The 57,671-nt window shown below is 62.0% G+C and carries 49 protein-coding genes (1 of these 49 cut by a window edge); 36 read left to right on the plus strand and 13 right to left on the minus strand.

All coding sequences use genetic code 11. The annotated features are described in order from the left end of the window. Positions 1-44: 44 nt before the first annotated feature. The 5 genes from QOV41_RS04175 (at position 45) to QOV41_RS04195 (ending at position 6,377) form a co-directional block, all read left to right on the plus strand. Entirely contained in the window at positions 45-887 is an 843-nt protein-coding gene (locus tag QOV41_RS04175; RefSeq protein WP_284581171.1) for a carbohydrate ABC transporter permease, read from the plus strand. A gap of 40 nt (positions 888-927) precedes the next feature. Next, positions 928-2,151, plus strand: coding sequence for an ABC transporter substrate-binding protein (locus QOV41_RS04180; protein ID WP_284579732.1), 1,224 nt, complete (start codon positions 928-930; stop codon positions 2,149-2,151). Positions 2,152-2,227: 76 nt separating this feature from the next. Further along, on the plus strand, positions 2,228-3,304 hold the full coding sequence (locus QOV41_RS04185; RefSeq protein WP_284579733.1) for an ABC transporter ATP-binding protein: 1,077 nt from the start codon (positions 2,228-2,230) through the stop codon (positions 3,302-3,304). A gap of 21 nt (positions 3,305-3,325) precedes the next feature. Next, the gene (locus QOV41_RS04190; protein ID WP_284579734.1) at positions 3,326-4,192 is read left to right on the plus strand and encodes a MurR/RpiR family transcriptional regulator; all 867 of its coding nucleotides are present in this window, start codon (positions 3,326-3,328) and stop codon (positions 4,190-4,192) included. Positions 4,193-4,364: 172 nt separating this feature from the next. Next, positions 4,365-6,377, plus strand: coding sequence for a beta-N-acetylhexosaminidase (locus QOV41_RS04195; RefSeq protein WP_284579735.1), 2,013 nt, complete (start codon positions 4,365-4,367; stop codon positions 6,375-6,377). Positions 6,378-6,434: 57 nt separating this feature from the next. Here QOV41_RS04195 and QOV41_RS04200 read toward each other — a convergent pair whose 3' ends face one another. Next, positions 6,435-7,895: a M81 family metallopeptidase gene (locus QOV41_RS04200; protein ID WP_284579736.1), complete on the minus strand. Its 1,461-nt coding sequence runs from the start codon at positions 7,893-7,895 to the stop codon at positions 6,435-6,437. A gap of 174 nt (positions 7,896-8,069) precedes the next feature. On the opposite strand from QOV41_RS04200, the gene QOV41_RS04205 reads away from it, so the two are divergent. The 12 genes from QOV41_RS04205 (at position 8,070) to QOV41_RS04260 (ending at position 23,325) form a co-directional block, all read left to right on the plus strand. Then, positions 8,070-8,453: a RidA family protein gene (locus QOV41_RS04205; protein ID WP_284579738.1), complete on the plus strand. Its 384-nt coding sequence runs from the start codon at positions 8,070-8,072 to the stop codon at positions 8,451-8,453. A 10-nt stretch (positions 8,454-8,463) separates the two neighbouring features. Next, entirely contained in the window at positions 8,464-9,219 is a 756-nt protein-coding gene (locus QOV41_RS04210; RefSeq protein ID WP_284579740.1) for an SDR family oxidoreductase, read from the plus strand. After that, complete coding sequence (locus QOV41_RS04215) at positions 9,216-10,277, plus strand: D-TA family PLP-dependent enzyme (protein WP_284579742.1); 1,062 nt, start codon at positions 9,216-9,218, stop codon at positions 10,275-10,277. The genes QOV41_RS04210 and QOV41_RS04215 overlap by 4 nt, the downstream gene beginning before the upstream one ends. Before the next feature lie 27 nt (positions 10,278-10,304). Beyond that, entirely contained in the window at positions 10,305-10,778 is a 474-nt protein-coding gene (locus QOV41_RS04220; protein WP_284579743.1) for a GNAT family N-acetyltransferase, read from the plus strand. Positions 10,779-10,860: 82 nt separating this feature from the next. Beyond that, positions 10,861-11,418, plus strand: coding sequence for a DNA-3-methyladenine glycosylase (locus tag QOV41_RS04225; protein WP_284579745.1), 558 nt, complete (start codon positions 10,861-10,863; stop codon positions 11,416-11,418). Between the two features lie 192 nt (positions 11,419-11,610). Next, on the plus strand, positions 11,611-12,468 hold the full coding sequence (locus QOV41_RS04230) for an SDR family oxidoreductase (RefSeq protein ID WP_284579746.1): 858 nt from the start codon (positions 11,611-11,613) through the stop codon (positions 12,466-12,468). A 148-nt stretch (positions 12,469-12,616) separates the two neighbouring features. Continuing rightward, complete coding sequence (gene recQ / locus QOV41_RS04235; protein WP_284579747.1) at positions 12,617-14,416, plus strand: DNA helicase RecQ; 1,800 nt, start codon at positions 12,617-12,619, stop codon at positions 14,414-14,416. Further along, positions 14,413-15,399, plus strand: coding sequence for a heparan-alpha-glucosaminide N-acetyltransferase (locus QOV41_RS04240; protein WP_284579748.1), 987 nt, complete (start codon positions 14,413-14,415; stop codon positions 15,397-15,399). The genes recQ and QOV41_RS04240 overlap by 4 nt, the downstream gene beginning before the upstream one ends. Before the next feature lie 156 nt (positions 15,400-15,555). Next, positions 15,556-17,412: an ABC transporter ATP-binding protein gene (locus QOV41_RS04245; protein ID WP_284579749.1), complete on the plus strand. Its 1,857-nt coding sequence runs from the start codon at positions 15,556-15,558 to the stop codon at positions 17,410-17,412. After that, positions 17,409-19,304 carry an ABC transporter ATP-binding protein gene (locus QOV41_RS04250; protein WP_284579750.1) on the plus strand — a complete coding sequence of 632 codons (1,896 nt, stop codon included), beginning with the start codon at positions 17,409-17,411 and terminating at the stop codon, positions 19,302-19,304. The genes QOV41_RS04245 and QOV41_RS04250 overlap by 4 nt, the downstream gene beginning before the upstream one ends. A 65-nt stretch (positions 19,305-19,369) precedes the next feature. After that, a complete protein-coding gene (locus QOV41_RS04255; protein ID WP_284579752.1) occupies positions 19,370-20,344 on the plus strand; it encodes an aldo/keto reductase in 975 nt (324 codons plus the stop codon). Between the two features lie 71 nt (positions 20,345-20,415). Then, on the plus strand, positions 20,416-23,325 hold the full coding sequence (locus tag QOV41_RS04260) for an insulinase family protein (protein ID WP_284579753.1): 2,910 nt from the start codon (positions 20,416-20,418) through the stop codon (positions 23,323-23,325). 48 nt (positions 23,326-23,373) lie between these two features. On the opposite strand, the gene QOV41_RS04265 is transcribed toward QOV41_RS04260, so the two are convergent. Next, entirely contained in the window at positions 23,374-24,387 is a 1,014-nt protein-coding gene (locus QOV41_RS04265) for an alpha/beta hydrolase (protein ID WP_284579755.1), read from the minus strand. A gap of 109 nt (positions 24,388-24,496) precedes the next feature. Between QOV41_RS04265 and QOV41_RS04270 the strand changes: the two genes are divergently transcribed. From QOV41_RS04270 to QOV41_RS04280, 3 genes are read left to right on the plus strand one after another with little or no spacing between them, the layout of a single operon-like run. Next, positions 24,497-25,501 (plus strand): ligase-associated DNA damage response exonuclease, encoded by a 1,005-nt coding sequence (locus tag QOV41_RS04270; RefSeq protein WP_284579756.1) that lies wholly within the window; start codon positions 24,497-24,499, stop codon positions 25,499-25,501. Then, complete coding sequence (locus tag QOV41_RS04275; protein WP_284579757.1) at positions 25,498-27,075, plus strand: cisplatin damage response ATP-dependent DNA ligase; 1,578 nt, start codon at positions 25,498-25,500, stop codon at positions 27,073-27,075. Before QOV41_RS04270 ends, QOV41_RS04275 begins: the two co-directional genes overlap by 4 nt. A 30-nt stretch (positions 27,076-27,105) precedes the next feature. Then, entirely contained in the window at positions 27,106-27,357 is a 252-nt protein-coding gene (locus QOV41_RS04280) for a UvrB/UvrC motif-containing protein (protein ID WP_284579758.1), read from the plus strand. Here QOV41_RS04280 and QOV41_RS04285 read toward each other — a convergent pair. After that, on the minus strand, positions 27,354-27,743 hold the full coding sequence (locus QOV41_RS04285; protein WP_284579760.1) for a MerR family transcriptional regulator: 390 nt from the start codon (positions 27,741-27,743) through the stop codon (positions 27,354-27,356). The genes QOV41_RS04280 and QOV41_RS04285 overlap by 4 nt on opposite strands. After that, positions 27,740-29,452, minus strand: a complete 1,713-nt coding sequence (locus QOV41_RS04290; RefSeq protein ID WP_284579761.1) for a long-chain-fatty-acid--CoA ligase — start codon at positions 29,450-29,452, stop codon at positions 27,740-27,742. Before QOV41_RS04290 ends, QOV41_RS04285 begins: the two co-directional genes overlap by 4 nt. 322 nt (positions 29,453-29,774) lie before the next feature. On the opposite strand from QOV41_RS04290, the gene QOV41_RS04295 reads away from it, so the two are divergent. The 9 genes from QOV41_RS04295 (at position 29,775) to QOV41_RS04335 (ending at position 41,487) form a co-directional block, all read left to right on the plus strand. After that, positions 29,775-32,228: an acyl-CoA dehydrogenase gene (locus QOV41_RS04295; protein ID WP_284579762.1), complete on the plus strand. Its 2,454-nt coding sequence runs from the start codon at positions 29,775-29,777 to the stop codon at positions 32,226-32,228. 35 nt (positions 32,229-32,263) lie between these two features. After that, positions 32,264-34,225, plus strand: a complete 1,962-nt coding sequence (locus QOV41_RS04300) for a 3-hydroxyacyl-CoA dehydrogenase NAD-binding domain-containing protein (protein ID WP_284579764.1) — start codon at positions 32,264-32,266, stop codon at positions 34,223-34,225. A 3-nt stretch (positions 34,226-34,228) separates the two neighbouring features. Beyond that, on the plus strand, positions 34,229-35,512 hold the full coding sequence (locus QOV41_RS04305) for an acetyl-CoA C-acetyltransferase (protein WP_284579765.1): 1,284 nt from the start codon (positions 34,229-34,231) through the stop codon (positions 35,510-35,512). Next, positions 35,509-35,667 (plus strand): hypothetical protein, encoded by a 159-nt coding sequence (locus QOV41_RS04310; RefSeq protein ID WP_284579766.1) that lies wholly within the window; start codon positions 35,509-35,511, stop codon positions 35,665-35,667. The genes QOV41_RS04305 and QOV41_RS04310 overlap by 4 nt, the downstream gene beginning before the upstream one ends. A gap of 251 nt (positions 35,668-35,918) precedes the next feature. Continuing rightward, complete coding sequence (locus tag QOV41_RS04315) at positions 35,919-37,535, plus strand: peptide ABC transporter substrate-binding protein (RefSeq protein WP_284579767.1); 1,617 nt, start codon at positions 35,919-35,921, stop codon at positions 37,533-37,535. Between the two features lie 101 nt (positions 37,536-37,636). After that, positions 37,637-38,560: an ABC transporter permease subunit gene (locus QOV41_RS04320; protein WP_284579768.1), complete on the plus strand. Its 924-nt coding sequence runs from the start codon at positions 37,637-37,639 to the stop codon at positions 38,558-38,560. Next, complete coding sequence (locus tag QOV41_RS04325; RefSeq protein WP_284579770.1) at positions 38,560-39,480, plus strand: ABC transporter permease; 921 nt, start codon at positions 38,560-38,562, stop codon at positions 39,478-39,480. Before QOV41_RS04320 ends, QOV41_RS04325 begins: the two co-directional genes overlap by 1 nt. Before the next feature lie 4 nt (positions 39,481-39,484). Beyond that, positions 39,485-40,468: an ABC transporter ATP-binding protein gene (locus tag QOV41_RS04330; protein WP_284579771.1), complete on the plus strand. Its 984-nt coding sequence runs from the start codon at positions 39,485-39,487 to the stop codon at positions 40,466-40,468. Beyond that, positions 40,468-41,487 carry an ABC transporter ATP-binding protein gene (locus QOV41_RS04335; RefSeq protein ID WP_284579772.1) on the plus strand — a complete coding sequence of 340 codons (1,020 nt, stop codon included), beginning with the start codon at positions 40,468-40,470 and terminating at the stop codon, positions 41,485-41,487. The genes QOV41_RS04330 and QOV41_RS04335 overlap by 1 nt, the downstream gene beginning before the upstream one ends. Before the next feature lie 21 nt (positions 41,488-41,508). Here QOV41_RS04335 and QOV41_RS04340 read toward each other — a convergent pair whose 3' ends face one another. Then, a complete protein-coding gene (locus QOV41_RS04340) occupies positions 41,509-41,814 on the minus strand; it encodes an aa3-type cytochrome c oxidase subunit IV (protein WP_284579773.1) in 306 nt (101 codons plus the stop codon). A gap of 103 nt (positions 41,815-41,917) precedes the next feature. Further along, positions 41,918-42,448: a response regulator gene (locus QOV41_RS04345; RefSeq protein ID WP_284579774.1), complete on the minus strand. Its 531-nt coding sequence runs from the start codon at positions 42,446-42,448 to the stop codon at positions 41,918-41,920. A gap of 184 nt (positions 42,449-42,632) precedes the next feature. On the opposite strand from QOV41_RS04345, the gene ykgO reads away from it, so the two are divergent. Together ykgO and QOV41_RS04355 are read left to right on the plus strand one after the other, a co-directional pair. After that, on the plus strand, positions 42,633-42,758 hold the full coding sequence (ykgO, locus tag QOV41_RS04350) for a type B 50S ribosomal protein L36 (protein WP_046105532.1): 126 nt from the start codon (positions 42,633-42,635) through the stop codon (positions 42,756-42,758). 82 nt (positions 42,759-42,840) lie between these two features. Further along, positions 42,841-43,236, plus strand: a complete 396-nt coding sequence (locus QOV41_RS04355; RefSeq protein ID WP_284579780.1) for a hypothetical protein — start codon at positions 42,841-42,843, stop codon at positions 43,234-43,236. 60 nt (positions 43,237-43,296) lie between these two features. Here QOV41_RS04355 and pyk read toward each other — a convergent pair whose 3' ends face one another. Both pyk and QOV41_RS04365 read right to left on the minus strand, forming a co-directional pair. Further along, positions 43,297-44,736 carry a pyruvate kinase gene (gene pyk, locus QOV41_RS04360; protein ID WP_284579782.1) on the minus strand — a complete coding sequence of 480 codons (1,440 nt, stop codon included), beginning with the start codon at positions 44,734-44,736 and terminating at the stop codon, positions 43,297-43,299. Further along, positions 44,733-45,287: a DUF1036 domain-containing protein gene (locus QOV41_RS04365; protein WP_284579783.1), complete on the minus strand. Its 555-nt coding sequence runs from the start codon at positions 45,285-45,287 to the stop codon at positions 44,733-44,735. The genes pyk and QOV41_RS04365 overlap by 4 nt, the downstream gene beginning before the upstream one ends. A 192-nt stretch (positions 45,288-45,479) precedes the next feature. Here QOV41_RS04365 and QOV41_RS04370 point away from each other — a divergent pair, with 192 nt between their 5' ends. Further along, positions 45,480-45,743 carry a DUF2312 domain-containing protein gene (locus QOV41_RS04370; protein WP_061907597.1) on the plus strand — a complete coding sequence of 88 codons (264 nt, stop codon included), beginning with the start codon at positions 45,480-45,482 and terminating at the stop codon, positions 45,741-45,743. 56 nt (positions 45,744-45,799) lie between these two features. On the opposite strand, the gene dxs is transcribed toward QOV41_RS04370, so the two are convergent. The 5 genes from dxs to QOV41_RS04395 form a co-directional block, all read right to left on the minus strand. Further along, positions 45,800-47,731: a 1-deoxy-D-xylulose-5-phosphate synthase gene (gene dxs / locus QOV41_RS04375; protein ID WP_284579787.1), complete on the minus strand. Its 1,932-nt coding sequence runs from the start codon at positions 47,729-47,731 to the stop codon at positions 45,800-45,802. 147 nt (positions 47,732-47,878) lie between these two features. Then, on the minus strand, positions 47,879-49,528 hold the full coding sequence (locus tag QOV41_RS04380) for a peptidoglycan L,D-endopeptidase MepK (RefSeq protein WP_284579788.1): 1,650 nt from the start codon (positions 49,526-49,528) through the stop codon (positions 47,879-47,881). A 221-nt stretch (positions 49,529-49,749) separates the two neighbouring features. After that, positions 49,750-51,450, minus strand: coding sequence for a L,D-transpeptidase family protein (locus QOV41_RS04385; protein WP_284579789.1), 1,701 nt, complete (start codon positions 51,448-51,450; stop codon positions 49,750-49,752). A 133-nt stretch (positions 51,451-51,583) separates the two neighbouring features. Next, positions 51,584-52,621, minus strand: a complete 1,038-nt coding sequence (locus QOV41_RS04390; protein WP_284579790.1) for a dipeptidase — start codon at positions 52,619-52,621, stop codon at positions 51,584-51,586. Positions 52,622-52,629: 8 nt separating this feature from the next. Next, on the minus strand, positions 52,630-54,117 hold the full coding sequence (locus QOV41_RS04395) for a sigma-54-dependent transcriptional regulator (RefSeq protein WP_284579791.1): 1,488 nt from the start codon (positions 54,115-54,117) through the stop codon (positions 52,630-52,632). Between the two features lie 173 nt (positions 54,118-54,290). Here QOV41_RS04395 and QOV41_RS04400 point away from each other — a divergent pair, with 173 nt between their 5' ends. From QOV41_RS04400 to QOV41_RS04415, 4 genes are all read left to right on the plus strand, one after another. Next, positions 54,291-54,473, plus strand: coding sequence for a hypothetical protein (locus QOV41_RS04400; RefSeq protein WP_284579792.1), 183 nt, complete (start codon positions 54,291-54,293; stop codon positions 54,471-54,473). 76 nt (positions 54,474-54,549) lie between these two features. Next, positions 54,550-56,358 (plus strand): M3 family oligoendopeptidase, encoded by a 1,809-nt coding sequence (locus tag QOV41_RS04405; RefSeq protein ID WP_284579794.1) that lies wholly within the window; start codon positions 54,550-54,552, stop codon positions 56,356-56,358. 54 nt (positions 56,359-56,412) lie between these two features. After that, positions 56,413-56,577 (plus strand): aa3-type cytochrome c oxidase subunit IV, encoded by a 165-nt coding sequence (locus QOV41_RS04410; protein ID WP_284579795.1) that lies wholly within the window; start codon positions 56,413-56,415, stop codon positions 56,575-56,577. 63 nt (positions 56,578-56,640) lie between these two features. After that, positions 56,641-57,671, plus strand: the 5' portion of a protein-coding gene (locus tag QOV41_RS04415) for a Re/Si-specific NAD(P)(+) transhydrogenase subunit alpha (RefSeq protein WP_284579796.1). 478 nt of this gene lie beyond the right edge of the window; only the first 1,031 of its 1,509 coding nucleotides appear in the window; it begins with the start codon at positions 56,641-56,643; its stop codon lies off the right edge, out of view.

Raw genomic sequence — 57,671 nt, forward strand, 5'->3', positions numbered from 1 at the left:
ATGCGCTGGTCCGCCCCAAGCGCCGCAGCCGCGCCGTCGTCGCGATGATCGACCGGTACAGATGGTATGAGTTGGTGGGGCTTTATGCCGGCATCGCGCTGTTCATGGTCTTCGTGCTGGCGCCGTTCGTCGAAGGCTTCATGGTATCGCTAAAGCCGCTGAGCCAGCTCTTCTCCACGCCCTACAATTTCATCCCCCAGAACGGCTCCTTCACAGCCTATTTTACCATGTGGACCACCGTGGAAGGGTTGGGGCGCTACATCTTCAATTCGCTCTTCATCTCGGCAATCGTTACCCTGGCGGTGATCGCTATCGTGGTGCCGGCAGCCTATGCCTTCGCCCGCTTCCAGTTCACTGGTTCAGGCTTGCTCTTGGGTGGGTTCCTGGCGGTAAACATGTTCTCAGGTGCGGTGTTGCTGATACCGCTCTACCGGCTGATGCGCGCCATGGGGCTCCTTAATTCCTACTGGGCGATGATCGTGCCGGGCATTGCTTTTCTGATCCCGTCCTCGATCTGGCTGTTGCGCACCTATATGGCCCGCATCCCGCGCGAGCTGGACGAGGCTGCCTGGGTGGACGGCGCCAGTCGCCTTTATACCCTGCGCCGGGTCATCCTGCCGCTAGCCATGCCCGGCGTTGTGGTGGTCGCCATCATGACCTTTATCGGGGCCTATGCGCAGCAGTTCATCTTCGCGCTGACCTTCAATTCGCGGCAGGAATTTATGCCGCTGCCGGTTGGCCTCTTTGCCTTCTTCGGCCGCCAGGAAGTGCTCTGGAATGAGCTCATGGCGGCAAGTTTTGTCGGAATCCTGCCGGTCATGATCGTCATCGTGTTCCTGCAGCGCTATCTCGTCGCCGGTCTCACCGCCGGTGCCGTGAAGCAATAGGGAGCGGGCCTCCAGGCCTGCACAACAAGGGAGACTAACTTTGAAGCATACATCGAAATTCCTCGTGGCCTCGCTGGTGGCGCTTTCGGGCTCCACTGCGCTCGCCACCACCGCGGCCCAGGCTGAGACCATCAGCTTCATCCTCTGCGGCGACCAGATTTTCCCCAGCCAGGAGCGTGCGATCGCCGACTGGGAAGAAGCCAATCCCGACTATCCCGTCGACGTGCAACTCGTTGGTTGGGCCCAGTGCCAGGACCGCGCCACCCAGCTTGCCATTGCCGGCGACCCGGTAGGCCTGGCCTATGTCGGCTCACGCACCGTCAAGCAGTACGCGCTCAACGACCTCATCGTTGAAATCCCGATGACGGAAGAAGAGCAGGCTTCTTACCATAACTATGTGCCCGAGACCGTGACCTTCGAAGGGACGCAGTGGGGTGTCCCGGTCGCCTTCTCCACCAAGGCGCTGTACTGGAACAAGGACCTCTACGAAGAGGCCGGCCTTGACCCCGACACCCCACCCAAGACCTGGGAAGAAAAGATCGCTTTTGCCAAGCAGATCACGGAAAATACTGATGCTGCCGGCTATGGCGTTGTCGCCAAGACCATGGACAACACCATGCACCAGTTCCTGCACTGGGTGTATTCGAACAATGGTCAGGTGATCGACGCGGATGGCAACATCGTGCTCAACTCGCCCGAGAACCTCGAGGCGCTGACCGCGCTGCGGGACATTGTTCCTTATGGCGAAGAAGGCCCGACTGCCTACGAGCAGAACGAAGTGCGTGCCATCTGGCTCGATGGCGGTGTCGCCATGATCGAGGCTATGGCCAGCGCCGGCAACCTTGCCGAAGAGGCCGGCATGAACTGGGGGGTCGCTCCGCTCCCGCAGGGCCCGAGCGCTGAAGGTCCCGGCACGCTGTTGATCACCGACTCGCTGGTCGTGTTCAAGGGCACCGGCTACGAGGACAAGGCGATCGAATTCGCCAAATTCCTCACTCAGCCTGAGTACCAGTGGCCCTACGAGCAGGAAAACGGCCTCACGCCGCTCCGTCCTTCTGAAGAAGTCGAGCAGTTCGTCTCGGAGAACCCCGAATGGGCGCCGCTGATCGACGGCATCGAGCATGGTGGCCCAGAGCCGCTGTTCACCGACTATATCGGCCTGCAGAACGTCATGATCGAGATGGTCCAGTCGGTCGTCACCGGTCAGGCCGAGCCTGAAGCTGCCCTCGAACAGGCTGCTGCCGAGCTCGAGCAGTACAAGTAAAGCCCTCCCAGGCTTGGCCGTCGCCCCTCCGGGGCGGCGGCGTCCTTCATAGATTCCCACCGGAGACCCGCGCGCCATGTCGCAGTTGAGCCTCAAGCGCCTCGAAAAGAGCTTCAACGAAGCCCGCATCATCAAGGGCATCGATCTGGAGGTCGCCGAGGGCGAGTTCGTGGTCTTCGTCGGTCCTTCTGGCTGCGGTAAATCCACGCTTCTGCGCATGATTGCCGGTCTTGAAGATGTTTCGGTAGGCGAGATCGAGATCGCGGGCCGGGTGGTCAATGAGTTGCCGCCGGTGCAGCGTGGCATCGCTATGGTTTTCCAGTCCTACGCGCTCTACCCGCACATGTCGGTCTACGAGAACATTGCGTTTCCCCTACGGGTCGAGAAGTTGCCCAAGGACGAGGTCGACAAGCGGGTCCAGGCTGCGGCGCGGGTCCTGCAACTCGAGTCCAGGTTACAGCACCGCCCCGGACAACTTTCCGGCGGCCAGCGCCAGCGCGTCGCTATCGGCCGCGCCATCGTGCGGGAGCCTAAGATCTTCCTTTTCGATGAACCGCTTTCCAATCTGGACGCGGCACTCCGCTCCGAGATGCGCATCGAACTTATGGAGCTGCATAAGCGGCTCGGCTCCACCATGGTCTATGTGACGCACGACCAGATCGAGGCCATGACCATGGCCGACAAGATCGTCGTGCTCAATGCCGGCGAGATCAGCCAGATCGGATCGCCGCTTGAGCTCTACCACAAGCCGGACAACCTCTTCGTCGCCGGCTTCATCGGCTCGCCCAAGATGAATTTCATCGAGGGCAAGGTGCTCTCGGCCGACGGTGCCAACGCGATTGTCGATCTGGGTGCTCTGGGCACGATCAGCTTGCCACGCGGCTCCAAGGCCATTGCCGGCGAAACCGTTACGCTCGGCATCCGTCCCGAGCACCTGCACCTTGGTCCCGGCGAGTTTACCCTCACTGTCACCCCCAACATTGTCGAGCAGTTGGGCATCCACACCATCACTTATGCCACCCTGCCTGCGGGCGAGAACTTCATCGGCCTCTTCGAGGGCAATCCGGACGTTGCCGAGGGCGCGCCGCTGCAACTGCATTTCTCCCCCGAGCAAGCCCATCTCTTCACCGCCGCCGGGCTGGCGATCTACTAGATCGGCGGCAGGCACGTGATCATGCTCGACATCGTGGGGTTGCTGCAGACCGAGAAGGACGAGTTCACCCGATCCGAGCGCGCGCTGACTGAAATCGTTCTTGCCGATGTCGATCGCGCCCTCAAGATGAGCATCGTCGATCTGGCAGCGCGTGCCGATGTCTCGCCGCCCACCGTGACGCGCTTCTGTCGCCGTTTGGGTTGCGACTCCTATGCCGATTTCAAAGTGCGTCTCGCCCAGTCGCGCTTTGTCGGGCAACGCTATTTCGCGCCAGCCGCCGGGCCCACGAGTGCACGAGAAATCGCGCAGGGGGTGGTCAACGGCATCCAGTCGACGATCTACGAAACGTTCGACCACATGGATTTCGATGCGGTGGAGCGGGCCGCCGAGAGCATCATCGGCGCCAACTTCCTGCTCGCCTATGGTTCTGGCGGCGCGTCCTCGACCATGGCGACCGAAACCGAGGCGCGGCTGTTCCGGCTGGGCCTGCGCGTCACCTCCTGCATCGATCATCAGGTGCAGCTCATGCGGGCGGCGTCAGCGCCCGCAGGCACCGCCATCATCGCCTTTTCCCTCTCGGGCAACAATCTGCCCCTGGTTAAGGCAATGGCTGTCGCCGGCGAATATGGGCTGACCCGGATCGTCGTCACCCGGTCTGGTTCCCCCATGGCCGGCGAAGCCGATGTCCTCCTGCCCATCAATCGCCGGGAGGATGCCGATATCCTGCGTCCTACGCCCAGCCGCTACGCTTTCCTTGCGACCATCGACGTCCTCGCCCAGACGATTGCCACGCGTCTCGGGTCGTCGGCCGTCGCCAGCATGCGGCGCATTAAGCACCAATTGGTCGTCAATCGTGATGGAGACGACACCCAGCCGCTGGGAGACTAATGACCCACTGCCCCAAAACCCCGAATATTTCCATCTAGCCTCTCCTCTGGAATGGGGAGGGACCGTACCGTGGCAGGAACGCTGTCTTGCCCCGCACGCGATCCGTTCCTCCCTCTCCTAGGAGGAGGTTAGTTGGAAGTTCCACCCTTAAGAAGAACACCCGGACCCGCTCATGCCTAACACCTTCTCCTTCGTCACGACCTGGTCTCCAGCCTCCGACAGCGAGGCCATGGGCTATGGCCTTGAGCTGACCAATACCGGCAATGAAGCCGTCAGCGGCTTCCAGCTCGGCTTTTCGGGACCAGCCCGCATCGACCCCCATGCAACATTGGAGAACGGCAAGCTCCTCAAGCGCCTCTCCAACCACACCCTTGTTGCTCCGCCTGAGGGCTTCGTGCTGCAACCAGGCGAGACCTGGACGGCAACGGCCCGCGGCCTGTCCTATGGTCTTCGCCACTGGAGCGACGGCGCAAACTCGGCCTATGTGGTTCTGGAGGACGGGAGCATCGTTACGCTCGCGACCCAGCCGACCCAAGCCAAGGGTCACAACTCTCCGCTGCTCAAGGGCGCAGCAAAGTTTCCGGTGCCCGCAAAGGCGCCCGTGTCTGTTTCGATCATCCCCTGGCCGCGTGCGGTCGCCACTACGGGCAGCCGCATCGCTCCGGCAGGGCTTGATCTGGTGGGCGAAGGTGACGATGCTGGCCGGGCCGTCTCAGCCTTTTGCGGCCTCGTCGATGATCTCTTTTCAGTGGAAGCCATTGTGCGTCCCGCCTCCGAGGGTGGCATGCCGGTTGTTGTGCGGCATCGTCCAGGGATGGCGGCGGAAGCCTACGAAGTGCAGTTCGGCGAGGACAGCGCTGTCGTCGAAGCCTCAACTCGACAGGGGATGTTCTATGGGCTCGTGACGCTGGGGCAAATCCTGCGCGGCGCCAAGCGCCATCCGCAGACCTTTATTTTCCCTGCCGGTGGCAGCATCACCGACGAGCCCGGCTTTGCCTATCGCGGCTCTCACCTTGACGTAGCGCGCCAGTTCTATTCGGGCGCCGAGGTTAGCCGGCTGCTCAAGATCATGGCCTGGAACAAGATGAACCGGTTCCACTGGCATCTGACCGAGGATGAAGCCTGGCGCCTGGAGATCGAAGCCTATCCGCAGTTGACGGAAATCGCCGCCTGGCGCGGGCATGGCAAGGCGCTGCCGCCGCTGCTCGGTTCGGGCCCACAGCCGACCGGTGGCTATTACTCCAAGAATGTTGTCCGGCAGATCGTGGCACTGGCCGATAACCTGGGCATCACCATCATCCCCGAAATCGATATTCCCGGCCATTCCTATGCGCTGCTCCAAGCGCTTCCCGAACTGCAGGACCCCAACGAAAAAGGTGAATACCAGTCCGTCCAGGGCTTCCCCAATAACAGCCTCAACCCGGCGCACGAGCCGGTCTATACCTTTATTGAAACCGTGATCGATGAAGTGCTTGAGCTCTTTCCCGCTGGTGTCTTCCATATCGGCGCCGACGAGGTGCCGCTGGCGGCGTGGTCCGGTTCGCCCCTTGCACTTGACCTTATCGAGAAGCTGGCCGGGCCCGAGATGCGGCAAAAGCATGAGCGGCAGTTCAACCAACTCGGTAATCATCACGGCGCCGACGAGATCGAGGGCTCGCCGACCGCAATCCTCCAGGCTCACTTCATCCGCCGCATCCATGATTACATCTCGTCCAAGGGCGCCATCACCGGAGGCTGGGAAGAGGCGGCACATGGCGACGCGGTCGACAAGGACAAGAGTTTTGTCATTGGCTGGCGCAATGTCGAGATCAACGCAGCGCTCGCCGAGCGCGGCTACGACATCGTCGTTTCACCTGGGCAGCGCTATTATCTCGACATGGCGAACGGCGCGGCATGGGCGGAGCCCGGCGCTGGCTGGGCCGGCTGGTCCGGTCCCCAGGAGACCTATGAGTTCGAAGCGCGCGCTGGCTTTTCCGAAAAAGGCCTTGAGCACCTGCTGGGGGTCCAGAGCTGCATCTGGTCGGAATCGATGACCGATCGCGCCATCTTTGACCGATTGGTCTTTCCGCGCCTATCGGCCATCGCGGAGGCGGGCTGGACCGTGCCGGAGCGGAAAAGCTGGGAGCGCTTCAAGGCGCTCGTGGGCCTCATGCCCATCATGTACGGCTACTGGGCCGAGGAGTAGCATCCGAGCCGCAAGAGAGGCACTTCGGTGCCTCTCGATGCTCGCAGTGCGTTAGCCTCAAGCGCCCCAAGGGTCCTCGACAATCGGCCAGATATTGCGCGGCGCCTTGCGATAGGCCGTCTCGGCTGGCTTGTTCGGATAAGGCTTTCCCGCCGCGCAATAGATGATCTCGAAAGCGATCTTGCTGAAGCTGTCGTAGAAGTGGTTGGTCGACTTAATCAGCAGAATTTTCCGTGACTTAGGGTCGATGCCAAGCGCCGAAAACAGGCTGGGGTCGAAGCTCTGCGCGCGGGTGGAATTGAGGATCACGTCGATCCCATCAAAGCTGATCCAGGCCGCGTCGCCGAAGGGCGCATAGCTGTCACCGAACCGCATCTGGGCGTCACGCACCAATCGATTGACTCTCACAAGTCGGTCGATCGGGTTACCCGTATGCGGCGCCGACTTGGCACCAAATCTAAGGGGAATTTCAGCATCTTCGCCGGCTGCGAAACAAATCTGCACGGCGATGGGATCCCAAATGGTGCCCACCGCGACATCACTTATCCCCCTCCTGATCAGGTCAGCTAAAATGACGGTTGCATCCCCAGCAGTGCCGCCGCCGGGATTGTCCCAGACGTCGGCAATGACAACAGGACCGGAAGTTGCTGCCATTGCCTGCTCGACCGCCTCGGCTTCATTCACCTGGGGGACCATGAAAGTGCCGCGCTTGGCGAAGAGTTCCCGGCCCAGCCGCTCGGCCAATGTGTCGCCCAGGTCCTCGCGGTCGTCGGTTAGGGCGATGATTTTGGTGCCCATTTCAGGCACGTCACCGGCCATGAAACCATGGATGACGGAGAGGGAGAGGAGGTTTGGTTCCGACTTCTCCAGTGCATAAAGCTGATCGACAAAGCCGCGCATAGGCTGCCTGGAGGTGGGAAAGACATCAATCATGCGGGGATCAAAGACACTCATCACCGGCTTGATCTCGCCCTTCAGCGTACGAACGGCAATGGCCCAGAGGTCGCGCGCCCGGTCCACGAAATCGGTGTGGGGGAATTCCTTGAAGGCAACGAGGAAATCGGCAGCGGTGACGCGCTTTCGCGTCAAATGGCTGTGGGGGTCGAGTTCGGCGCAGACGAGGACGTCCGGGCCGACAATCTCGCGGACGCGGGCGAGGAGGTCGCCTTCGCAATCATCATAGCCTTGCGCCACCATGGCGCCGTGCAGGCCCATGACGACTGCGTCGACCGGCAAGGCGGCACGGAGCTGCTCGAGGATCTCATCGCGCAACTCCTCATAGGTTGCGCGCGCTACAAGCCCCGCCGGATCCGCCCAGCTGGCGCTGCCCTCGATTAGTGTCCAGCCTTCGCGGGCGCAGACTTCCCGCCCCACGGTAATGGGTGCGGTGCAGAGGGTGGGCGTCGCCGGGTGCTCACCGGGGCGGGCGTAGAGCGAGGCCTCGAAGGCGCGCTTGTCGACGGCGATGGGGGAGAAAGTGTTGGTCTCGGTAGCCAGAGCGGCGGTGAAGACGCGCACGAAGCACTCGCAAAGTATGAAGAAGAAGGGTTGTCAGTCCACCCAAAGCTAGCACGTGCCCAAAGCTGGTTCACGTAAGAAATTTTCAGAAGGAGGGACATTTTGCGGTCCAACCAGGCGTATTCTGCGGCTAACCTGCCGAACCAACGAAACTGAGTTACATCTGGAGGACGCATGCCGATCAAGCGCTATGGTGCAGAAAAGTCTGGAGCGGGCGGGCAGAACCTGCCATTCGCCCGGGCGGTGGAGGCCGGTGGCTGGCTTTATGTCTCGGGCCAGGTCGCCATGGAGAACGGCGAGATCATCAATGGCGGCATTGTCGAGCAGACGCATAAGACGATTGCCAATGTGATCGCGATTCTCGAAGAGGCCGGCTATGGCCTCGAGCATGTGGTGCGCTGCGGTGTGTGGCTTGATGACCCAAGGGACTTCTGGAGCTTCAACGCTGTTTATAAAAGCTATTTCGGCGAACATCCGCCGGCACGGGCGTGCGTCCAGAGCCATATGATGGTGGACTGCAAGGTCGAGATCGACTGCGTTGCCTATAAAGGGCCATGATGGTGAACCGATGCTGAACGGCAAAACGGTGCTGGTGAGCGGTGCGGGCGGCGGTATTGGCCGGGCGCTCGTGCGCTGCCTGCGCGAGGCGGGCGCCAGTGTCATCGGCGCTGATCGTGACGCGGATATGCTGGCCGGGCTTGATCTTGCCGGTACGGTCTTGTTCGATCAGTCCGATGCCAAGGCGACGCGGGCAGCGGTGCAGCTTCATCTCGACGAGAACGGCGCTCCCGACGCGGTGATCGCTAATGCTGGCTGGACGCGGGCGGAGATCATCGAGGATCTCGATGACGACGTGTGGGACACGGAACTGGCAATCAATCTCAATGGTGCCTTTGCCCTGGTTGATCCGGTGGTGGCCGCAATGGCCCGCCAAGGCCGGGGTAGTGTGGTGTTCATCTCCTCGGTCAATGCGCTTAGCCATTTCGGCAACCCCGCCTATTCGGCAGCCAAGGCCGGGCTTATCGCCTACGCCAAGGCCATCGCGGTAGAACGCGGCCGTGACGGCGTGCGGGCCAATGTGGTGGCGCCCGGCTCGGTGCGAACGCCGGCCTGGGACCATCGGCTCCAAGCCGATCCGAGCCTGCTGGATAGGGTCTTGCCGCACTATCCGCTGGGGCGCATGGTCTCGCCGGAAGAGGTGGCTAATGCCGCCCTGTTCTACTGCTCGCCCATGTCCTCGGGCATCACCGGCACCGTGCTGCCGGTCGATGCCGGGCTGACGGCAGGCAATCTGCGGTTTGTTGACGAGGTGCTGCGCCAGTGACCGACATATTCGAGATCGATACCCCGGCCGTGCTGATCGACGTGGACCGGGTGGAAGCCAATCTGCGCCGCGCGCAGGACTATGCCGACCAACATGGCCTCAAGCTGCGGCCGCATATCAAGACCCATAAGCTGCCGCGCTTTGCCAAACGAGCCATGGATCTCGGCGCCATTGGCATAACCGTGCAGAAGCTGGGCGAGGCCGAGGTGATGGCCGATGCGGGGATCAGCGAGATTTTCCTGCCCTATAATATTTTGGGACAAGCCAAGCTTAAGCGGCTCCGCGCCCTAGCCGAACGGGTGCATATCTCGGTGACGGCCGATAGCGTCGAGACGGTCGAGGGGCTTTCAGCCGCCTTCGCCGACGCCCCCGAGCCGCTCTCGGTTTTCGTTGAGTGCGATACCGGCATGGGGCGCTGCGGCGTCCAGTCGCCTCAAGCAGCGCTGGATTTGGCGCAGCGGATCGCTGCGGCGCCCGGTCTGCGGTTCGGTGGTCTCATGACCTATCCCGCGGCGGGGCAGGTGGCGGCGAATGCCCAATGGCTGGAGCAGGCCAAGGATCTCCTCACCCAGGCAGGTCTGGCGCCGCCGACCATTTCCAATGGTGGCAGTCCGGACATCTGGCGCGCCCATGAGGTTCAAGTTGCGACTGAGCACCGGCCGGGCACCTATATCTATATGGATCGCTTCCAGGTGGCCAAGGGCGTGGGTGCACTCGAGGACTGCGCGCTTACGGTCCTTGCAACCGTCGTCAGCCGGCCCACCGAGCACCGGGCCATCATCGATGCCGGTTCCAAGGCGCTGACCAGTGATCTCTTGGGCATGACCGGGCATGGCCTGATCGAGGCCTATCCTGAGGCGGTGATCGTGGGCCTCAGCGAGGAGCACGGCACCATTGATCTCAGTGCCTGCAGCAAGAAGCCTAAGATCGGCGAGAAGCTGCGCATCATCCCCAATCATGCCTGCGTGGTCTCCAATCTCTTCGAGACCGTGCATTTGATTGTCAGGGATCAGTTGGTTGAAACGGTGCCCGTGGCCGCGCGGGGCCGCGTCGACTAAGCTCAAGTTGTTGTCGGAGGAGTTGCCATGCCTGACCTGCTCGTGCGGCTTTACAATCTGCCGGAGATCGAAACCGAGGCGCGCGTGGCCGCTGCCGGGGTGACCGTGCGCCGTGCCCTGCCGCCGGAAGCCCATGTTGTCTTGGACTGGATCGGCAAGCACTTCAGCCCGGGCTGGGTAAGCGAAGCGCGGGTATCGCTGGGACAATCGCCCGTTACGCTCTGGGTGGCGCACCGGGGGCAGGAGATCCTCGGCTTTGCCTGCCATGACGCCACCGCCAAGGGGTTCTTTGGCCCGACTGGTGTCGACGAGGCAGCGCGGGGGCAGGGGATTGGCGAGGCCTTGTTGTTCGCTACCCTGAGCGGCATGCGTGAAGCCGGCTATGGCTATGCGGTGATCGGCGGTGCCGGACCAGTGGAGTTCTACCAGAAGCGGCTGGACGCGATGGTGATCCCGAACTCGGTGCCGGGGATCTATGCGGGGCTGCTGAAGGGGGACTGAGGCAGGGTTCTGCTTGGTGCTGCGGCAGCCCCTTCCTGGCCATCCCCGCACAGGGGAGGCTGACATCGAGCTTGAGGCAGATTTGGCGAATAGACTGACGCGAGACTTCTTCGATCGCCCGGTTCTGGAGGTGGCCCGGGAGTTGATCGGGGTGACCCTGCTGTTCGATGGCGTGGGCGGGCCAATAGTCGAGGTCGAGGCCTATGACGAGACCGATCCGGCTTCGCACAGCTTTCGGGGGCCAACAGCGCGGAACGCCGCGATGTTCGGGCCGCCGGGTCACGCCTATGTCTACAAGATCTACGGCATTCACTGGTGCGTCAACTTCGTGTGCCAGCCCGGAAGTGCCGTGTTGGTGCGGGCGCTGGAGCCGCAAGAGGGCCTGGCCGTGATGCGGGAGCGACGAGGCGGGCTCGCAGACCGGCAGCTCTGTTCGGGGCCGGGCAAGCTCTGCCAGGCACTCGGCATCGACCGGCGGCACGACCAAATGCCGCTCGATGTGCCACCTTTCGGACTATGCAAGACGGACTTGGCCCACGAGATTGCGGCTGGCCGGCGCATCGGGATCACCAAGGGTGTTGAGATGCCCTGGCGGTTCGGACTCAAGGGATCGCCGTTTCTCAGCCGGCCTATGAAGTAGGCCTGTTTTTCACCGGGAACCAGTCTCAGCGCCCATCGTTTGGCGTGTACGAGACCGGCACGCGTCAACCGGACGCGGCGGCATAGGGAACGGGGATGGTTTTTCCGGTTTCCCGCCCCGGCCAACGAAGCGGCAGCCGAGCCCTTATCCCGCCCGTGCCGGTCTCACCCATTTTCTCACCAGGAGCTCAAAATGGCCGGTTCGGAGCAGGTCAACCCGCCCCAGCATCAGGATCATCAGCCCGGTCGCGAGACCCAGATGCATCCCAAGCCAGACTTCGAGCCGAAATTTCCTGGCAATGGCCGGCTCCAGGATAAGGTGGCGATTATCACGGGGGGCGATAGCGGCATTGGCCGCGCCTGCGCTGTGTTGTTTGCACGCGAAGGGGCGCAGGTCGCACTCGTTTATCTTGAGGAAACCGAAGATGCTAAGATCACGGCCGAGGCGGTGAAGGCGGAAGGCAAGGAAGCCTATCTGATCCGCGGTGACATCGGCGAAAAGGCGTTCTGCGACAATGTCGTGGGCAAGGTGATCGAGGAGTTCGGCAAGATCGACGTGCTCGTCAACAACGCCGCCGAACAGCACCCCCAGGATGATCTCACCGAGATTAGCCAGGAACAGCTGGAAAAGACCTTCCGCACCAATCTCTTTGGTTACTTTTACATGACGCAGGCGGCGCTGCCGCATCTGAGCAAGGGCGCCTCAATCGTCAACACTACCTCGATCACGGCTTATCGCGGTTCCCCCAGCCTTCTGGACTATTCCTCGACCAAGGGTGCCATCGTGGCCTTCACCCGCTCGCTATCGGAGAACCTGGCGGAAAGCGGCATTCGGGTAAATGCTGTCGCCCCCGGACCAATCTGGACGCCGCTGATCCCAGCGACATTCCCGGCCGAGAAGGTGGCCGAGTTTGGTGCCAGTCAGCCGATGAAGCGACCCGGCCAGCCCAATGAAGTGGCAACTTGTCATCTGTTCCTGGCCTGCGACGAAAGCTCCTATATGACCGGTCAAGTGCTGCACCCTAATGGGGGCGAGGTTGTGGGAGGCTGATGCCGCTCCGCCTGTGAGCCGGCCGCGTCTTGTTGAAGCGTTAACCTCCTTGGTTGCGCCAGCATCTTCCCCGTGATTCAACGGGGGTGTGGAAGCCCTTGAGTCGTATTCCGATTTGTTCGCCGCGCCGCCGAGTGCGCCCGAGGCCGTGCGCGCACCGCTGGGCGTGTTGCGCGACGTCTTCGGCCACAAAAGCTTTCGCGGACAGCAGCAGGATGTCGTCGAGCACGTGATCGGGGGCGGCGATGCGGTGGTGCTGTTTCCCACGGGCGCCGGCAAATCCATGTGCTACCAGATTCCGGCAATGTGCCGGCCTGGCGTCGGCATCGTCGTTTCGCCGCTGATCGCCTTGATGCGCGACCAGGTGGAGGCGTTGCGCCAAGCCGGCGTCGCGGCTGCGGCACTCAACTCATCGCTCACGCCGGAAGAATCGGCCGAAGTCAGGCGGCAACTCCGCCGGGGCGAACTCGACCTCCTTTATGTGGCGCCCGAACGGGTGGCGACGCCGGGCTTTGCCAATATGCTGGGCGATGTCGAGATTGCTCTTTTTGCCATCGACGAGGCGCATTGCGTGAGTCAGTGGGGCCACGACTTCCGGCCTGAATATCGCGAGCTGATCCATTTGGTGGAGCTGTTTCCCGGCGTGCCGCGGATCGCGCTGACCGCCACGGCCGATCCGACCACGCGCGAAGACATCATCGAGCGGTTGGGCCTCGAACAGGCGCGGGTCTTTACCACCAGTTTCGATCGGCCAAATATATCCTATTCCATCGTCGAGCGGGACAAGGCGCGCGACCAACTGCTAACTTTCCTGGGCGGGCACAAGGGTAGTTCGGGTATTGTCTATTGCCTGTCGCGGGCTAAGGTCGAGGATCTCGCCGACTGGCTCTCGGGAAAAGGTATCCGCGCGTTGCCTTACCATGCAGGGATGAGTGCCCAGTTGCGGGCAGCCAATCAGGATGCGTTCCTCAAGGAAGAGGGCGTTTGCCTCGTGGCAACGGTGGCGTTCGGTATGGGTATCGACAAGCCCGATGTGCGCTATGTCGCCCACATGGATTTGCCATCCTCGATCGAAGCCTATTACCAGGAGACCGGCCGCGCCGGACGCGACGGGCAACCGGCCGAAGCCTGGATGAGCTATGGCATGGCCGATGTGGTGCAGCGGCGGCGCATGATCGATGAGGGTGGGGCGCCCGACGAGATCAAGCGTCTTGAGCATGGCAAGCTCAACGCGCTGCTAGGCGTGTGCGAGACGGCGGAGTGCCGGCGCAAAGCCATTCTCAGCCATTTCGGCGAGAGCCACCCGGGCAAATGCGGCAATTGCGACACCTGCCGCTCGCCGGTGGCGACCTGGGACGGGACGGAAGCCTCAATCAAAGCGCTGGCGGCGATCTATCGGACCGGACAGCGCTTCGGGGCGGCGCATGTGATCGACGTGCTGATGGGCAAGGTGACCGAGAAGGTCGAGCGTTTCGGGCACCAGCAGCAGGCGGTGTTCGGGCAGGGTGCCGATCTCGACAGCAAGACCTGGCAATCGGTGCTGCGGCAGTTGACGGCCATGGGGTTGGTGATCGTCGACCACGCCAATCATGGCGCGCTGATGCTGGCGCAGGAAGCGGGCGCAGTGTTCAAGCGCGAGCGTGTGGTGACCCTGCGCAAGGACCGGCCACGCAAGGCGGTGGAAGTGCGGCGGCAGCTCAATTCGGCGGTGCAGTTGACCGGTCCGGCGCAGAAGCTTTTCGAAGCCCTGCGTGAAGAGCGGCTGCGGATCGCCAAGGAACAGGGCGTGCCGCCTTACGTGATCTTCCACGACGCCACGCTACGCGGCATGGCCATCGCGCGCCCGCGGCGCAAGCAGGATCTCCTTAGCCTCCCCGGCGTGGGGCAGGGCAAGCTTGATCGCTATGGCGAGGCCTTTCTGGCCGTGCTGGCGCGGGAGATCGAATGAGTCTCGACCCCACCATCCCGAGGCGCCCGCGCTTTGCTGTGGTGGATATCGCCCGCGGCGTCGCCATCGTGGCCATGGTGGCGTACCATTTCTGCTGGGATCTGAGCTACTTCCGGTTCATTGCAGCTGATGTCGGCTATGACCCATTCTGGGTGGTGATCGCCCGATCGATCCTTTCAGCGTTCCTGTTCCTGGTGGGGGTGGGGTTGGTGCTGGGCCATGGCGAGGGCATTCGCTGGCACAACTTCTGGCGACGCTGGATTTTCGTTGCGGCTGGGGCGCTGCTGATCACCCTTGGGACGTGGTTCGCGTTCCCGGTTACCTTCGTCTATTTCGGCGTGCTGCATGCCATTGCGCTGTTCAGCGTGTTGGCGCTGCTGTTCGTTCGGGCGCCGCTCTGGCTGCCCGTGGTGGTTGCGGTAGTGGTGATCGGCCTGCCGTTCTTTTACGCCGATCCGCTGTTCAACGAAAACGCCTGGTCGTGGCTGGGCTTCTGGGAAGTGCCGCCGCCCGCCAATGATCTCGTGCCGATCTTTCCCTGGTTCGGGGTGACGCTGTTGGGCGTGATTGCGGCGCGGCTGGTCTTACGTTCGGGACTCGCGGTGCGGCTTGCTGCGGTTCAGCTACAGGGGCGGCTGCCGAAGCTGCTGGCGTTCCTGGGGCGGTGGAGCCTTCTCATCTATCTTCTCCACCAGCCGATCCTGTTCGCGCTGGTCTATCCTGCAGCGGCAATGTTGCAGCCGCAGGTGGCGATGCGGGAGGCTGATTTCCTGGACTCGTGTCAGCAGACTTGTGAAGCCAGCGGGACGGCGCCGGGGCTCTGCACCACCTATTGCCGGTGCGGGCTCGAAGGGATCGAGGAAAACGATCTCTGGGAGGCGATCTATTCGGGGATGGTGTTGGCAGAGGAGCAGGCGCTGCTCGATGCCTCCAACCGGCAATGCTCGGCCGTGATCTACCCCGAACTTGATCCGCAAGATTGATCCTTTGCACGTGAGGGCAACTTTCATGCCCCTGTCGTATTTCCATCTTGAATGGAAGAACGAATGAGCGTTGATTGTCTGTTGCAAGTGTCCGCGGCGCTGGCTGAATAGGCCCCCTCCCGCCCGGACGGTACATTTTGATGTCTGGATGTTTCTTTGACCAGTCTTGAGGCCGGCCGCGTCCGTTCACGCGGCGATGCACGCGCCCATGTGGCGGCCGCCCATCAGGGGCGCGGCCGTGGCACGCTCACGCGCATCGCGCTTTATTCGCTGCGGCACCCCTGGCAGGTGGCTGCGGCCGTTTTGGCAACCGTCATCGCTGCAACGCTGCAACTGTCCATTCCCTGGCTGTTGGGGCGGGCCGTGGATCAGGCGCAGGGGCTCTTAAGCGTCAGCCGCGAAGAGGCCGAGCAGGGACTGATGTGGACAGCGCTTATCCTGCTAGCGGTGTCAGTGGCGCGCGGTCTGTTCACGCTGGCACAGAACTACTACGCCGAGTCGGTCGGTCACCATGTGGGCTATGAACTGCGGCTGGCCTTCTACGACAAGGTGCAGCGGCTCTCCTATTCCTACCATGACAAGGTCCATAGCGGCGACCTCATTACGGTGGGCATGCTGGATCTCGACGGCGTGCGCATCTTCTTTTCGACCGGTCTCGTGCGGGTGGTGCTGCTCTCGATCCTGATCGGTGTCGGGGCTTATATGCTGCTATCGACCGACGTGCTGTTGGGCCTACTGGCGCTGAGCTTCGTGCCTTTCGTGGGCTGGCGCTCGTCCTCGGCCCAGCTGCAATTGCGAGCCACTTGGTTGATGCTGCAGGAAAAGCTCTCTTGGCTGACGCGCGTCATGGACGAAAACCTGGGCGGCATACGCGTGGTGCGTGCCTTCTCCGGGCAGAATTACGAGCTCGACAAATTCGATGCCGCCTCCAAGGAGGCGCTCGAACTCTCCCATAAGCGGCTCAGCATCCGCGTGCGCAATACCTCGGTTATGACCTTCTCGTTCTTTTCGGCAATGGGACTGGTGCTGTGGTTCGGTGGCGTCAAGGTGATCAATGGCGAGATCAGCGTGGGTACGCTCGCCTCGTTCCTCACCTTCATGACCATCCTCCAGATGCCGGTCCGGCAGCTGGGTCTAATGGTCAATTCCTTCGCCCGCGCCTCAACCTGCGGCAATCGCCTCTTTGCCTTTCTCGATGAGCCACTCGCCATCGATGACAAGCCGGGCGCCAAGGACCTCGAGATAACCGAGGGCGTGCTGCGGCTGGAGGACGTGCATTTTACCTATCCCGGCGCGACCCACCCCACCCTGGATGGTGTGAGCTTTGAGGCGCGGCCGGGTGAAACCATTGGCATTGTGGGGGCGCCGGGCAGCGGCAAGTCGACCATGGCGAACCTCTTGGCCCGTTTCTACGACGTCTCAGGTGGTCGCATCACCATCGATGGGCAGGATGTGCGCGATGTTACCCTGCACTCACTCCGCCAGGCGGTTGCCGTGGTGCAGCAGGACAATTTCCTGTTCACCACCACGCTCGAAAACAACATCGCCTATGGCGACCCCTGGGCAAAGGAGAACCGCATCGAGCGCGCGGCCGAAAGCGCCCAACTGCATGGCTACATCGCCGGTTTGCCGGACCGCTATGGCACGGTGGTCGGCGAACGCGGCATATCGCTATCGGGTGGCCAGCGGCAGCGACTGTCGATTGCGCGCAGCCTGATGCTGGAACCGGCGGTGATGGTGTTCGACGATTCCACTGCGGCAATTGACGCGGGCACCGAGCACCGCATCCGCAACGCCATCAAGGACTATGCCAGTGACCGGGTAACGCTGATCATCTCGCACCGGCTGAGCTCGCTGCTTCATGCGGACCGCATCCTCTTTATCGAGGATGGCAAGATCGTCGAGCAGGGCACGCATGACGAGTTGCTTGCCCTCGGCGGGCGCTACCATGCGCTGCATCAATTGCAGACCCGGCCCACGGAAGAAATCGAGATGGGGAGCGCGGCTCAATGAGCGCCATAGAGGACGACCGCGAGACCGCCAATTACCCCGGCCAGCGCCCACCCAAGGCGAGTGTCGGGTCGCACAGCATCGAGGAAGAAGTCTTCGGCTCGGCCTATGATCCGCAGACTATCCGCCGCATCTGGGCCTATGTTCGGCCCTACCGCAAGAAGATCTACCTGTCGGTAGCGGCCGTTCTGATATTCACCGGCACGCAGTTGGCTATTCCGCTGATCATCGGCCAGGCCATCGATAGCGGCATGACCGAAGGGGGCAACACCAACAACCTCCTCTGGGCCGTCGGGATTTTCGCAGTCATGGTGCTGCTGAACTTCGGCGCCAGCTTCGTGCAGGAAAGCCAGGTTGGCCAAGTGGCCGAGCACGTGCTGTTCGACATGCGGCGCGCCATGTTCTCGCAATTGCAGCGGGTGTCGCTGAGCTTCATGGACAAGACCGAAGTTGGCCGGTTGATGAGCCGGCTGCAGGGCGACGTCAACTCCATGCAGGAGTTTCTCGAAACCTCGGTGTTGTCCGTCGGTGACCTGGTGCTGCTGGTTGGCATCGTGATCGTGCTGCTGTCCCTCGACTTCCGGTTGGGACTGCTGACGCTTTCAACCATGCCAATCCTGTTTGTCGTCCGCATCTTCTGGCTGCCACGCGCCAAGCGCGCCTTCATGGCGGCGCACGAGACCAATTCTGCGACCAATGGCGCCTTGGCCGAGGGTATCAATGGCGTTCGCACGGTGCAGAACCTTGACCGGCAGATGGTCAATTTCGATCTCTATGATGACAAAGCCTACGGCAATCTGCAGACCCAGTTGACCGGGTCGCGCTACGCCCAGGTGATGGTGCCGATCGTCGATAGCCTCACCGGCATTGCCATGGCCGTGGTGGTAGTAGTCGGCGGGTCGCTGGTGTTGAACGGCGCGCTGGAGATCGGCGTGATCGTTGCGTTCCTGTTTTATGTGCAGCGCTTCTTCGATCCCATTCGCTCGCTAACGATGCAATATTCCATCATGCAGCGCGCCATGACTTCGGGCCGGCGCATCACTGAAGTGCTCGATGTGCCGGTATCGATCAAGGACAAGCCAGATGCCGTCGCGCTGACCCGCGATATGGACGGTTCGGTGGAGTTCCAGAACGTCACCTTCGGCTACTCGTCCAAGCAACCCGTGCTCAAGAATGTGAGCTTCAAGGTAAAGCCAGGCGAGACTGTAGCCCTAGTGGGACCAACCGGCTCGGGCAAGACCAGCGCAATGGCCCTGGTGCACCGGTTCTACGAAATAAACGAAGGCGCCGTGCTGGTGGGCGGGCATGACGTACGCGACGTGACCCAGGAATCGCTGGGCCAACAGGTCGCCATGGTGCTGCAGGAGCCATTCCTCTTCACCGGGACGGTGTTCGAGAACATTCGGTACAACAAAGCCGACGCGACCCGCGCGGACGTAATCGAAGCGGCCAAGGCAGTGGGTGCGCATGATTTCATCGAGAAGCTCCCCGGCGGCTATGACAGCGTGCTGGAGCAGCGTGGATCTAACCTCTCGCTGGGACAGCGACAGTTGATCAGCTTCGCTCGCGCCCTCGTTGCGGATGCCAAGATCCTTGTGCTCGATGAAGCAACTGCCAACATCGACTCCTACACGGAGCGGCAGATCCAAAAGGCGCTGGAAACGCTGCTGGCGGGCCGCACCGGCATGGTTATCGCGCACCGGTTGGCGACCATTCGCGGCGCTGACCGGATCATCGTCCTGCAAAATGGCGAGCTGATCGAGACCGGCAATCATGACGAGTTGATTGCGAAGCGCGGCCTCTATGCGCGGCTCTACAACATGAACTATGCCAGTTTCGACGACATCCCCGATGATCTCGTTGCGCAGGTGACGGGAGCCTCCTCCACCAGCTGAGCGCGACTTTTGACGCGCTGCGGCGTTTGCGTCACAAGGGCAGCAAACAAGATTGGAGTGAAGCCATGAAGACGCGCGTTTTGGGCAAGACCGGGTACGAGGTTTCCGAAATTGGTCTGGGCTGCTGGCAGTTGGGCGGCGACTTCGGCCCGGTCGGTGACGAGACGGCCAATGCCATTTTGGATGCTGCCAATGCAGCGGGTGTTAATTTCTGGGACACGGCGGACGTCTATGGCGGCGGCCTGTCGGAGCGCCGCATTGGTGCGCATCCCAAGGGGCCGGGTGTGCACGTGGCGACCAAGCTGGGTCGCGGTGCGGGCCTTTACCCCGATGGCTATTCCAAGGAGGCGATCCGCGCCAGTCTCCTGGCCTCGGCCGAGCGGCTGAACGTTGCAACGCTTGATCTGGCGCAGCTGCATTGCGTGCCGACCGAAGTGCTACGCCGCGGGGCGATCTTCGGCTGGATGGACGAGCTGCAGGCCGAAGGTCTGGTGCGCCACTGGGGCGCCAGCGTCGAGACCATCGAAGAAGGCTTGATCTGTCTCGATCAGCCCGGCTGCGCGACGTTGCAGATTATCTTCAATCTCTTTCGGCAGGATGCCGCCAAGGATCTCCTGCCTATGGCAGCGGAAAAGAATGTCGGCATTATCGTGCGGCTACCGCTGGCGAGTGGCCTGCTCAGCGGCAAGTTTGACAAAGAGACGCGTTTCGATCCTTCCGATCACCGCAACTACAACGCCGATGGCAAAGCCTTTTCGGTGGGTGAGACCTTCTCCGGCGTTCCGTTCGAACGCGGCGTCGAGCTGGTCGCCGAGCTCAAGGGCTATGCGCCCGAAGGCATGCCGATGAGCCAGTTCGCCTTGCGCTGGATCCTCGACCATCCGCAGGTGTCGACAATCATCGCCGGCGTGAGCAAGCCCGAGCAGCTCAAGGACAATGTCGCTGCCAGCGAGCGGAAGAGCCTCTTTCCGGCACTGCTGGGTCAGCTCGACCAGTGGTATGAGCAGAACGTGAAACCCGCGATCCGCGGCGGCGTTTAGCCGACCTAGCGCATCCATTGCCCGCTTCCTAAGTTAGCGGGCATAGATCAGCAATTCACGGACGCTCCCCCATGACGCATCATCCCGCCTTCGAACTGCTTCGTGACGAACACATCGCGGAGGCCAATTCGCAGGCGCAACTGTTCCGGCACAAGAAAACCGGCGCGGAGGTGCTCAGTCTCGTCAACGACGACGAGAACAAGGTGTTCGGGATTACCTTCAAGACTCCGCCCGACGATTCTACGGGCGTGGCGCATATCCTTGAGCATTCGGTCTTATGCGGGTCACGCAAGTACCCGGTGAAGAAGCCGTTCGTGGAGTTGCTCAAGGGTTCCATGCACACCTTCCTCAATGCTATGACCTTTCCGGATAAGACTGCCTATCCGGTGGCGAGCCAGAACCTCAAGGATTTCTACAACCTCGTCGACGTCTATCTCGATGCAGTGTTTTTCCCGCTGATAAGCGAGGACACCTTTCGCCAGGAAGGTTGGCACTACGAACTTGAGGACGTTGACGCGCCGCTGGTCTACAAGGGCGTCGTGTTCAACGAGATGAAGGGCGCTTTTTCCTCGCCCGACGCTGTGATGCGGGATCTCGCGCAGCGTTCGCTTTATCCCGACACCACCTACGGCAAGAGCTCGGGCGGTGACCCCAAAGCCATTCCGGACCTCACCTACCAGAAGTTCAAGCGCTTCCACGAGACATTCTATCATCCCTCAAACACACGCGCGTTCTTTTCGGGGGATGACGATGCCACGCAGCGACTGGCGATACTCGACGAGTATTTCACCCAGTTCGAGCCGATCGAGGTCGATGCCGAGATCAAGCTGCAGCCGCGGTTCAATGCGCCGCGGCAGATCGTGGCGACCTATGCCGGCAACAAGGACGAGGAAAAGGCCCGTGATGGGATGGTGTCGGTCAACTGGATGATCGACCCGCCGGGCGACCGCATTGAGGCGCTGTCGCATGGCATGCTAAGCTACCTCCTGGTTGGCAACCCCGCCGCGCCGCTGCGCAAAAAGCTGACCGAAAGTGGGCTGGGCGAAGGAATGACTGGCAGCGGCATCGGGCAGGGCCTGCGCCAGCCGATGGCGACCTTTGGCCTGAAGGGCGTTGATCCCGCAGACGGCGAGAAGGTCGAGGCGCTGATCCTCGCAACGCTCGAGGAGATTGCCGGGCAGGGGTTCCCGCAGGACCAGCTGGAAGCGGCAGTGAACACCTTCGAGTTCTCGCTACGCGAGAACAATTCAGGATCCTATCCCCGCGGCATGACCTATATGTTCGCCGCCCTTAACGGCTGGCTCCATGGCGGCGATCCGCTGCGGCAGCTCGCCTTCGAAGGTGCCTTGAGCGAACTCAAGCGCAAGGCTAGCGAGGGTCATTTCGAACGCGAAATCCGCCGGCTGCTGTTGGAAAACACGCACCGCACCACGGTGATGCTGAGCGCCGATCCTGAGCAGGGCGCTCGCGAGACGGCGCGGGAAGTGGAGATCCTGGCCGGGGTGCGGGCAGGCATGGACGAGGCGGCAGTGCGCGCCACCATATCCGAAACCGAGCGTCTCAAGGCCTTGCAGGAAGCGGTGGACGATCCTCAGCAACTCGCCAAGATCCCGATGCTCACCCTTGAGGATCTGCCGCGCGAGACGCGCAAGGTCCCCGTCGAGATCGGCAATCTGGCCGATACTAGGATCTTCTCTCACGACCTGCCAACGCTGGGGATCGTCTATCTCGATCTGGGGTTTGATCTGCATGTTCTCGACCGCGAGTTGCTGCCTTATCTGCCGCTGTTTGGCCGGGCGCTGCTGCAGACGGGCACCAGCAAGGAAGATTTTGTTTCGCTGACGCAGCGGATCGGCCGGGCGACGGGCGGCATCGCCCAACATCGCGGGCTTTCCGCCAAGCAGGGGAGCGATGGCAGTGCCGCCTGGTTCTTTTTGTCGGGCAAGGCGGTGCCGGACAAGCTCGGCGAGATGCTCGCCATTATGGGCGACGTGCTGCTAGACGCGCGGCTCGATAATCGCGAGCGATTTCGGCAGCTGGCGCTCGAGGAAAAAGCCGGGTTCGAGGCGCGGCTAGTGCCCAGTGGCAATGCCATCGCCGACACGCGGCTCAAGTCCGGGTTCACCGAGGCAAGCTGGGTGGCCGAGCAGATGGGCGGGGTGAGTTATCTCCAGTTCTTGCGCGCTCTCGTGAAACGCATCGACAGCGATTGGCCTAGTGTGGAGGCGGCACTGCTGCGTATTCGCGACACGCTCTTCCAGCGCGGCCACATGGTGGTCAACGTGACCGCCGATGGAGTGCTGTTGAGCCGTGCGCGCGGTGAGCTCGATGGTTTCCTCGGTGGCCTGCCGAATGGCACGCCGCCTATGACCGATTGGAGCGTCCAGTTTCAGCCAAGATCGGAGGGGCTCATCATCCCCGCGCAGGTCAATTATGTGGGCAAGGGCGCCAATTTGCGGGCGCTCGGCTTCTCGATGACTGGAGCATCGAGCGTGGTGCTGAAGTTCCTCAATACCACCTATCTCTGGGACAAGATCCGCGTGCAAGGTGGCGCCTATGGCGGTGCGAGCCGGTTCGATCTTACCTCTGGCAATTTCACCTTCCTTTCCTACCGAGATCCCAATTTGCTCAAGACGCTCGATGCCTATGATGGTGCGGCCAAAGCACTGAGAACCGAGATCGGCCAGGGCGACCTGACTCGCTCGATCATCGGCGTGATCGGTGACGTGGATAGCTATGAGTTTCCCGATGCCAAGGGGTACTCGTCCATGTGGCGGCAACTGACCGGCACCACCGACGAGATACGCCAACAGCGGCGAGACGAAATTCTTGGGGCGAGCGCTGCCGATTTCCGGGCGATGGCCGATGCGGTGGAGGCCGTGACGCGCCAGGGTCATGTGGTGGTGGTGGGCGGGGAAGCCGCGATCAAGACAGCCAATGAACAGCGGCCGGGGCTGCTTGAGGTGAGTAAGGTGATGTAGTTCCTCCCACTCGTCCTCCCGCTAGGAGGGAAGGAGTGCGGTGGACGCTTAGGTGCTGAGGGCCTTGGCAAGATAAGGCAAGCTCAGGTCCATGCGGTAGTCGACGCTGGAGTGATTGTCGGGGAACTCTTCGTAGCGGTGGGCGATGCCTTGCCGCTCTAGGCTCCGGTGCACCCGGCGGGTGCCGTAGAGAATGTCGTATTGGTCCAGCGTGCCGCACTCGATATAGAGGGCCTTGAGCTGGCGCAGGGCGTCACCATGCGTCTCGACCATGCGCACCGGGTCCCACTTTTTCCAGTTTGCCCAGCGCTCCTCAATGATTTCGCAGGTGTCGAGGGTCACCGGCAGGCGCAGGCCGAGAAAGACCCCGGGGTCCGGATCGGGGTCAAAGCTGGCCGCTTGCGCGAGGAACATCAGCGTCATGGTGTCCTTGCCGTCGAGCTTGGGCTTGGCCTCGAACGTCGTGATCCACTTTTCGATCGAGTTTTCGTGCTCGGCCAAAGCGCGCAGCACCTGCGGGAAGCCTGCGAGATAGAGGTGCTCGAAACCTGCGTCGCCCGAATGGCTTGCGGCGGCGGCCCAGACATCGGGATGGCGCATGGCGTGGATATAGGCACCGAACCCGCCCGAGCTCTTGCCGAAGACGCCACGCCGGCCCGTGCCGCCGCAGCCGAAGCGGCTCTCGACGGTGGGCAGCATTTCCTCAATCAGGAAGGTCTCCCAGCGACCCATCACCGGGCTATCAACATATTGGTTGCCGCCCAGCCGGGTGAAGCAATCGGGGAAGGCGACGACGGTGGGGGGCATCTCGCCCGAGCCGATCAGGCGGTCGAGTCGCTCGGGGACATTCTCGCCGAAATTTTTCCAGGCCGTGTGGGCAGGCCCGCCAGCGGTATAGCCCACGAGATCGACGAGGAGGGGCAGGTCCGTGCCATCGTGACCGTGCGGCACGTAGACGTCCACAATACGGGTGGGAGTGTCGCCGAGGCGATTGTCCTTGAGGGCTACGCTGTCCACCGCAAGACGGTGAATGGTGCCGGCGGGATGGTGGGACTTGCGCATGGCGATCTCCTGTCATGTTCTGGCGTACCTCCAGCACTAGCATGAGGCGGTCAGCGGGGGCGAGCCGCTCGCTGAACCTAGCGCGAGGCTGCCGCGTTCAAGGTGAGACATGCCAGAGCCGATCCTCGACCGCGACCTCCATATCCGGGCCATCGACGCCTATATCGATCCGTCCGTGCCGCGGGAACGGGCGATTATCACCCATGGTCACGCCGACCACGCGCGTAGCGGCCATGGTTCGGTGCTGGCGACACCCGACACCATCTCGATCATGAAGGTACGCTATGGCGAGGATTGCGCGGGGAGCTTCCAACCGCTCCCCTTCGGCGAACCCATAGCCATCGACGACGTCACCATTACCTTTTTTCCGGCGGGGCACATCATGGGGTCGGCACAGGTGCTGGTGGAGCGCGGCGGTCAGCGGGTGGTCGTCACGGGCGATTACAAACGGCTGCGCGACCGCACGGCGCAACCCTATGAACTGATCGAATGTGATCTCCTGGTAACCGAGGCGACCTTCGGCCTGCCAGTGTTCCAGCATCCCCATCCAAAGGTTGAGATCGGGCGGCTGCTCAATTCGGTGCGCAAGCAACCCGAGCGCGCGCATCTGATCGGCAGCTACGCCCTGGGCAAGGCGCAGCGAGTAATCGCGCTGCTGCGGGACGCCGGCTATGACGATCCGATCTACCTTCATGGGGCGATGATCCGGCTCTGCGCGTTATACGAGGAATTGGGCGTGCCGCTAGGCGATCTGCGCCCGGCCACCGGCGTGCCAAAGGCGGAGCTTGAAGGCGCCATCGTTATTGCACCACCTTCGGCCATTCGCGACCGCTGGAGCCGGCGCTTTCCCGATCCGGTCACTTGCCAGGCTTCGGGCTGGATGAGCGTCAAGCAGCGCGCCCGCCAAGCGCTGGTGGAACTGCCGCTGGTAATCTCGGATCATTGCGACTGGGGCGAGCTCAACCAGACCATCCGCGAGACCGGCGCGGGAACGGTGTGGGTGACGCATGGGCGGGAGGATGCGCTGGTTTATTGGTGCCGGCAGCAGGGCCTCGTGGCCGAGCCGCTCAATATCCAGGGCTTCGAAGACGATGGTGGCGAGGGGGAGGAATGAAGCGCTTCGCTCTCCTGTTGGAACTGCTGGCCCTTACACCCTCGCGCAACCGCAAGTTGGCGGCCCTGACGCAGTACTTCCGTGAGGTGCCCGACCCTGACCGGGGGTTCGCCCTTGCCGTGCTGACGGGCGCCCTCACTTTTCGCAATGTGAAGCCGGCGTTGCTGCGCGAAACGGTGCTGCGCGAAGTCGACGCCACGCTCTTTGCCATGAGCTACGATTATGTCGGCGATCTCGGCGAGACCATCGCATTGATTTGGCCGCACCACGGGGAAGAGCGTGACCTGCCCTCGCTGACCGACCTCATCGAGCTTTTCAACACTACGTCCAAAAGCGAACTACCCAAGCTCATCGCAGCACTCCTCACGCGAGCGGAAATCCATGAGCGCTGGGCCTTGGTGAAGCTGGCAACCGGAGCTTTGCGGATCGGGGTTTCGGCGCGGCTGGCCAAGACTGCCCTGGCAGAGATGAGTGGCAAGGATTTGCAGGAGATCGAGGAAGTCTGGCACGGCTTGACGGTTCCCTATACCGAGCTCTTCGCGTGGCTGGACGGCAAGGCTGAGCGCCCGGATATAGATCATGCGGCGCGCTTCCACCCGCTGATGCTGTCCAACCCGCTTGACGAGGAAAAAGACCTCGCCAAGTTCGATCCGGCGGATTTCTCGGCCGAGTGGAAGTGGGACGGCATTCGCGTGCAATTGGTGCTGGGGCAGGGCACCGCCTCACTGTTCTCCCGCACGGGCGACGACATCGCCGCCGCCTTTCCCGATATTGTCGAGAATGTCCATGGCCGCGCGGTGCTGGACGGGGAATTGCTGGTGGGCACCGAATTCGAGGCGCGCAGCTTCAAGGATCTGCAGCAGCGGCTCAATCGCAAGGTGGCCTCACCCAAGCACCTCAAGGAACTGCCCGCTTTCATCCGGGTCTACGATATTCTCTTTGACGGGGACGACGACGTCCGGCCGCTGAGTTGGACGGAGCGCCGGCAACGGCTGGAGCAGTGGTTCGCAGATAATCCGCAGACGCGCCTGGATGTGTCCGAGCTGCTGCCATTCACCGGCTGGGAGGATCTGGCGCAGCAACGCCGCCAGGGAGCGGACGAGCATGGCCATGAAGGCGTGATGCTCAAGCTGCGCAGCTCGCCCTATGTGCCAGGGCGCCCAAAGGGCTATTGGTACAAGTGGAAGCGCGACCCCAACGTCGTCGACGCAATCCTCATGTATGCCCAGCGCGGCCACGGCAAACGCAGCTCGTTCTACTCGGACTATACGTTCGGGGTGTGGAGGGGCAACGAGATCGTCCCCATCGGCAAGGCCTATTTCGGTTTCACTGACGAGGAGCTCAAGCAACTCGACAAATGGATCCGCACCAACACCGTGCAGAGCTTTGGCCCAGTGCGCGAGGTGCGCAAGGAGCTGGTGTTCGAAGTAGCGTTCGACAGTGCGCAGGAGAGTACGCGGCACAAATCTGGCGTGGCCCTCCGCTTTCCCCGCATCAATCGCATCCGCTGGGACAAGCCGGCCAGCGAAGCCGCTACTCTCGACGATATGGCAGCGTTCATCGCCGCGAGCTAGGCTCACAATTGCTTCTGGAAAGAGAAAGCCATGTCATCCCGATCCAACCATCTCAAGCTTACGGCATTGCAAAAGCAGATGGAGGCGGCAGCCGAGGCGATGGATTTCGAGGAGGCCACGCGGCTGCGCGATGAAATAGCGCGCCTCAAGGGCGAAACATCACTGGGCGACGTTGGGCAGCCGCCACCGGGGGCCATGGGTTTGGGTAGCAATGCGCCGGTGCGTGAGCCGCCAAAAGGCTGGGTGAAGCCGAAAAAGCCTGACTTTCTGAAGAAGAGCTAGGCCTTCTCCAGCCGCTCCTCGGCGAGCTTCTTGATCTCCCGCAGCTCGGCGATGGTGGTTTCCAGATCGTGCAATTGCCGCTCCAGGGACACCAGCCGGTTTTCGACCTTGTCGGCCAAAAGGTGGACCTGTTGGCTCCTATCGGCATCATAGAGGCTGAGATAGTCGGAGATGTCGCGCAGCGAAAAGCCGAGCCGCTTGCCGCGCAGGATGAGGATCAATCGAGCGCGGTCGCGTCGTCGGAAGATGCGCGTAGCGCCGACCCGTTCGGGGGCGAGCAGGCCCTTGGACTCGTAGAAACGAATGGCGCGGGTGGAGATGCCGAACTCCTTGGCGAGGTCGGCAATGGCGAAGAGATCCTTGTGGTCGACTTCCGCGCGGGTCACTTGGCAGCCCTTGTTTGCGCATACTCATCGCGCAATTCCTTCTTGGAGAGCTTGCCAATGAGCGTCTTGGGAAGCGCATCCTTGAAGATGATCTCCTTGGGCATCTCGATCTTGTTTAGGCGCTCGGTAAGGAAGTGCTTTAGATCGGCCTCGGTGGTGCTCTGCCCGTCCTTGAGCTTGACGTAGGCGACGGGCGCCTCTCCCCGATACTCGTCGGGCACGCCGATGACGTTGGTTTCCTCGACGGCTTCATGAGCCATCAGCGCTTCCTCGATGGTGCGCGGATAGACGTTGAAACCCGAACAGATGATGAGGTCCTTGATACGATCAACAAGGAAGACATAGCCGTCCTCGTCCATGTGGCCAACATCGCCGGTGCGCAGCCAACCATCCATGAACGCTTCACGGCTTGCTTCGGGGTTCTCGTAATATCCCGTCATCACCTGCGGGCCCTTGACCTGCAACTCGCCATTTTCCCCGATCCCGACCACTTTGCCGCTGTCCACATCGACGAAGCGAATGTCCGTCCCGGGCAGTGGCATGCCGATGGACATGGGCTTGGACGGGACGCGAAGAGCGGCGCAGCAAACGACGGGGGAGGCTTCCGTCAGGCCGTAGCCTTCGGCGAGGAGAGCCTTGGATTTCTTGGCAAAGGCGGCGCGGACTTCATCGGGCAGGGCTGCGCCGCCGGAGATTGCCACTTCGAGGCTCTCCAGCTGCTCGGCAGTGACGGAGGGGGCGCGCGCTATGGCGTTGAGCAGGGTGGGGACGGCAGGCAGCACATTGGCTTTGGTGCGGGCAAAAACATTGAGCAACGCCTTGAGCTCGAAGCGGGGCAGCATGATCACCGGCGTGCCGTTGCACAGCGGCACGTTCATGCAGACGGTCATGGCGAAGATGTGGAAAAAGGGCAGGACGGCGATGACCTTGGAGGGCGGATAGAATAGCCCGCACCCCCACTTATCGATCTGGCTCATATTGGCCGAGATGTTAGCGTGGGTGAGGAGGGCGCCCTTGGGGATGCCGGTCGTGCCGCCGGTATATTGCTGAACGGCGACGTCGTTATCCGCGTCGATAGTGACGGGGGTCGGCTCGTGTCCTTGCTTGAGGAGGTCGTCAAAGAGAGTGATGTTCTCCCGGATGGGCGAGGCGCCGATCTTGGCCAGGTCCTTGCGCTTGGCCACCGAGAACAGGACTTTTTTGACTGTCGGCAGCGCGTTGGGGAAGTGGCAGACGATCAGCTTCTTGACGTGGCCCGCCTGAACCAGGGCTTCAGCCTTCTCATAGATCTGCTGGAGGTCCAGGGTCACCATAAGGTCGGCGCCTGCATTGCCGGTGATGTGACTGAGCTCGTGGACGGTATAAAGCGGATTGCAGTTGACCACGGTGCCGCCGGCGCGCAGCACGGCGTAGTAGGCGATTGGGTAGAACGGCGTGTTGGGCAGCATCAGCGCTACCCGGCTGCCCTTGGTAATGCCGAACTGCTGCTGCAATGCTCCCGCAAGCGCGGTGATCTTGCGGCCGAGTTCTCCAAAGGTGGTGGTGCCGCCCAGGAAATCGAGCGCTACGGCGGAAGGGTTCTTGGCGCAGGCAGCCAGCACTTGCTCATGCACCGGACGGGTGTCGATGGGTGCATCCCACTGAATACCTTCAGGGTAGGAGGCAATCCACGGGCGAAGCGGGGATGCGGTGTCGATCGTGGTATCCATGGCTTTCCTCCGGTGCCGTTGCGGCGCGGGCTTTCCGCCCGATTTCTATAACTATTCCACGAGTTGACGTTAGCGTCAAACGGCTGCCCGAACCTTTGGTTCGCTGCTGCGTTACGAGATCGGGAGGAGCCGTCCTGCGCAATTCACGGCGACGTATTGGGCGACGCATTGACGTTTACGTAAAGCGCGCTAAATTGTCCTCAATGAACCTGGGTACCTGCGCTATGATCCCGACGCGGTAACCCGATGCCGGCCTAGAGGGTAGGCACACACTACCGGGATTTGCGTCGATCCGGCGGGCGACGTTTTGGAGGGCGAAAACGTGACTCTTGCGCTTATCATTATCACCCTAGTTGTCTTTGGCGTCTTGGCCATGCGGCAGAGCCCGCTTTGGCAATGGGGCCTGGCGGTGCTTGTCATCGGCATTCTGAAGCAGGTCGGCTATGGCTCGACCAGCGTTCTGGGCTTTGTCCTGGCCTGCCTGCCTGGCATCGTTCTCCTGCTCCTCAGTGTTCCCGCCATTCGCAAGGCGACGGTCATCAAGCCCGTCTACGGCATGGTCAAATCCATCCTACCGCGCGTAAGCCGCACCGAGCAGGAAGCCCTCGATGCCGGTACCGTCGGCTGGGATGCCGAGCTCTTTTCCGGCAAGCCGGACTGGACCAAGCTGCGCTCGATACGCCCGCTGACGCTTTCTGCCGAAGAGTTGGCTTTCCTCGATGGCCCGACCGAAGAAGTGTGTCGGATGATCGATGATTGGGATGCGCGCAACAATCTTACCGATCTGCCGCCCGAGGTTTGGCAGTTCCTCAAGGACAAGGGCTTCCTGGGCATGCTCATTCACAAGGAGCATGGCGGCCTAGGCTTCTCCGCCCAGGCGCAGTCGATGATCGTTTCCAAGATCGCCAGCCGCTCCGTGGCTGCGGGCATCACGGTAATGGTGCCCAACTCACTCGGACCGGGTGAACTGCTTGAAAAATACGGCACGCCTGAACAGAAGGAAAAATACCTCGGTCGCCTTGCCAAGGGGCAGGAAGTGCCATGCTTTGCGCTCACCGGAATTCACTCCGGGTCGGATGCTGGCGGCATGCGCGATATCGGCGTGGTCACCAAGGGCACCTATCAGGGCAAGGAAGTGTTGGGCGTGCGTCTCTCCTGGGACAAGCGCTATATCACTCTTGCCCCCGTCGCCACGCTGGTCGGTCTAGCTTTCATCCTCAAGGATCCCAACAATCTCCTCGGCAAAGGCGAAAATGTCGGCATCACGCTGGCGCTGATCCCGGCTGATCACCCGGGCGTCGAGATCGGTCGCCGCCATTTCCCGGCGCGACAAGCCTTTATGAATGGTCCGGTTCGCGGCAAGGACGTGTTCGTGCCCCTCGATTTCCTGATTGGCGGGACCGCCTATGCCGGCCAGGGCTGGCGCATGCTGATGGAGTGCCTGTCTACCGGGCGTGCCATTTCGCTGCCGGCGATCGGCTCCACCTCGATCAAGCAGACGCTGCGCGTCACCTCCGCCTATGCCCGTATCCGGCGCCAGTTCGGCATTCCGGTCGGCGTCATGGAAGGCGTCGCCGAGCCGCTGGGCGAAATGGTCAAGCGCGCCTACACCTATGAGGCTGCCCGTCGGCTCACCGCCTCGATGGTGGATGAGGGTCAGCGGCCGGCAGTGATTTCGGCGCTGCTCAAGTACCGCACCACCGAAGCCATGCGCGACAGCGTCGACGACGCCTTCGACATCCATGGCGGGCGCGCCATTCAGGATGGCCCGAGCAACTACCTCTTTGGTGGCTACATGGCGACGCCGGTGGCGATCACGGTGGAGGGTGCCAATATCCTTACCCGTACGCTCATGACCTTCGCCCAGGGCGTGTTGCGCGCGCATCCCTATCTCTACAAGGAGATCCAGGCGGCGCAGAATCCGAACCGGAGTGAAGGGCTGGACCAGTTCGACACCGCCTTTGGCGGGCACACCAGCTTCATGCTGCGCAACATGGTGGCGAGCTTTGTGCACGGCATCACCAATGGTGCATCGGCCTCGACGCCTGTCGAAAATGACGTGGCGCGCTGGTACCGCCAGTTGCACCGCTATTCGCAGGCCTTTGCCCTGGTCGCCGACTGGACCACCGTAACTCTAGGCGGTCAGCTCAAGAGCAAGCAGAAGATTTCGGGCCGACTAGCCGACATATTGGGTGATCTCTACCTGATGTCGGCAACGCTCAAGCGCTTTGAGGAGGAAGGGCAGCTGGCAGAGGACCGTGAGCTGGTCGATGCGATCATGGCAGACCGGATCGCGGCCATGGAAGCGACGTTTGGCGAAGTCTTCGCCAACTTCCCCAATGGCGCCATGGCCAATGCCATGCGCTTCCTCTGCTTCCCGCTGGGGCGGCGTGCGCGTCCTGCGAGCGACACGATCAACTACCGCTTCGTGCAAGCCGTGCTGCGGCCGAGCAGCTTCCGTGACCGCTTGACCTTTGGGGTCTACACCACGATGGATCCAGATGACGTGACGGGTGTACTGGAAGATGCGCTGGCCAAGGTCACCGAAGCCGAGGAGATCGAGGCGCGCTTCGTCAAGGCGGCGCGCCGTGGGGTTATCGAGCGTCGGCTGGACCGAGATGCCATCGATGATGCCGTCGCGGCGGGTGTCCTAAACGACAACGAAGCCGGCATTATGCGAGCAGCGGATGAGGCCACCGAGCGGGTGGTTGCAGTAGACGACTTCGCTGCGGATGAATTGGTGGCACCGCGGGAGCATCGCGTGGCGGCCGAATAGGCCGCCCACGCGCTAACGAAAAAAGAGGAGCAAGCATGATCGTCCCCCAGGCGACCCAGACGAAGAACTGGAGCTTTCGTACCGATATCGAAAAGATCGGGTGGCTCACGATCAATACGCCTAGCGCGCCGGTCAACACGCTTAGCCGCGAAGCTATCATGGAGCTGGAAACCCTGGTTTCGAGCTTTGAGGAGATGGCCAAGTCGGGCGAGCTGGTGGGTGTGGTGCTCCTGTCCGGCAAGGATAGCGGCTTTATCGCCGGCGCGGACATCAGCGAATTTGACGCCATGAGCGATTTTTCGGTCCTGCCCGAGGCTTTGCGGCGCACGCACGCGCTCTTCGCCCGCATCGAAGCGTTGAAGATCCCTGTCGTGGCGGGCATTCACGGCTTCTGCCTGGGCGGCGGGCTCGAACTGGCTTTGGCGTGCCACTATCGAATTGCCGTTTCCGACGATAAGACGCGCATCGGCTTCCCCGAGGTCAATCTCGGCATCTTCCCGGGTTTTGGCGGCACCGGGCGCTCCATTCGCCAGGCTGGCCCCGTTGACGCCATGCAGATCATGCTGACCGGAAAGATGCTGCGGGCGGGCGCCGCGCGCGGCCTCAATCTCGTTGACAAGCTTGTGCGCCACCGTGACATGCTGCGCTGGGAAGGCCGCAAGGCCGTGCTGCAGAAGCGCAAGTCCTCGCCGGCGCCCTTCGCCAAGCGCGTGATGGCGATGGGGCCCGCGCGTGGCTATGTCGTCACCAAGATGCGCGATCAGGTGCGCAAGAAGGCACGGCCGGAGCACTATCCGGCACCCTACGCGCTGATCGACCTGTTCGAAGCCCATGGCGACGATTGGCAGGCCATGATCCGGCACGAGATCGACGCATTCGTGCCGCTGATGGGCAGCGATACCGCGACCAATCTGCGCCGGGTATTCTTCCTTTCCGAAGGCCTCAAGAAGCAGGGCATCAAGGGCGCCCGCTTCGCGCGTGTCCATGTCATCGGCGCCGGTGTGATGGGGGGCGACATCGCCGCCTGGTGTGCCTTGCGCGGCATGAGCGTGACGCTGCAGGACCTCGATATGGACCGCATCAAGCCTGCGCTGGAGCGCGGCAAGAAGCTGTTCAAGAAGCGCCTCAAAAAGAAGCACGAGGTCGATGCGGCCGTGATGCGCCTGGAAGCCGATCCGACCGGCAAGGGCGTCGCCCGGGCCGACGTGATTATCGAGGCGGTGGTGGAGCGGCTCGATATCAAGCAGTCGATCTTCCAGGGTGTGGAGGAAAGGCTCAAGCCGGGCGCGATCCTGGCCACCAACACCTCCTCCATTGAGCTCGAACGGATCGCGGAAGGGCTCAAGGACCCAGCCCGCTTAATCGGTCTGCATTTCTTCAATCCGGTGCCGCAGCTGCCGCTGGTGGAGGTCATCCGCTCCAAGTTCAACACCGACGAAGAAATCGGCAAGGGCGCCGCCTTTGCGCTAGCTATCGGCAAGTCTCCGGTGGTGGTGAAGTCGGCCCCCGGTTTCCTCGTCAACCGCGTGCTGATGCCCTACATGCTTGGTGCCGTCGAGCGCGTAGAGCGCGGCGAAAGCAAGGAACTGCTCGACGCTGCCGCTGTTGCCTTCGGCATGCCCATGGGGCCGATCGAACTCATGGACACAGTCGGGCTCGACGTCGGCAAGTCAGTGGCGACTGAATTGGGGCACGCGGTGCCGGAGGGCTCCAAATTCGATGGCCTGGTGAAGGACGGCAAGCTCGGCCGCAAGACCGGGCAAGGCTTCTATAAATGGGAAGATGGCAAGGCGCAAAAGGGCGACGTGCCCGCCCACGACGATCTGGCCGCGCTTGGCCGCGAACTGGTCAAGCCGCTGGTGGATACGACCGAAGTGGTGGTCAAGGAAGGCGTCGTCGCCAGTGACGACCACGCCGACATCGGGGTGATCCTGGGGACGGGCTTCGCGCCCTTCCTCGGTGGTCCGCTCAAAGCAAGAAAAGACGGGAGGGCCTGATCCATGGCTGAACTTCGTAAAGTCGCGATCGTTGGTTCGGCGCGCATCCCCTTCGCGCGCGGCCACACGGCCTATCAGGACGAAACCAATCTCTCCATGCTGGCGACGGCATTCCGGGGCATTGCCGATAAGTACAGCCTGAAGGGCGAGAAGGTTGATGAGGTCATGGCGGGGGCGGTAATCGCCCATTCGCGCGACTTCAACCTGGCACGCGAAGCGATCATCGATGCAGGTTTTTCGCCACGCACACCCGGCACCAATATGCAGATCGCCTGCGGGTCGAGCTTGCAGGCGGCGCTTAATCTGGGCGCCAAGATCGCTTCGGGCGAGATCGACAGCGGCATCGCCGGCGGCGCCGATAGCGTGAGCGATAGCCCCGTTGTGTTCGGCAACAAGTTTCAGCGCCGGATGATCGACCTGTCGCGGACCAAAACGTTCGGCGAGAAGCTGGCTACCTTCAAGGGGTTCAGTTTCGGAGAACTCTCGCCGGTGGCGCCCTCGACTGCGGAGCCGCGCACAGGCCTTTCTATGGGCCAGCATGCAGAACTCATGGCGCGGGAATGGGGCTTGTCACGGCGAGCCCAGGATGAATGGGCGGTCAGCAGCCACCGCAAGGCAGCCAAGGCCTATGACGAAGGCTTCCACGACGATCTGGTGATCCCCTTTGCGGGGTTGGCACGTGACAACAATGTGCGGCCCGACGCCAACCTCGACAAGATGTCCTCGCTCAAGCCCGCCTTCGACAAGAGTTCAGGGCAGGGCACCCTGACCGCTGGTAACTCAACGCCCTTGACCGACGGAGCCTCGGCCGTGCTTCTGGCCAGTGAGGAGTGGGCGCGTGAACGCGGGCTGCCGATCTTGGCCTATCTCACGACGGGCCGCGTGGCAGGCAATGACTTTGCGGGTGGCGAGGGCTTGTTGATGGCCCCCACCATCGCCGTGTCGGAAATGCTGGCGCGCCAGAAGTTGAGCTTCGCCGACATCGATTATTTCGAACTGCACGAAGCTTTCGCGGCGCAGGTGTTGTGCACCCTGCGGGCGTGGAACGATCCCACCTACTGCAAGGACGTGCTCGGGCGTGATGAGGTGCTAGGGGAAGTGGATCCCGAGCAGATCAACGTCAAGGGCTCAAGCCTTGCCTATGGCCACCCCTTCGCGGCAACGGGCGCACGAATTTTGGGACTTACGGCCAAACTGCTCTCGACTGAGCCAGGCAAACGCGCTTTGCTGAGCGTCTGTACGGCAGGCGGCATGGGTGTCGCTGCCCTGGTTGAAAGTGCCGCATGAGCGACAACGTTGTCCAGTTCCGCCGGATAGAGAAGAAACCTGATCCAAAGCCGCCCAAGCAGCGGCCAGAACTGCCCGGCTGGATCTGGTTTGTCGCACTCGTGGCGATCGCGGTCGCCATTTACCTTGTGCAACAAGCGGGCGTGCTCGGCTAGCGGCAAGCCTTTCTCCAAGATGTGAACTGCACGCAAACCATTGGCGCGCCTCAATGGTATATGGCGTGTTAACAAGCGTGGCTGGCTTTACGTTTAGGTCAATCTTTTGCTTGTCAGTAGACGGAAAGCCGTAATACCGTCCAGCAATCTTGGCGTTTAGCGTAGCTGAACGTCCTGAGAGGAGACGACCTGCTCACAAAGGCAGGCGAGACAAAACGCTTCAGGAATTTCCACAAGGAGATGGGACGAGCATGAAACTCACGCAAACCTTCAAAGCGGTTGCTACTGCCGGCACGCTTTCGCTCTTGATGAGCACCGCTGCCTCGGCCGTGACACTGCAGCTGCACAATGGCGGCGACCCCGGCTCGCTCGACCCGCACAAGGTTTCCGGCGATTGGGAAAACCGTGTGGTTGGCGACTACATCGAAGGCCTCGTCACCGACAACGCCGCCGCCGAGCCTATTCCAGGCCAGGCCGAGAGCTGGGAAGTGTCGGAAGACGGTTTGACCTACACCTTCAAGCTGCGTGACGATATCTTCTGGACCGACGGCGAGCCCGTCACGGCAGAAGACTTCGAGTTCGCCTTCCAGCGCCTGATGGATCCGGCGACCGCTTCGGAATACGCGTACCTCCAGTACCCGATCAAGAACGCCGAGGCGATCAACTCGGGCGAGATCACCGACTTCAGCCAGCTCGGCGTCAAGGCGATCGACGACAAGACTCTCGAGATTACTCTCGAGCAGCCGACCCCGTTCTTCATCGAAGCACTGACCCACTACACTGCCTTCCCCGTGCCCAAGCACTTGGTTGAAGAGCATGGCGACCAATGGACATCCGTCGAGAACATCGCCGGCAACGGTCCCTACGAGATCGTAGAATGGATCCCGGGCTCCTATGTGCGCTCGGAAAAGAACGAAGAGTACTACGACGCCGAGAACGTGCAGATCGACGAGGTCTACTACCACGTCCTTGAAGATCAGGCGGCCGCTCTCAATCGCTATCGTGCTGGCGAGTTCGATATCCTCACCGACTTCCCGTCCGACCAGTACGCTTGGATGCAGGAAAACCTGCCCGGCCAGGCGCAGGTCGATCCGTTCCTGGGCATCTACTACTATGTGATGAACCAGGAGCAGCCGCCGTTCGACGACGTTCGGGTTCGGGAGGCTCTCTCAATCTCGATCCTGCGCGATGTGATCGGTCCTGATATCCTGGGCACCGGCGAACTGCCGGCCTATGGCTGGGTCCCGCCGGGCACCGGCAATTACGTTGAGGACGCTTACATGCCAGAATGGGCAGAAATGCCCTATGAAGAGCGTGTAGCTCGCGCCCAGGAACTGCTGACCGAGGCTGGTTACGGTCCGGACAATCCGCTTACCGTACAGCTTCGCTACAACACCAACGACAACCACCAGCGTATCGCTGTGGCGCTCGCCGCCATGTGGGAGCCGCTGGGCGTCAATGTCGAGCTGTTCAACGCCGAAGTGGCCGTCCACTACGATGCACTGCGTGCCGGTGACTTCCAGCTCGGCCGTGCCGGTTGGCTGCTCGACTACAACGATCCGTCCAACACGCTCGATCTGCTCAAGACCGGCGTCGATCAGGGCGGCGAGATGAACTGGGGCAACAACTACGGTCGTTACTCCAACGAAGAGTTCGACTCGTTGATGGCTCAGGCTGCCACCGAGCAGGATCTCGACGCTCGCGCCGAGTTGCTGGCCCAGGCTGAAGAGATCGCCATGGACGAGTTCGCTGCTATCCCGATCTACTGGTACGTCTCCAAGAACGTTGTGTCGCCCAGCATCTCGGGCTTCGAAGACAACGCCAAGGACATCCACCGGACGCGCTGGCTCTCCAAGACGGAAGAGTAAGCGTCAAACCATGATCAAGATCGCGGGGGCGATGTCCCCGCGATCGGCTTTCCCGGCTTGCGCAGTGGACGCAGTGCACCGGACGTAAAAGGTCTACAGTCATGCTCGGTTATGCTGCGCGGCGCGTGCTTTCGGCGATCCCGATTGCACTGATAGCCGTTACGGTTTGCTTTTTTGTGCTGCGCCTGGCCCCTGGTGGTCCCTTCGATGGCGAACGCGCCTTGCCACCCACGGTGCTCGCCAATCTGCGCGCCCATTACAATCTCGATCAGCCGCTGGTTGTGCAGTATTTCATCTATCTTGGGCGCCTGTTGCAGGGCGACCTCGGCCCCTCCATGGTGATTGATGGCTTCAACGTAAGTCAGCTGATTGCGATTGGTTTTCCCTTCACCCTCACTATGGCGATGACCGCCTTCGTGATCGCCACCCTTATCGGCGTACTGGCGGGCATGATCGCTGCCGTGAACCAGAACAAGTGGCCAGATTATATGCTGGTGCTGACGGTGATGATCGGCGTGGTTATCCCGAACTTCCTCATGGCGGCCCTGCTGCAATTGTGGTTCGGCGTTTATCTCGGCTGGTTGCCCGCCGGTGGCTGGGTCAATGGCTCGTGGCTGCATCTGGTGCTGCCGGTGACCGTTCTCGCCTGGCCGCATGCCGCCCGCATCTCTCGGCTCATGCGTGGGTCCATGATCGAGGTATTGGGTACCAATTATGTTCGTACCGCCCGCTCCAAGGGCCTTGGCCAGCGCCTCGTCATGGCGCGGCATGCCATCAAGCCGGCCCTGCTTCCGGTCGTGAGCTATCTCGGGCCGGGTCTCTCTTATCTTCTGACAGGCTCGCTTGCAGTCGAGCAGGTTTTCGGCCTGCCCGGCATCGGCAAGTACTTTGTGACTGCGGCGCTCAACCGCGACTACGGCATCGTACTGGGAACGACCATCCTCTACATGTTCATCATCCTCGCGCTTAATCTGATTGTCGACCTCGTCTACGCCTGGCTCGACCCCAAGGTGAGGTACCGCTGATGGCTGGGATCACAGGCAAGGACGAAGTCCTCACCACCTACGCTCGAAAGCTCGAGACGCTTGATGCTCCCAAAGGCCGTTCGCTGACGCAGGACGCCTTGCGCCGCCTCTCGCGCAACAAGGCTGCGGTCGCATCGATTGCAATTGTCATCTTCATTGTCCTGGCGGCCTTTATCGGCCCCTATTTCGTGCCATGGAGCTATTCGGAGGTCGACTGGACCGCTATCCGCAAGCCCCCCGACTTCGAGAAGGGCCACTTCTTCGGCACCGATCAGAACGGCCGAGACATGCTGGCGCGTGTGCTGCAGGGCACGCAGATGAGCCTGATAGTTGCCGGCGTCGCCACTGTGGTGTCCGTCGTCATCGGCATCATCTATGGCGCTGTCGCTGGCTATCTCGGTGGCAGGGTCGATGCCATCATGATGCGCATCGTCGACATCATGTATGCTCTGCCCTACATTCTCTTCGTCATCATTCTGGTGGTGATGTTCGGCCGGAATCCGGTGCTGCTCTTTGTGGGCATTGGTGCGATCGAGTGGCTGACCATGGCACGTATCGTACGCGGGCAGACCCTTTCTCTCAAAGAGAAGGAATTCGTAGAGGCGGCACGAGCCGGTGGCGCCAAGCCTTGGACCATCATCACGCGGCACATCGTGCCGAACTTGACCGGGCCAGTGGTGATCTATGCCACGCTTACCATCCCGGAGATCATTATTGCCGAGAGCTTCCTCTCCTATTTGGGCCTGGGTGTTCAGGAACCGCAGACCTCACTGGGAACGCTGATCTCGTTTGGTGCGCCCGTCGCCGAGGTGCTCCCCTGGATGTTACTCGCACCAGCCGGCGTGCTGGTGACTCTCTTGCTGTGCCTCACCTATATCGGGGATGGGCTGCGTGACGCGCTCGACCCCAAGGACCGTTAGCCACATGAATACTGTTCTATCCGTCGAGGATATGTCGGTCACCTTCGCGCTCCACGACAGCGAAGTGCAGGCTGTCCGTGAAATGAACTTCAGCCTGTCTCCCGGCGAGACCCTCGCCGTGGTGGGCGAGAGCGGTTCGGGCAAAAGCCAAGCCTTTCTCGCCATCATGGGCTTGCTCGCCAAGAACGGTCGCGCTTCGGGGCGCGCCATGCTGGGAGACCTCAACCTTGTGGGGCTCGATACCAATCGCCTCGACAAGGTTCGAGGCAAGGACATCGCGATGATCTTCCAGGATCCGATGACCTCGCTCAATCCAAGCCTCAAGGTGAAGACCCAATTGGCCGAGGTCTTGGTCAAGCACCGGGCTTTCGATCGTGACAAGGCCTTTCGCACCTCTGTCGAGATGCTGGAGCGCGTAGGCATTCCCGAGCCCGCCAAGCGTGCTAATGCCTTCCCGCACGAAATGAGCGGCGGTATGCGCCAGCGCGTGATGATCGCCATGGCGCTCCTCTGCCAGCCCAAAATCCTGATCGCCGACGAGCCCACAACGGCGCTCGATGTGACGGTGCAGGCGCAGATGCTCGACCTCTTCAAGTCGCTGACCGAGGATTTCGGCACCGCGCTCGTGCTCATCACTCACGATCTGGGCGTGGTCGCCGGGGTCGCCGACAAGATGATGGTCATGTATGGCGGACGCGCCGTGGAAAAGGGGAGTGTCGACGATCTCTTTTACGATCCGCGCCACCCCTATACGCTGGGCCTCCTCCATTCGACGCCCCATATCGCCAAGCGCGCAGTGCGGCTCGATCCGATCCAAGGGCTGCCGCCGAGCCTTGAGAACCTGCCCAAGGGCTGTTCGTTTAATCCGCGCTGCGCCTTCTGCTTTGACCGGTGCCTCGAAGAGCGCCCTCCGCTGATGGACACCGGCAATGGCCGGCAGAAGGCGTGTTTCTATGAAGGGCCCATGGAATATGGGAAGGTGGCTTGATGAACCAGCCCGCCGTCAACCTGCTTGAGATCAAGGATCTCAAAAAGACGTTCTCGATCTCCTCGGGTCTCTTCAGCCGTCCACTGACGCTGACAGCCCTGACCGACATCAACTTCTCCATCCGCAAGGGTGAGACGCTCGGCATTGTGGGGGAAAGCGGCTGCGGAAAATCGACTCTGGGGCGCTGCATTCTGCAGTTGATCGCCCCCGATGAGGGCCAGGTGCTCTGGCTGGGGCAGGATCTCACCAAGCTGCCAGCTGAGGAAATGCGTCGGCGGCGGCAGGACCTCCAGATTATCTTCCAGGACCCGCTGGCCTCGCTCAACCCGCGCATGACCGTGGGCGAGATCATCGCGGACCCGCTCCGCACGCTGCGGCCGGAAATGAAACCCGAACAACGCCGCGCCCGCGTCCTCAAGATCATGGAATCGGTTGGACTTCTCCCCGAGATGATCAACCGCTATCCGCACGAGTTCTCGGGCGGGCAAGCGCAGCGCATCGGTATTGCCCGGGCGCTCATCACCGAACCCAAGCTCATCGTCTGTGACGAGCCGGTCTCGGCGCTGGACGTTTCGATCCAGGCGCAGATCCTCAACCTGCTCGCAGAGCTAAAGGATGAGTTCGGGCTGACGCTGATCTTTATCTCGCACAATCTATCGGTCGTGCGGCATGTGTCCGATCGTATCCTGGTGCTCTACCTTGGCCGCATCGTTGAGTTGGCCACGGGCGACGAGATCTATAGCGACCCCAAGCATCCCTATACGCGGGCACTGCTGACGGCCGTACCGATACCCGATCCTAAGCTCGCCCGGCAGCGCAATATCGATGCGCTGCAGGGTGAGATTCCCTCGCCGATCAATCCACCCTCAGGCTGTCCCTTCCGCACACGGTGTCGCTTTGCCAAGCCCTACTGCGCCGAAAAACGTCCGCCGCTTGAGACCATCGAAGGCGGTCGGTTGGTGGCATGCCACCGCTGGCGCGAGATTGAGGTCCCACAAGCGGCTGTGTTGGGCGCTTAGGCGCCCACCGCTTTAAGTCGCCTATTCTGAGGGTGGACCACCCGTGGCGGCGCTCTGCACATCCTGGTTCAAATTGGGGTTGCGCATCAACCCGAAGACGAGTGCCGCGATGGCCACAAGGATAAAGAAGCCCCCAGTCCAGGGGCCGTTCGCAATAATCATGAAGTAGAGCCCCACCAGCAGCAACGCCATGTGGATGCTGAACCACTTCAGCAGGTTCATGAAACCATTGTAGGTCTGAATGTGCGCCGGATAATCCATTTGCCCTCCGCTCAGCGGCGGCGGCTGGATGGCAGGATCGGGACTTACGGGTCTGATCTCGGACATATTAGTGCTCCTCTTTCGAGGAAATAAGCGCGAGCCCCCGCGAAATGTTGCGCGGCAAACCGAAGTTTCTCCAAGGTTTTTTGCGCCGGTACGGGTGAGTGCTCTAGCTTGGCTGTACCAAGCGGACACTGCGGCGCTCAGCGGCGCTTTGGGCCACCACTCGGCGGCGCCGGTCAGGTCCCTTGAAGTCCTCATTGTCGATGAAGCAGCGAGGGTGCGCCGCAATCGCATCAAGACGCGTCTGGAGGTGGCTGGCGGCAAAGGGCTTGCGCAGGAACTCGGTGACGCCCGCGTCGCGGGCGTCTGCGATCCGCTTGGCCTCTGGCGTCGAACTCATCATGATGATGGGGATGTGGCGGTTCCGGCAGTCCGTAGCCGACCGCAGCCTGCGGGTAAATGCCACGCCATCAAGCCTCGGCAAATCCATGTCGATGATGAGGAGATCAAAGGGACGCCGCTGCAGCTCGATCATGGTCCGGTCCGCGTCATAGGCTTCGCGAATGTCCTTGCGGCCAATCGTGCGCAACATGACACCGATGAGGGCTGCCATGTGGGCGGAGGGATCGGCGACAAGCACGCCGCGCTTGGTAATCTGCTCCATCCCCATGGCCTGCGGTCCCCTGTTCTTGCTCACTCCATCTTAGCTGGCTTTCGCCTATGAGCGGTTAATCTGCCCGGTTGTGCAGAACGCGCGAAAGTGTGGCATGGGCTCCATTTCCTTGTCTGCTGCGCGTTGACAGAGCAGGGCTCTTTCTCTAAGACACGCCTCAAGTTCCGGGCGCCTAGGCGCCCCTTTTGTTTGACCGAGGAATCGACCGATGAAGATCCGCAACTCGCTGAAGGCGTTGATGACTCGCCACCGCGCGAACAAGCTCGTCCGCCGCCGCGGCCGGGTATACATCATCAACAAGGTGGACAAGCGCTTCAAGGCCCGTCAGGGCTAAGAGAGAGCTGCCATAGAGTTTGTAAAGCCCGCGAAAGCGGGCTTTACTGTTTTTGGGTATTCGTGCGGTTAGGAGCCGGGGCATGCGGCGCTCACATACGCTCAGCATCTCGATCCAGCGAGACTACGAAGGCGTCTACCGTTTTCTGGCCGACCCACGGAACTACCCGAAATGGTCTGTGGCGGAGGCAGAGGGTTTTGCGCAGCTGCCCAATGGCGATTGGGGAGGTGAAACGACGTTTGGCTTCCGCCATTTCCGCTTCACGCCTGTTAACCCCTACGGCGTTCTGGACCACGCCATATTTCGCTCAGGCGAGGAACCGCTCTTTACGCCGATGCGCGTCATGCCGAACCAGGAAGCGACGGAATTGATCTTCGTCTTCTTCCAGCGCGATGGCATGAGCGACGAGCAGTTCGCCTCCAGCATCGAATGGATCACTACTGACTTCTGGACGCTGAAAAGCCTTCTCGAGACCTAGCCAGAAACGAAAAGGCCCGCTCGAGGCGGGCCTTCCAAGATTGGTGCTGCCAACCAGCAATTAGCTCGAGCCAGCGCCATCCTGGCGAACAAAGGCGATCCGCAGCATGTTGGTGGCGCCGGGCGTTCCCAGCGGGATGCCGGCGGTGATCGCAATGCGGTCGCCGGGGCGGGCAAAGCCCTCCTGGTAGGCGATAACACAGGCGCGGTCGACCATGTCTTCAAGGCTCACAGCGTCCTCGGTCTGGACGCAGTGCACGCCCCAAACCACGGACATGCGGCGGATGGTGCGCTGATTGGGCGAGAGCACGATGATGGGCTTGCTCGGCCGTTCACGGGCGGCACGGATGCCAGTCGACCCAGAGGCCGTGTAGGTGACGATGGCGGCAAGATCGAGCGTCTCGGCAACCTGGCGGGTAGCCGCCGAGATTGCGTCGGCAGCGGTCGCTTCCGGCTCGGTCTGCGCGGCGCGGATGATGCCGCGATAATTCGCATCGCCTTCCACGGCAATGGCCACCTTGTTCATGGTGGAGACCGCTTCTACCGGATACTGACCGGATGCAGATTCGGCCGACAGCATGATCGCGTCCGCGCCTTCAAAGACCGCGATGGAAACGTCCGATACCTCGGCGCGGGTGGGGACCGGCGCGGTGATCATGGATTCGAGCATCTGGGTGGCGACCACCACCGGCTTGCCATAGCGGCGCGCCATGCGGATCATGCGCTTCTGCAGGCCAGGTACGGTCTCGAGCGGCAGTTCAACACCGAGGTCGCCACGTGCAACCATGATGGCGTCGCACAGCTTGATGATTTCTTCTAGCCGATCGATCGCCTGGGGCTTTTCGATCTTGGCCATAACGCCCGCACGACCCTGCACGATTTTGCGCACGTCGATAATGTCTTCGGGACGCTGCACGAAGGAAAGCGCGATCCAGTCGGCCTCGCATTTGAGGCCTTCGAGCAGGTCCGCATGATCCTTCTCGGTCAGCGCGCCGGTCGGCAGCAGCGTGTCGGGAAGGCTCACACCCTTCTTGTCGGATAGCTTGCCGCCATAGACCACTTCGGTCTCGATCACGCCATTGCCCACCTTGGTGGCCCGGAGCTGCAGCTTGCCATCATCGAGCAGCAGGCGATCACCGACGGACACGCTTTCAATGATCTCGGGGTGAGGCAAGTAGACGCGTTCGGAATTGCCGTTGTCGTCCTTGTTGCTGTCGAGCGTGAACTTCTGCCCGGCGACAAGATTGACGGCGCCTTCAGCAAATTTCCACACCCGCAGCTTGGGACCCTGCAGGTCGACGAGAATGCCGAGAGGATGGTTGAGCCGCTTTTCGACATTGCGGATGCGCTCGACGGTCTGGCGCAGCACGTCGTGGCTGGCGTGGCTCATGTTGATGCGGAACACATCAGCGCCGGCCTTGGCCAATTCCTCGATCATCTTCTCCTCGTGGCTGGCAGGCCCGAGCGTGGCGACGATCTTTGCGCGTCTCATCCGTCTCATTGCGTGTCCGTTTCTTCGGTCTGTGAATTGTCGTCCGTCGGCGCGTCTAGGGTCACGTCGTCTGGGTCGACAAGAAATGCTGGGTCTTCCAAGTCCTCGGCAGCTTCCGGATCGACCACTGCAGGTCCACCATTGTTCTCGGTCAGTTGCAGCGTCCAGTCAGTCCGGTTCTGTGTATCGATTTCAAAGAAGCCAGTGCGCTCATAGCCACGAGCGAGGCAATCCTCAACCCCGAAGATTGTGAAAGTCTCGTCACGTGTGCACATGAATACCGAACCGTCCCAGGCGCCACCTGCGATATCGTCGACCGCATAGATGTAATAGAAGCGCCGCTCCAGGTCGCCTTGGTACAGTACGCGGCAGTCGCCGGGAGGGGCCTGCCACCAGCCTTCGCTCATCCAGCCCCGTTCAGCGCGGTAGCCGAGGGCCACGGAAATCAGATTGGCCGTCTCGTTGCAGACCCGGAGATCGGCTTTGGCCGGCAGGGTGGCAAACCCCACCGTGGCCAGGGTCGCGCCGATCAGGATCGTGCCGAGGCGAAGTTTGTGCAAGACAGTGCCGGAATTCATTGAGAAGTGAGTGCCTTCTTTGAGCCCAAGGTGACGCTTTGGTCAATGGCTAGCCCGACCTTTTGACCGAATTGCGGGGAGCAAGGCGCGCGGGGTGTGGATTGGCCGATAAAGGGGTTGAACGGGGCAGCGCACTAGGGTTGAACCGGGCCTCGAAACAACAGGAAAGTGGCCATGGCCGTCGAAGACAGCGTTGCCCAGGACCAGCTCCGGGCCTTCATAGAGCGCATTGAGCGCATGGAAGAAGAAAAAGCGGCCATCGCCGCCGACATCAAGGAGATCTATGCCGAAGCCAAGGGCAATGGTTTCGACACCAAGATCCTCCGCAAGATCGTGACCATCCGCAAGCAGGATGCCAATGAGCGCATGGAGCAGGAAGCCTTGCTGGAGCTCTATATGAGTGCGCTGGGTATGGTCGAGGCGCCGCCGGAGCGCTGAGTTCCTGAACGACTCTCAACGCGTTTTTTGCGGCTCGCCGGTTTCCCGGCGGGCCGTTAGCTTATCTGGGCGAGGGCCGCGGCTTTGGCGGCTTCGTCATAGCCCAGCGTCGTCAAGGCGGTCGAGACGATGCCAGACCGGTCGAGCCCGGCTGCGGCATACATGTCAGACTGCGAAGCATGCTCGTCGAAGCGGTCGGGGATCATCAGCGGGCGGAAGCGCAGCTTGCCATCGAGCAGGCCATTGCTGGCGAGGAAAGTCGCGACATGGCTGCCGAAGCCCCCGATCGATCCTTCCTCGGTGCTGAGGAGGACATCATGGCTGGATGCCAGCTTGGCGATGAGTTCTTCATCCAGCGGCTTGAGGAAGCGCGCGTCGGCGATCGTGGGATTGAGGCCAAGCGCTGCAAGCTTGTCAGCGGCTGCCAGCACTTCGCTCAGGCGTGTGCCATAGGAGAGGATGGCGATTGTGCTACCCTGGCGGACAATACGGCCCTTGCCGATGACGAGCTTTTCGCCACGAGCCGGCATGTCGACGCCCATGCCTTCGCCCCGCGGGTAACGAAAAGCGATAGGGCCGTCGTCGTAGGCGGCGGCGGTGGCCACCATGTGCCGCAATTCCGCTTCATCGGCCGCCGCCATTTGCACAAGGCCCGGAATGGCGCCGAGATAGGCAGCGTCATAATTGCCCGCATGGGTCGGGCCGTCGGCACCAACGAAGCCGGCGCGATCTATGGCAAAACGGACCGGCAGGCTTTGGATGGCAACGTCATGCACCACCTGGTCATAGGCGCGTTGCAGGAAAGTTGAGTAGATGGCACAGAAGGGCCGCATGCCTTCGCTCGCGAGACCGGCAGCGAAGGTTACCGCATGCTGTTCGGCAATGCCGACGTCGAACGTGCGAGTAGGATAGATTTCAGAGAACTTGTCGAGGCCGGTACCGGAGGGCATGGCCGCGTTGATCGCGACGATCCGTAGATCGTCCGCCGCTTCCTGGATCAAGCTCTCGGCAAACACCGAGGTGTAGGACGGCGCATTGGAGACCGCCTTGGCCTGAGCGCCAGTGATGACGTTGAACTTGGAGACGCCGTGATATTTGTCAGCAGCGTCCTCGGCGGGCGCATAGCCCTTGCCCTTCTTGGTCACCACATGGATGAGGATCGGGCCATCGATGCTGTCGCGGACATTGTCGAGCACCGGCAGCAGGTGATCGAGATTGTGCCCGTCGATCGGGCCGACATAGTAAAAGCCCAGCTCCTCGAATAGCGTACCGCCGGTAAGGAAGGACCGCGCGAATTCCTCGGTGCGCCGCGCCGGCTCATGCAACATCTTGGGCAGCTTGGTGACGAAGCTCTTGGCCGCTTCACGGGCACCACGATAAACTGGCCCCGAAACGAGCCGCGCCAGATAGGCACTCATTGCCCCTGTCGGCGGGGCGATCGACATGTCGTTGTCGTTGAGGATGACGACCAGCCGAGCGTCCATTGCGCCGGCGTTGTTCATGGCCTCATAGGCCATGCCCGCGGACATGGCGCCATCACCGATCACCGCCACGACATTGCGCGGGGTTTCCGTCAGCTTGCTGGCAACCGCCATACCCAGACCAGCTGAAATCGAGGTCGATGAATGCCCAGCGCCAAAGGGATCGTATTCGCTCTCGGCGCGACGCGTAAACCCGGAGAGCCCATGCTTTTGGCGAAGCGTGCGAATGCGATCGCGTCGGCCGGTCAAGATCTTGTGCGGATAGGCCTGATGCCCGACATCCCAGATGATGCGGTCATGCGGCGTGTCGAAGACGGCATGAAGCGCCACCGTCAGTTCCACCACGCCCAGGCCGGCCCCCAGATGCCCGCCCGTCACCGAAACGGCGTCGATCATTTCGTCGCGCAGTTCATCAGCGAGCTGGCGGAGATCTTCGCGGGGGAGGGCACGCAGATCGGCGGGGCTGTTGACCGTATCGAGTAGCGGTGTCTGAAGCTTGTCTGCCAAGCTGGCAATCCTTCGCCTAAACGGGGCACATCAGGGTTCTTTAGGACGCAGCATCTTGCTTGGCAACACAAGGACCGCGTTGCGCCCAAATGGTCTGGCGAGGAGATAGGTTGCCCAGGCGGCGCAATTGCGGCCGCCCTGATGATCTCAGTTAGCTGCGGCGAACTTGTTGTGCGGCAATCCCTGCGGGACATCGCCGACGCCCATCACCGGAACCATATGGCCCAGCTCGGTCGTAGGATCGAAGTCCGCTTCGTCGTGATCCCAGATGATGGCGAAGTGGCTGGAGTCGAGCGCGGCCGGTTCCATGAAGACATCAGCAACGTGCTCCAGGTCCGGTGCCACGAGCTCGGGCTTGCGGAGCGCCTTGGCCGCGGGTTGCTGCGCGACATGCTTGGCCAATGCGTCGGCAACGGCAGCGTTGCTGCTCTGCTGAGCGGCGCCAAAGGTGCCGTCGAACAGTGTTGCCAGCGTATTGGCGGGTGGCTGGCCCAAAGCAGCTGTCTGAACGGACGATCCGATGGGCGGCAGAACAGGGCGGCGAACGGTAGGCCGCGGCGGAGGAGTCACTGCGGCCGCAGTGCTGTTGTTGTTGATCAGCATCTCCAGGGCTTTTTGCGCCTCGGGGTCCTGCGGCAGCGTGGGTAGATAGGCCGTGACCGTCGTCTGTTCGGTCATGTGAATGCGAGGCTCGGGAATGGGGGGGGCGGTCAGCGCGGCAAGGGCCGTCACCGCATCGTTCGCCGATCCGCTGGCGTCCGTTGCCTGCTGGAGCGCGGCGGATTTGAGCACAGGCATGGGCGGGATGGAGCCGGTAAGTAACTCGCTCTCGTCCAGCGGAGCGCTTCCCGTGGTCGAGAACGGAATGGCCTCCGGCGTGGTGGCGGAAGCCAACTGCACGTTAGCGCCGCCCAGCTCGCTGGGGCGCATAAAGGGCGTCGGCGCCATTTGCGGGCTGGTGCTGGCCTGGGGCACGGAGGCGACCTGAACCGGCGCTGCGGCAGCCTGCACGGCTAGTGCGGGTGCCGCTGGGGCGCTCACGCCGGCGGACTGCTTGTTGCCACCAAAGAACATGTCGACCAAGGTGCGCCCGCTGCCGGCACTGGCCACCTGCGTCCCTGAGCTGCCGCCATTGCAGGGCACCGAGTGGCAGCGTTTCCACTCGGCCATGGCTAGCTGGTAGCCTTCCTGGGAGAGCGGCTTGCCATCGGTGGGGAGGTGCACGGTCCGGCCGTCGGGGAAGATTTCCTTGAGCTGGGCGCGGGTCATGCGGGGCCAGGCGCGCACCGAACCGGTGTCGAGGTGGACGAACGGGCTGCCCGAGCTCGGATAATAGCCGACACCACCGACCTGCTTGCGCATGGCAACGGCGCGCAGCTTGGCCAAGGGAACGCCGGGGATAAAGAAATCCATGGCGTTGCCCTTGGTGTGCTGCGAATTCTCGGCGACGCCGGAGGAGGTTTGACGCAGCATCTCATTGGTCTTGGGCGAGCGGTAGGCCGAAACAATGTGCACGGGCTGAGTGCCGCCGACTTCCTGATAAACCTCCCAGACGAGATCGAAGAGCCGCGGATCCATCTTGGCCGGCTCGTTGCGGCGCCAGTCGCGCAGGAAATAGTTAAGCTCGTTGAGGCCGGATTGGACGTAATTGCCATTCCGCTTGAAGACGATGCGCGCCGTCTCCTTAGTGTGCGTGTAGTAGAGGTACAGCGCCCGCTCGGTCGCGGCGCTGGCGGGCACCACAAAGTGCGGTAGGATCACGGTGAGGCTCATAATGGCGGCGAGCACAAGCCGCACGACACGGTTCCGTTTCAACAAAGAAGTCCCCGTCACGCTGTACACTGCCCGGTTCATTGCCAGTCTCTGCAAGACGCTAGCGCAAAAGTGGATCGATTTGATTAACGCTAACGAGACCACACCACGGTTTTCCCGGGCTCCTCACAGGAAATTTATTAAGGGCAAAAGCGGGCTGAACCAAGGCGAAATTGTAAACGAGACCTTAAGGACAGGTCTCCCGATCAGGGGGCAGGGGCCTGCTGCACGCTCTCTACCGCAGCTACGATGGCAGGATCGAGCGGCGGGGCCCGAAGCCCAAGCGCCTCGATGACCTTGGCATTGTGCCCATAGATGTCGCCAAAGCCCTTAAGCGAGCCATCGTCCTGCGGCCGAACGGTAAAATAGGCCAGGTGCACAGGGATGCGCTGCTCTGGGTTCACCCAGCGCTCGGAAGGGCCAAACATCGCCTCGAGCGAGGCGCGGTTGATGTTGGGCTCGTTGGCCATGAGCGCGTCGGCAAACTCCATTGGGTTCTCCACGCGCACGCAACCATGGCTGAAGGCCCGGACGTCGCGCGCAAACAGCGCCTTGGATGGCGTGTCGTGCAGATAGACATCGTGCTTGTTGGGGAACAGGAACTTGATCTGCCCCAGAGCATTGCCGGGGCCGGGCCGCTGGCGCACCTTGAAGGGGAAGCTGTCGCCAACGGCATACCAGTTCACCTGCCACGGGCTCACGACATCGCCCTGATAGATGAGGTCGTAGTTGTTGGCGTCGAGATAGCTAGGATTGGCGAGCACCTGGGGAGCGATCTCACCATTGGTGATCGAGCTCGGCACGTTCCAATAGGGGTTCACCACGACATGGCGGATGCTGTCAGAGAAGATCGGCGTGCTGTTCTCGGGCGTACCCACCACCACGCGCGTGGTATATTCTTCGGTGTTGCCGCGGTTAATGGACAGGCGAAATTCGGGAATATTGACCAGGACGTGGAAATCGCCCATGTCGCGCGGCATCCAGCGCCAGCGTTCCATGTTGGCAATGATTTCCTCGCGCGTGACAGGCTGGCCGCCATTGAGCGCCGCGAGCGTCGCCGGGCCTAGAACGCCATCGACATGGAGCTCGGCCTCGGCCTGGAAGGTCATCATCGCCTGCGCCAGGGAGTCGTCGTAGAGCGTGCTCTCACCCGCAGCCGGTAGCTCAAGCCGCTGGCGAATGGCCGGGACGCGGGGGTCGCTCATGCCGGGTTTGAGCGTGGGGCCGCCGGCGATCAGCGTCGCCTTTGGCTCGGCACCCGCGCCGAAGCTGGCGAGGGCAGCCTTGAGCGCCAGGAATTCGGGATGCGTCGGCTGCAGCTTGGCGATCACCGCCACCGGGTCGTTGGCGGAAGCAAGCTCGATTAGAAGGCTGGCCTCGTCGAGCTGCTTGGGAGGGAGGTCGAGATTGGTGTCGACTGAACGGGGGTCGAGCCGGCCGGAATAGATGTGCCGGGCATAGCGCATGGTGGCGCGGGAGAATGCCGTTTCCAGCTCGGCAAAGGCGGCAGGATTGCCCACCGCAGCAGCCGGATCGAGATCGGGTGTCAGGTAATCGGCAGGGCGCAGGCCCTCGGCGTTGGCGGACTTGAACAGCGCCAGAATTTTCTCGGCGGTTGCCGAAAAGCTGACCTTGCCGTCGGTGCCCTGGTCGAGCCAGATGGGCTCGAAATACCGTTCTCCATAGAAGAAGTAGAGCTTCTGCGCTTCGCTATGCGCTGCGGTGCCCTCGGTGGCACCCGCATAGGCTGCCGACAGGCCGTCCTTGATGGTCTGGGCAAGGTCCGACTTGGCTGGAGCGATGACCACTGGGGCTTGGTCAAGCGCAGCGACATCCTGGGCGGCGGCGGGCAGAGCCGCGCCAGCGCCAGCTAGGGTGGCGAGGAGGCAGACCAGGACTTTGTTCATGTGAACTCCATGCACGGCAACGCTTTGGCGGCCAAAATCATAGCCACCCGTGCTGTCGATCAATACTCTTGAAACCTTAACAGGAGCAATAACTCGCAAGTTTGTGACACGCCGGTGTGACCGGTCTGCATCATCAGTCGATGGTGCGCGCGAGCAGGTCGAACCAGTTCTTGTGGGCGATGCGCTCCAGGAGATCCTCGCCATAGCCGTGCTGCCGAAGGGCCTCGAAGAGGCGCGGCAGGCCGGCCGCCGAGCCGATGGCGCTGGGCACGTTTGCGCCGTCGAAGTCCGACCCCAGCCCCACGCCCTCTTCGCCCAGCGCTTCAAGCAGCGCATCGAGGTGTCGCACCATGTGCTCGATCTCGGTATCGGCCCGCATTTGGCCGTCGGGACGCAGAAAGCCCGTCGCAAAGTTGAGGCCGACCATGCCTTTGCTCTTGCGGATGACGCGCAGCTGATCGGCAGTCAGATTGCGGGGCGAGGGGCAGAGGGCGTGGACGTTGGAGTGGGTGGCAACGAGGGGAGACGTCGAGAGCTCTGCGATGTCCCAGAAGCCCTTTTCGTTGATATGCGAGAGATCGATGAGGATGCGCTTGTGGTTGCACGCCGCCACGAGCCGCTTGCCTGCTTCGGTCAGCCCAGGTCCGGTATCGGGCGTTCCAGGAAAGCCGAAGGGCACGCCATAGCCAAAGATATTACTGCGGCTCCACACCGGCCCCAGCGACCGCAGGCCAGCCGCATAGAGCACGTCGAGAAAGGCTAGCTCGGCGTCGATCGCTTCCACGCCTTCCATGTGAAGGACGGCCGCAAGCTTGCCCGCCGCCATGGCCTGGCGGATTTCGCTCGTGCTGCGGCAGACAATCAGCGCGCCAGCCTCCTCGAGACGCAGGAGGATGCTGACCTGTTGAGTGGCCAGCGCCCGCGCTTCATCCATGCCAAGCGTGTCCGTGGCAAAACCGGTGAGGCTGGTGGCGGCCGCGGGGGTGCGCTTGGGAGACGGGCAGAACACCGCGAAGAGCCCGCCGGCGAGGTCACCGGCAGTGGCCTTGGGTAAATCGATGTGGCTTGGTTCATAGCCGTCGATGAAGCTGCGGACCGGGTCCACGCCGGCTGGAAGGCTGGCGAGGCGGAGCAGGGCGTCGTTGTGGCCGTCGAAGACGGGAATGCGCATGGCGTAGCTCAGGCTGCAGCGTCGTGAATCAGGTCCTGAGCCAAACCATATTCATGCAGTTTGCGATAGAGCGTGGAGCGGCCGATCTTGAGGGCTCGTGCCACCCTGGACATGCGGCCGCCATGATGTTCGATCGCAAAGACGATCGCCGCGCGCTCGATTTCGGCGAGAGCCGCGATGTCGCCATTGGCATCAAGGAAGCGGTCCTGCGCGGGCACGACGTCTTCGAACTGGCGGGGGCGAGCCGGGGCCATGTCAATGTGCATTGGCGCGGCTGGTTGGATGGCGGTCTCGACAGCGAGCCGCGCCACTTCCCGGCCATTGGCTTGCGCGACGATCTGGGGGAAGTCCATCGGTTCGAGGAAGGCGCCATCGGCCAGAACGACAGCGCGATAGACGACATTCTGTAGCTGCCGGATGTTGCCTGGCCAATCGTAGGCCATAAGCAGATTGAGGGCAGCCGGCGATGCCCCGAGCACGCGCTTGCCGGCCTCTGCAGCGAAGCGGGCGACAAAGAGCGAGACGAGGGCGGGCATATCTTCCATGCGCTCGCGCAGGGGCGGGACATAGATGGGAAAGACGTTGAGACGATAATAGAGGTCCTCGCGGAACTCGCCGGATTTCGCCAGGTTGAGCAGGCGCCGGTTGGTCGCCGAGATCAGCCGCACATTGACGCGTTCGGGGCGGGCCGCACCAATCGGCTCGATCTCGCCCTCCTGAATGGCACGGAGCAGCTTGACCTGCATCTCGTGGGGCAACTCCCCGACCTCGTCGAGGAAGAGCGTACCGTTATGCGCCTCGGCAAATTTGCCGGCCTGGTCGGCCACGGCGCCAGTAAAGGCACCCTTTTTGTGGCCGAACAGCACCGATTCCACGAGATTGGGCGGAATGGCGCCGCAGTTGACGGTGATGAACGGCTTGCCGGCGCGATCGCTGGTCCCCTGAATGATGCGGGCAACCAGTTCCTTGCCGACGCCGGTCTCGCCCTCGATCAGCACTGGAATGGGCGTGCGAGCGGCCTTGCTGCAAAGCGAGAGCACGCGCGCCATGGCGGGTGCCCTGGCGACCATGTCGGCGCTCGTGAAGGTGCCGGTGCGGCGCGCCCGCTCGGCCCGGATCGTGGCCTCGAGTGCATCGAGCTTCATGACGTTGCGCAGGGAAACGATCAGGCGCTCGGGCGCGACTGGCTTGACGAAATAATCGGCCGCGCCGTTGCGCATGGCCGAGACGACGGTCTCAAGCGACGCGTTGGACGTCTGGATGATGACAGGCGTGGTCAGCCCTTCGCGGCGCATGGCGTCGAGCACGCCCATGCCGTCGACGTCGGGCATGACGAGGTCGAGGATCATGGCGCCGATATTGCGGTCATCGCGCAGGATCGCGAGGGCTTGTTCGCCGCCGGTCGCGGTGATCGGCCTGAAGCCGGCATGGTTGGCCACCTCGGCAGTGAGGCGCAGTTGCACCGGATCATCGTCGACTACGAGGACACGCGTCATCCAAACTCCAGTCTTCTTGCTCGGCATCGATTCGTGTGCCGTTTTGGGAGCAAGATGAAGCGAGTGCCTTAAGAGGGGATTAATCATGGCGCCAAGCTCGGTTAGGACGAATACCGACCAGCGATGGCAACCCGCATGCGCAGGCGCTCGTTAGAAGGAAAAAGGAGCGTCCCATGCAGCAATCCAACTATACCGGAACAGAATTCATCGGCGGTTTCTTTGCACTTGCAGGCGGGCTTTGGCTGGCTGGGGCAATCCTGGCGGGCGCGTTGGTCCTTATGGGGCAGGACCGGGTCGACCAAGTCGAGGCTGCGTCCAATCTCACCCCTGTCGCGGAGCAGAACCTGACGCAGTAGCGCCTGCTCGGCCCCTTCACATCCCTCCTGCCGCTGGCTAAGGTCCGCTCCCAATTGGACCTGCCGGAGACAAGAGATGAGCGAAGCCGCCGCCGCCCAGAAGGGGCACAATCAGTTCGGGGCGCTGCCGGTCTGGGACCTGACCGATCTTTACCCAGGCAAGGATAGCCCCGAATTCAAGGCAGCGCTCGAGCAGGCGGCTCAGGACGCCGCCGCTTTCGAGCAAGATTTCAAGGGCAAGCTCATCGAGCTCACTCGTTCGGGCCGGCTGATCCAGGCGATCAAGCGCAGCGAGGAACTGGGCGATCTGTCGGGCCGCATCGGCTCCTTTGCGTTTCTGCAATATGCGCAGAGGTCCACCGATCCGGACCGCGCCAAATTCATGGGCGACACCAATGAAGCGCTGACAAAGCTCTCCACGCGGGTGTTGTTCTTCGAACTCGAGCTCAACCGCATCGATGATGCCGATCTGGAGGCGGCCTTCGAGACAGACCCCGAGCTCGCCCGCTACCGCACCTGGTTTGCCGAACTGCGCAAAGCCAAGCCCTTCCAGCTCGATGACAAGCTCGAAGAGCTGTTCCACGACAAATCTGTCACCGCCTTTTCCGCCTGGAACCGGCTGTTCGACGAAACACTCTCGGCGCTCGAGTTCGAGGTGGATGGCGAGACGCTCAACATGGAGGCCACCCTCCATCTCCTGTCCGAAAAGGACGAGAGCAAGCGTGAAGCAGCGTTCCACGCTTTGGCCAAGACGCTCAAGGAAAATGCACGCCTCTTTACCCACATCACCAATGTCCTGACCAAGGACAAGGAGATCTCGGATCGCTGGCGCGGTTACGAGGATATTGCCGACAGCCGGCACATGGCCAATTCGGTGGAGCGGGAAGTGGTGGATGCGCTGCAGACCGCCGTCCACGCGGCCTATCCCAAGCTCAGCCACCGCTACTACAAGATGAAGGCGAAATGGTTCGGCAAGGATCAGCTCAACGCCTGGGATCGCAATGCGCCGCTGCCCACTAGCGACGAGCGCACTTGGGACTGGGATAGCGCCGTCTCCACCGTCATGGAGGCTTATGGTCAGTTCTCGCCTGAGTTAGCCGACCTCGCCGCGCCGTTCTTCAATTCAGGCTGGATCGATGCGCCGGTCGGCAATGGCAAGCTTTCGGGCGCCTTCGCCCATCCCACGGTGCCGAGCGCGCATCCCTATCTCATGCTCAATTACATGGGGCGCTCGCGCGATATCATGACGCTCGCCCATGAACTGGGTCATGGTGTGCACCAGCGCTTGGCTGCGGCGCAGGGGCCGATCCTTGCCAACACGCCGCTGACGCTGGCCGAGACGGCATCGGTGTTTGGCGAGATGCTCACCTTCCGCTCGCTGCTCGACAAGACTACCAACCCAAAGCAGCGCTTCGCACTCCTCTCCTCCAAGGTGGAGGACATGCTCAACACGGTGGTGCGGCAGATCGCCTTCTACTCCTTCGAGCGCAAGGTGCACACGGCGCGCCGCCAGGGGGAATTGCGCACCGAGGAGATCAACCAGATCTGGCTGGAGGTGCAGACAGAGTCGCTCGGCGAGGGCGTCCAGTTCAACGAGGGCTATGAGGTGTTCTGGGCGTACATCCCTCACTTCATCCATTCTCCCTTCTATGTCTATGCGTATGCCTTTGGTGACTGCCTTGTGAACTCGCTATACGCACAGTATGAGAAGGCGAGCGAAGGCTTTGCGGAGCGCTATTTCGAGCTTCTCAAGGCCGGGGGCAGCAAACACCATTCCGAACTGCTGGCGCCGTTCGGACTCGATGCCAAGGATCCCCAATTCTGGTCCCAGGGACTGGCGGTGATCGAGCGGCTGATCGATGAACTGGAGGCCACCAGCCCCTAAAATTTGCCGGCGCCTTTGGCGTAGACGATAGACGACTGGACCAACGAGGACCTGATGGCCAAAAAGACTGCTATGCCCCATCCCGCCCCACAGCAGGAATCGGTGATGGATTATGTTCAGCACCAAGTAACCTATGACGGCTTCATCGGCTGGGTGAAGTGGTCGGTGATCGGGATGGCGGTCCTCATGGTCGTTCTTTACGTCCTCATCAATCCCTGATCGATCCCGGTTTCAGCAGGCAGTGAACATAGGCCTGCCCCGGCAGGCGGGCAGGAGACGTTCATGAAAATCGCCATTCTCCGCGAGCGCGTCGAAGGAGAAAACCGCGTCGCGGCGACGCCCGAAACCGTGGGCAAGCTGATCGCGCTGGGCGCCGAAGTGGTGGTGGAGCAGGGGGCGGGACTTGGGTCCCGCATTCCCGACGCCGACTATGATGCCGCGGGCGCTACACTCGCGCCTGGTGGCAGCGCTGCCGTAACGGATGCCGACGTAGTCCTGGTGGTTCGCCGCCCGGCCGGTGCTGCGCTCGGGGGGGTGAAGCCCGGCGCCTTGCTGATAGGGGCGCTCGACCCCTATGGCAATGAGGCCGAGATCGCGGCCCTGGCGCAGGCAGGGGTCACCGCCATTGCCATGGAATTCATGCCGCGCATCACCCGCGCGCAGGTGATGGACATTCTCTCCAGCCAAGCCAATCTGGCCGGATACCAGGGCGTAATCGAAGCGGCTGCCGCGTTCGACCGGGCTCTTCCCATGATGATGACGGCCGCGGGCACCGTTCGCCCCGCCAAGGCGTTCGTGATGGGCGCTGGCGTTGCCGGGCTGCAGGCCATTGCGACGGCCAAGCGCCTGGGTGCAGTGGTGTCGGCGACCGATGTTCGCCCAGCGGCCAAGGAGCAGGTCGAGAGCCTTGGCGCCAAGTTCATCGCCGTCGAAGACGAGGAATTTCGCCAAGCCGAGACGGCGGGCGGCTACGCCAAGTCGATGAGCGCGGAATATCAGGCCAAGCAAGCCGAACTCACTGCCCAACACATCGCCAAGCAGGATATTGTCGTCACCACGGCTCTGATCCCCGGGCGCCCGGCGCCACGGCTAGTCACGCGGGAGATGGTTGAGTCCATGGCGCCCGGCTCGGTCATCGTCGATCTCGCCGCCGAGCGTGGTGGCAATGTTGAGCTCACGGTGCCTGGCAAGGTGATCGAGCACAACGGCGTCACCCTTATCGGCTACACCAATATGCAAGGGCGTATCCCCACAACGGCTAGCCAGCTCTACGCCCGCAACCTGCTGTCCTTTCTCGATACGCTGATCGACAA

This window comes from Devosia sp. RR2S18 (genome assembly GCF_030177755.1).
Lineage (GTDB): Bacteria > Pseudomonadota > Alphaproteobacteria > Rhizobiales > Devosiaceae > Devosia > Devosia rhizosphaerae.

Bases quoted from the DNA above. Each gene is read 5' to 3' on its own strand.
- QOV41_RS04190 (WP_284579734.1), top strand. From the start codon at position 3,326: ATGCTCGACATCGTGGGGTTGCTGCAGACCGAGAAGGACGAGTTCACC.
- QOV41_RS04410 (WP_284579795.1), top strand. From the start codon at position 56,413: ATGGCCAAAAAGACTGCTATGCCCCATCCCGCCCCACAGCAGGAATCG.
- QOV41_RS04270 (WP_284579756.1), top strand. From the start codon at position 24,497: ATGCCAGAGCCGATCCTCGACCGCGACCTCCATATCCGGGCCATCGAC.
- QOV41_RS04305 (WP_284579765.1), top strand. From the start codon at position 34,229: ATGGCTGAACTTCGTAAAGTCGCGATCGTTGGTTCGGCGCGCATCCCC.
- QOV41_RS04275 (WP_284579757.1), top strand. From the start codon at position 25,498: ATGAAGCGCTTCGCTCTCCTGTTGGAACTGCTGGCCCTTACACCCTCG.
- QOV41_RS04310 (WP_284579766.1), top strand. From the start codon at position 35,509: ATGAGCGACAACGTTGTCCAGTTCCGCCGGATAGAGAAGAAACCTGAT.
- QOV41_RS04385 (WP_284579789.1), bottom strand. From the start codon at position 51,450: ATGAACAAAGTCCTGGTCTGCCTCCTCGCCACCCTAGCTGGCGCTGGC.
- QOV41_RS04255 (WP_284579752.1), top strand. From the start codon at position 19,370: ATGAAGACGCGCGTTTTGGGCAAGACCGGGTACGAGGTTTCCGAAATT.
- QOV41_RS04325 (WP_284579770.1), top strand. From the start codon at position 38,560: ATGGCTGGGATCACAGGCAAGGACGAAGTCCTCACCACCTACGCTCGA.
- QOV41_RS04290 (WP_284579761.1), bottom strand. From the start codon at position 29,452: ATGGATACCACGATCGACACCGCATCCCCGCTTCGCCCGTGGATTGCC.
- QOV41_RS04280 (WP_284579758.1), top strand. From the start codon at position 27,106: ATGTCATCCCGATCCAACCATCTCAAGCTTACGGCATTGCAAAAGCAG.
- QOV41_RS04175 (WP_284581171.1), top strand. From the start codon at position 45: ATGATCGACCGGTACAGATGGTATGAGTTGGTGGGGCTTTATGCCGGC.
- pyk (WP_284579782.1), bottom strand. From the start codon at position 44,736: ATGAGACGGATGAGACGCGCAAAGATCGTCGCCACGCTCGGGCCTGCC.
- QOV41_RS04205 (WP_284579738.1), top strand. From the start codon at position 8,070: ATGCCGATCAAGCGCTATGGTGCAGAAAAGTCTGGAGCGGGCGGGCAG.
- QOV41_RS04230 (WP_284579746.1), top strand. From the start codon at position 11,611: ATGGCCGGTTCGGAGCAGGTCAACCCGCCCCAGCATCAGGATCATCAG.
- QOV41_RS04405 (WP_284579794.1), top strand. From the start codon at position 54,550: ATGAGCGAAGCCGCCGCCGCCCAGAAGGGGCACAATCAGTTCGGGGCG.
- QOV41_RS04265 (WP_284579755.1), bottom strand. From the start codon at position 24,387: ATGCGCAAGTCCCACCATCCCGCCGGCACCATTCACCGTCTTGCGGTG.
- QOV41_RS04195 (WP_284579735.1), top strand. From the start codon at position 4,365: ATGCCTAACACCTTCTCCTTCGTCACGACCTGGTCTCCAGCCTCCGAC.
- QOV41_RS04335 (WP_284579772.1), top strand. From the start codon at position 40,468: ATGAACCAGCCCGCCGTCAACCTGCTTGAGATCAAGGATCTCAAAAAG.
- QOV41_RS04330 (WP_284579771.1), top strand. From the start codon at position 39,485: ATGAATACTGTTCTATCCGTCGAGGATATGTCGGTCACCTTCGCGCTC.
- QOV41_RS04390 (WP_284579790.1), bottom strand. From the start codon at position 52,621: ATGCGCATTCCCGTCTTCGACGGCCACAACGACGCCCTGCTCCGCCTC.
- QOV41_RS04250 (WP_284579750.1), top strand. From the start codon at position 17,409: ATGAGCGCCATAGAGGACGACCGCGAGACCGCCAATTACCCCGGCCAG.
- QOV41_RS04240 (WP_284579748.1), top strand. From the start codon at position 14,413: ATGAGTCTCGACCCCACCATCCCGAGGCGCCCGCGCTTTGCTGTGGTG.
- QOV41_RS04220 (WP_284579743.1), top strand. From the start codon at position 10,305: ATGCCTGACCTGCTCGTGCGGCTTTACAATCTGCCGGAGATCGAAACC.
- ykgO (WP_046105532.1), top strand. From the start codon at position 42,633: ATGAAGATCCGCAACTCGCTGAAGGCGTTGATGACTCGCCACCGCGCG.
- QOV41_RS04400 (WP_284579792.1), top strand. From the start codon at position 54,291: ATGCAGCAATCCAACTATACCGGAACAGAATTCATCGGCGGTTTCTTT.
- QOV41_RS04370 (WP_061907597.1), top strand. From the start codon at position 45,480: ATGGCCGTCGAAGACAGCGTTGCCCAGGACCAGCTCCGGGCCTTCATA.
- QOV41_RS04260 (WP_284579753.1), top strand. From the start codon at position 20,416: ATGACGCATCATCCCGCCTTCGAACTGCTTCGTGACGAACACATCGCG.
- QOV41_RS04340 (WP_284579773.1), bottom strand. From the start codon at position 41,814: ATGTCCGAGATCAGACCCGTAAGTCCCGATCCTGCCATCCAGCCGCCG.
- QOV41_RS04315 (WP_284579767.1), top strand. From the start codon at position 35,919: ATGAAACTCACGCAAACCTTCAAAGCGGTTGCTACTGCCGGCACGCTT.
- QOV41_RS04395 (WP_284579791.1), bottom strand. From the start codon at position 54,117: ATGACGCGTGTCCTCGTAGTCGACGATGATCCGGTGCAACTGCGCCTC.
- QOV41_RS04300 (WP_284579764.1), top strand. From the start codon at position 32,264: ATGATCGTCCCCCAGGCGACCCAGACGAAGAACTGGAGCTTTCGTACC.
- QOV41_RS04185 (WP_284579733.1), top strand. From the start codon at position 2,228: ATGTCGCAGTTGAGCCTCAAGCGCCTCGAAAAGAGCTTCAACGAAGCC.
- QOV41_RS04320 (WP_284579768.1), top strand. From the start codon at position 37,637: ATGCTCGGTTATGCTGCGCGGCGCGTGCTTTCGGCGATCCCGATTGCA.
- QOV41_RS04210 (WP_284579740.1), top strand. From the start codon at position 8,464: ATGCTGAACGGCAAAACGGTGCTGGTGAGCGGTGCGGGCGGCGGTATT.
- QOV41_RS04355 (WP_284579780.1), top strand. From the start codon at position 42,841: ATGCGGCGCTCACATACGCTCAGCATCTCGATCCAGCGAGACTACGAA.